The organism is Roseibium sp. (assembly GCF_965229775.1).
GTDB lineage: Bacteria > Pseudomonadota > Alphaproteobacteria > Rhizobiales > Stappiaceae > Roseibium.
Window position 1 is genome coordinate 5,529,625 of record NZ_OZ245929.1, and the last position, 54,897, is coordinate 5,584,521.

At 60.6% G+C, this 54,897-nt stretch carries 57 protein-coding genes (2 of these 57 cut by a window edge); 30 read left to right on the forward strand and 27 right to left on the reverse strand.

Annotation, left to right across the window (positions count from 1 at the left end):
* Nucleotides 1-127 carry the end of a DM13 domain-containing protein gene (locus ACO07N_RS25230; RefSeq protein ID WP_421983639.1) on the forward strand. Its footprint begins 263 nt before the window's first position, so only the last 127 of its 390 coding nucleotides appear in the window; the start codon falls outside the window, past its left edge; the stop codon is at nucleotides 125-127.
* A 99-nt stretch (nucleotides 128-226) separates the two neighbouring features.
* On the opposite strand, the gene ACO07N_RS25235 is transcribed toward ACO07N_RS25230, so the two are convergent.
* Nucleotides 227-1,612 (reverse strand): homospermidine synthase, encoded by a 1,386-nt coding sequence (locus ACO07N_RS25235; protein ID WP_421983640.1) that lies wholly within the window; start codon nucleotides 1,610-1,612, stop codon nucleotides 227-229.
* 244 nt (nucleotides 1,613-1,856) lie between these two features.
* On the opposite strand from ACO07N_RS25235, the gene ACO07N_RS25240 reads away from it, so the two are divergent.
* The gene (locus tag ACO07N_RS25240) at nucleotides 1,857-2,699 is read left to right on the forward strand and encodes a hypothetical protein (RefSeq protein WP_421983641.1); all 843 of its coding nucleotides are present in this window, start codon (nucleotides 1,857-1,859) and stop codon (nucleotides 2,697-2,699) included.
* A gap of 153 nt (nucleotides 2,700-2,852) precedes the next feature.
* Here ACO07N_RS25240 and ACO07N_RS25245 read toward each other — a convergent pair whose 3' ends face one another.
* The 3 genes from ACO07N_RS25245 to ACO07N_RS25255 form a co-directional block, all read right to left on the reverse strand.
* Nucleotides 2,853-3,404 carry a GNAT family N-acetyltransferase gene (locus ACO07N_RS25245; protein WP_421983642.1) on the reverse strand — a complete coding sequence of 184 codons (552 nt, stop codon included), beginning with the start codon at nucleotides 3,402-3,404 and terminating at the stop codon, nucleotides 2,853-2,855.
* Between the two features lie 11 nt (nucleotides 3,405-3,415).
* Nucleotides 3,416-4,546 carry a type III PLP-dependent enzyme gene (locus ACO07N_RS25250; protein WP_421983643.1) on the reverse strand — a complete coding sequence of 377 codons (1,131 nt, stop codon included), beginning with the start codon at nucleotides 4,544-4,546 and terminating at the stop codon, nucleotides 3,416-3,418.
* 550 nt (nucleotides 4,547-5,096) lie between these two features.
* Complete coding sequence (locus ACO07N_RS25255; protein WP_421983644.1) at nucleotides 5,097-5,987, reverse strand: LysR family transcriptional regulator; 891 nt, start codon at nucleotides 5,985-5,987, stop codon at nucleotides 5,097-5,099.
* 99 nt (nucleotides 5,988-6,086) lie between these two features.
* Between ACO07N_RS25255 and ACO07N_RS25260 the strand changes: the two genes are divergently transcribed.
* The 5 genes from ACO07N_RS25260 (at nucleotide 6,087) to ACO07N_RS25280 (ending at nucleotide 9,415) form a co-directional block, all read left to right on the forward strand.
* Nucleotides 6,087-6,377, forward strand: coding sequence for a putative quinol monooxygenase (locus tag ACO07N_RS25260; protein WP_421983645.1), 291 nt, complete (start codon nucleotides 6,087-6,089; stop codon nucleotides 6,375-6,377).
* 70 nt (nucleotides 6,378-6,447) lie between these two features.
* Nucleotides 6,448-7,458: a zinc-binding alcohol dehydrogenase family protein gene (locus tag ACO07N_RS25265; protein WP_421983646.1), complete on the forward strand. Its 1,011-nt coding sequence runs from the start codon at nucleotides 6,448-6,450 to the stop codon at nucleotides 7,456-7,458.
* 73 nt (nucleotides 7,459-7,531) lie between these two features.
* Nucleotides 7,532-8,083, forward strand: a complete 552-nt coding sequence (locus ACO07N_RS25270; RefSeq protein ID WP_421984488.1) for a thioredoxin family protein — start codon at nucleotides 7,532-7,534, stop codon at nucleotides 8,081-8,083.
* A gap of 14 nt (nucleotides 8,084-8,097) precedes the next feature.
* Nucleotides 8,098-8,478 (forward strand): VOC family protein, encoded by a 381-nt coding sequence (locus ACO07N_RS25275; protein WP_421983647.1) that lies wholly within the window; start codon nucleotides 8,098-8,100, stop codon nucleotides 8,476-8,478.
* Between the two features lie 349 nt (nucleotides 8,479-8,827).
* On the forward strand, nucleotides 8,828-9,415 hold the full coding sequence (locus ACO07N_RS25280) for a YceI family protein (protein ID WP_421983648.1): 588 nt from the start codon (nucleotides 8,828-8,830) through the stop codon (nucleotides 9,413-9,415).
* A gap of 6 nt (nucleotides 9,416-9,421) precedes the next feature.
* Here the strand turns inward: ACO07N_RS25280 and ACO07N_RS25285 are convergent, their stop codons facing one another.
* The gene (locus ACO07N_RS25285) at nucleotides 9,422-10,420 is read right to left on the reverse strand and encodes a hypothetical protein (RefSeq protein ID WP_421983649.1); all 999 of its coding nucleotides are present in this window, start codon (nucleotides 10,418-10,420) and stop codon (nucleotides 9,422-9,424) included.
* Between the two features lie 157 nt (nucleotides 10,421-10,577).
* Nucleotides 10,578-11,540 (reverse strand): EF-hand domain-containing protein, encoded by a 963-nt coding sequence (locus tag ACO07N_RS25290; protein ID WP_421983650.1) that lies wholly within the window; start codon nucleotides 11,538-11,540, stop codon nucleotides 10,578-10,580.
* Nucleotides 11,541-11,765: 225 nt separating this feature from the next.
* On the opposite strand from ACO07N_RS25290, the gene ACO07N_RS25295 reads away from it, so the two are divergent.
* A complete protein-coding gene (locus ACO07N_RS25295) occupies nucleotides 11,766-12,521 on the forward strand; it encodes a response regulator (protein ID WP_421983651.1) in 756 nt (251 codons plus the stop codon).
* Nucleotides 12,522-12,547: 26 nt separating this feature from the next.
* Nucleotides 12,548-13,960, forward strand: a complete 1,413-nt coding sequence (locus ACO07N_RS25300; protein WP_421983652.1) for an ATP-binding protein — start codon at nucleotides 12,548-12,550, stop codon at nucleotides 13,958-13,960.
* Nucleotides 13,961-13,964: 4 nt separating this feature from the next.
* Here the strand turns inward: ACO07N_RS25300 and ACO07N_RS25305 are convergent, their stop codons facing one another.
* Nucleotides 13,965-15,164: an alpha/beta fold hydrolase gene (locus ACO07N_RS25305; protein WP_421983653.1), complete on the reverse strand. Its 1,200-nt coding sequence runs from the start codon at nucleotides 15,162-15,164 to the stop codon at nucleotides 13,965-13,967.
* A gap of 170 nt (nucleotides 15,165-15,334) precedes the next feature.
* Here ACO07N_RS25305 and ACO07N_RS25310 point away from each other — a divergent pair, with 170 nt between their 5' ends.
* Entirely contained in the window at nucleotides 15,335-15,571 is a 237-nt protein-coding gene (locus ACO07N_RS25310) for a hypothetical protein (RefSeq protein ID WP_421983654.1), read from the forward strand.
* Nucleotides 15,572-15,582: 11 nt separating this feature from the next.
* On the opposite strand, the gene ACO07N_RS25315 is transcribed toward ACO07N_RS25310, so the two are convergent.
* The 4 genes from ACO07N_RS25315 to ACO07N_RS25330 are packed head-to-tail and all read right to left on the reverse strand — an operon-like array spanning nucleotide 15,583 to nucleotide 17,602.
* Nucleotides 15,583-15,990, reverse strand: coding sequence for a (R)-mandelonitrile lyase (locus ACO07N_RS25315; protein WP_421983655.1), 408 nt, complete (start codon nucleotides 15,988-15,990; stop codon nucleotides 15,583-15,585).
* A 16-nt stretch (nucleotides 15,991-16,006) separates the two neighbouring features.
* A complete protein-coding gene (locus ACO07N_RS25320) occupies nucleotides 16,007-16,918 on the reverse strand; it encodes a DMT family transporter (RefSeq protein WP_421983656.1) in 912 nt (303 codons plus the stop codon).
* A 10-nt stretch (nucleotides 16,919-16,928) separates the two neighbouring features.
* Nucleotides 16,929-17,273 carry an antibiotic biosynthesis monooxygenase family protein gene (locus ACO07N_RS25325; RefSeq protein ID WP_421983657.1) on the reverse strand — a complete coding sequence of 115 codons (345 nt, stop codon included), beginning with the start codon at nucleotides 17,271-17,273 and terminating at the stop codon, nucleotides 16,929-16,931.
* A complete protein-coding gene (locus ACO07N_RS25330) occupies nucleotides 17,270-17,602 on the reverse strand; it encodes an NIPSNAP family protein (protein WP_421983658.1) in 333 nt (110 codons plus the stop codon). The genes ACO07N_RS25325 and ACO07N_RS25330 overlap by 4 nt, the downstream gene beginning before the upstream one ends.
* 79 nt (nucleotides 17,603-17,681) lie before the next feature.
* Between ACO07N_RS25330 and ACO07N_RS25335 the strand changes: the two genes are divergently transcribed.
* Nucleotides 17,682-18,386: an ArsR/SmtB family transcription factor gene (locus tag ACO07N_RS25335; protein ID WP_421983659.1), complete on the forward strand. Its 705-nt coding sequence runs from the start codon at nucleotides 17,682-17,684 to the stop codon at nucleotides 18,384-18,386.
* A 105-nt stretch (nucleotides 18,387-18,491) separates the two neighbouring features.
* On the forward strand, nucleotides 18,492-19,133 hold the full coding sequence (locus tag ACO07N_RS25340) for a LysE family translocator (protein ID WP_421983660.1): 642 nt from the start codon (nucleotides 18,492-18,494) through the stop codon (nucleotides 19,131-19,133).
* Nucleotides 19,134-19,266: 133 nt separating this feature from the next.
* Here ACO07N_RS25340 and ACO07N_RS25345 read toward each other — a convergent pair whose 3' ends face one another.
* From ACO07N_RS25345 to ACO07N_RS25370, 6 genes are all read right to left on the reverse strand, one after another.
* Nucleotides 19,267-19,410: a hypothetical protein gene (locus ACO07N_RS25345; protein WP_421983661.1), complete on the reverse strand. Its 144-nt coding sequence runs from the start codon at nucleotides 19,408-19,410 to the stop codon at nucleotides 19,267-19,269.
* A 213-nt stretch (nucleotides 19,411-19,623) separates the two neighbouring features.
* On the reverse strand, nucleotides 19,624-23,352 hold the full coding sequence (metH, locus tag ACO07N_RS25350; protein WP_421983662.1) for a methionine synthase: 3,729 nt from the start codon (nucleotides 23,350-23,352) through the stop codon (nucleotides 19,624-19,626).
* A 195-nt stretch (nucleotides 23,353-23,547) separates the two neighbouring features.
* Entirely contained in the window at nucleotides 23,548-24,459 is a 912-nt protein-coding gene (gene metF, locus ACO07N_RS25355; RefSeq protein WP_421983663.1) for a methylenetetrahydrofolate reductase [NAD(P)H], read from the reverse strand.
* Nucleotide 24,460: 1 nt separating this feature from the next.
* The gene (locus ACO07N_RS25360; protein ID WP_421983664.1) at nucleotides 24,461-25,471 is read right to left on the reverse strand and encodes an ArsR/SmtB family transcription factor; all 1,011 of its coding nucleotides are present in this window, start codon (nucleotides 25,469-25,471) and stop codon (nucleotides 24,461-24,463) included.
* Between the two features lie 114 nt (nucleotides 25,472-25,585).
* Nucleotides 25,586-26,461 (reverse strand): LysR substrate-binding domain-containing protein, encoded by an 876-nt coding sequence (locus ACO07N_RS25365; protein ID WP_421983665.1) that lies wholly within the window; start codon nucleotides 26,459-26,461, stop codon nucleotides 25,586-25,588.
* 474 nt (nucleotides 26,462-26,935) lie between these two features.
* On the reverse strand, nucleotides 26,936-27,166 hold the full coding sequence (locus tag ACO07N_RS25370; protein ID WP_421983666.1) for a hypothetical protein: 231 nt from the start codon (nucleotides 27,164-27,166) through the stop codon (nucleotides 26,936-26,938).
* A gap of 118 nt (nucleotides 27,167-27,284) precedes the next feature.
* Between ACO07N_RS25370 and ACO07N_RS25375 the strand changes: the two genes are divergently transcribed.
* Nucleotides 27,285-28,112 carry an IS5 family transposase gene (locus ACO07N_RS25375; RefSeq protein ID WP_421979445.1) on the forward strand — a complete coding sequence of 276 codons (828 nt, stop codon included), beginning with the start codon at nucleotides 27,285-27,287 and terminating at the stop codon, nucleotides 28,110-28,112.
* 8 nt (nucleotides 28,113-28,120) lie between these two features.
* Here the strand turns inward: ACO07N_RS25375 and ACO07N_RS25380 are convergent, their stop codons facing one another.
* The 4 genes from ACO07N_RS25380 to ACO07N_RS25395 form a co-directional block, all read right to left on the reverse strand.
* Nucleotides 28,121-28,726 (reverse strand): hypothetical protein, encoded by a 606-nt coding sequence (locus ACO07N_RS25380; protein WP_421983667.1) that lies wholly within the window; start codon nucleotides 28,724-28,726, stop codon nucleotides 28,121-28,123.
* Between the two features lie 22 nt (nucleotides 28,727-28,748).
* Nucleotides 28,749-29,798 (reverse strand): hypothetical protein, encoded by a 1,050-nt coding sequence (locus ACO07N_RS25385; RefSeq protein ID WP_421983668.1) that lies wholly within the window; start codon nucleotides 29,796-29,798, stop codon nucleotides 28,749-28,751.
* A gap of 376 nt (nucleotides 29,799-30,174) precedes the next feature.
* Nucleotides 30,175-32,505 (reverse strand): mechanosensitive ion channel domain-containing protein, encoded by a 2,331-nt coding sequence (locus ACO07N_RS25390; protein ID WP_421983669.1) that lies wholly within the window; start codon nucleotides 32,503-32,505, stop codon nucleotides 30,175-30,177.
* A gap of 233 nt (nucleotides 32,506-32,738) precedes the next feature.
* On the reverse strand, nucleotides 32,739-33,824 hold the full coding sequence (locus ACO07N_RS25395) for a DUF2336 domain-containing protein (RefSeq protein ID WP_421983670.1): 1,086 nt from the start codon (nucleotides 33,822-33,824) through the stop codon (nucleotides 32,739-32,741).
* A gap of 511 nt (nucleotides 33,825-34,335) precedes the next feature.
* Here ACO07N_RS25395 and ACO07N_RS25400 point away from each other — a divergent pair.
* Nucleotides 34,336-34,572 carry a hypothetical protein gene (locus ACO07N_RS25400; RefSeq protein WP_421983671.1) on the forward strand — a complete coding sequence of 79 codons (237 nt, stop codon included), beginning with the start codon at nucleotides 34,336-34,338 and terminating at the stop codon, nucleotides 34,570-34,572.
* Nucleotides 34,573-34,685: 113 nt separating this feature from the next.
* On the opposite strand, the gene ACO07N_RS25405 is transcribed toward ACO07N_RS25400, so the two are convergent.
* Nucleotides 34,686-38,204 (reverse strand): indolepyruvate ferredoxin oxidoreductase family protein, encoded by a 3,519-nt coding sequence (locus ACO07N_RS25405; protein WP_421983672.1) that lies wholly within the window; start codon nucleotides 38,202-38,204, stop codon nucleotides 34,686-34,688.
* A gap of 146 nt (nucleotides 38,205-38,350) precedes the next feature.
* Here ACO07N_RS25405 and ACO07N_RS25410 point away from each other — a divergent pair, with 146 nt between their 5' ends.
* Entirely contained in the window at nucleotides 38,351-38,830 is a 480-nt protein-coding gene (locus tag ACO07N_RS25410; protein ID WP_306146014.1) for an Lrp/AsnC family transcriptional regulator, read from the forward strand.
* Nucleotides 38,831-38,893: 63 nt separating this feature from the next.
* Here the strand turns inward: ACO07N_RS25410 and ACO07N_RS25415 are convergent, their stop codons facing one another.
* A complete protein-coding gene (locus ACO07N_RS25415) occupies nucleotides 38,894-39,175 on the reverse strand; it encodes a PepSY domain-containing protein (RefSeq protein WP_421983673.1) in 282 nt (93 codons plus the stop codon).
* A 147-nt stretch (nucleotides 39,176-39,322) separates the two neighbouring features.
* Nucleotides 39,323-40,591, reverse strand: a complete 1,269-nt coding sequence (locus ACO07N_RS25420; RefSeq protein ID WP_421983674.1) for an FAD-dependent oxidoreductase — start codon at nucleotides 40,589-40,591, stop codon at nucleotides 39,323-39,325.
* A gap of 112 nt (nucleotides 40,592-40,703) precedes the next feature.
* Between ACO07N_RS25420 and ACO07N_RS25425 the strand changes: the two genes are divergently transcribed.
* The 6 genes from ACO07N_RS25425 (at nucleotide 40,704) to ACO07N_RS25450 (ending at nucleotide 46,960) form a co-directional block, all read left to right on the forward strand.
* On the forward strand, nucleotides 40,704-41,678 hold the full coding sequence (locus ACO07N_RS25425; protein WP_421983675.1) for a sodium:proton symporter: 975 nt from the start codon (nucleotides 40,704-40,706) through the stop codon (nucleotides 41,676-41,678).
* A 59-nt stretch (nucleotides 41,679-41,737) separates the two neighbouring features.
* Nucleotides 41,738-42,508 carry a DUF2259 domain-containing protein gene (locus tag ACO07N_RS25430; protein ID WP_421983676.1) on the forward strand — a complete coding sequence of 257 codons (771 nt, stop codon included), beginning with the start codon at nucleotides 41,738-41,740 and terminating at the stop codon, nucleotides 42,506-42,508.
* A gap of 219 nt (nucleotides 42,509-42,727) precedes the next feature.
* Entirely contained in the window at nucleotides 42,728-43,396 is a 669-nt protein-coding gene (rpe, locus tag ACO07N_RS25435) for a ribulose-phosphate 3-epimerase (protein WP_421983677.1), read from the forward strand.
* A gap of 220 nt (nucleotides 43,397-43,616) precedes the next feature.
* Nucleotides 43,617-44,372: an FkbM family methyltransferase gene (locus tag ACO07N_RS25440; protein ID WP_421983678.1), complete on the forward strand. Its 756-nt coding sequence runs from the start codon at nucleotides 43,617-43,619 to the stop codon at nucleotides 44,370-44,372.
* A gap of 437 nt (nucleotides 44,373-44,809) precedes the next feature.
* Nucleotides 44,810-46,420 carry an APC family permease gene (locus tag ACO07N_RS25445; RefSeq protein WP_421983679.1) on the forward strand — a complete coding sequence of 537 codons (1,611 nt, stop codon included), beginning with the start codon at nucleotides 44,810-44,812 and terminating at the stop codon, nucleotides 46,418-46,420.
* Nucleotides 46,421-46,438: 18 nt separating this feature from the next.
* A complete protein-coding gene (locus tag ACO07N_RS25450; protein ID WP_421984489.1) occupies nucleotides 46,439-46,960 on the forward strand; it encodes an MFS transporter in 522 nt (173 codons plus the stop codon).
* A 24-nt stretch (nucleotides 46,961-46,984) separates the two neighbouring features.
* Here ACO07N_RS25450 and ACO07N_RS25455 read toward each other — a convergent pair whose 3' ends face one another.
* On the reverse strand, nucleotides 46,985-47,467 hold the full coding sequence (locus tag ACO07N_RS25455) for an NUDIX hydrolase (protein ID WP_421983680.1): 483 nt from the start codon (nucleotides 47,465-47,467) through the stop codon (nucleotides 46,985-46,987).
* Between the two features lie 167 nt (nucleotides 47,468-47,634).
* Between ACO07N_RS25455 and purB the strand changes: the two genes are divergently transcribed.
* The 3 genes from purB (at nucleotide 47,635) to ACO07N_RS25470 (ending at nucleotide 50,440) form a co-directional block, all read left to right on the forward strand.
* The gene (gene purB / locus ACO07N_RS25460) at nucleotides 47,635-48,963 is read left to right on the forward strand and encodes an adenylosuccinate lyase (protein ID WP_421983681.1); all 1,329 of its coding nucleotides are present in this window, start codon (nucleotides 47,635-47,637) and stop codon (nucleotides 48,961-48,963) included.
* A gap of 147 nt (nucleotides 48,964-49,110) precedes the next feature.
* Entirely contained in the window at nucleotides 49,111-49,860 is a 750-nt protein-coding gene (locus tag ACO07N_RS25465) for a metallophosphoesterase family protein (RefSeq protein WP_421983682.1), read from the forward strand.
* Between the two features lie 25 nt (nucleotides 49,861-49,885).
* Nucleotides 49,886-50,440, forward strand: a complete 555-nt coding sequence (locus ACO07N_RS25470) for an RBBP9/YdeN family alpha/beta hydrolase (protein WP_421983683.1) — start codon at nucleotides 49,886-49,888, stop codon at nucleotides 50,438-50,440.
* Nucleotides 50,441-50,480: 40 nt separating this feature from the next.
* On the opposite strand, the gene ACO07N_RS25475 is transcribed toward ACO07N_RS25470, so the two are convergent.
* Nucleotides 50,481-51,290 (reverse strand): HpcH/HpaI aldolase family protein, encoded by an 810-nt coding sequence (locus ACO07N_RS25475; RefSeq protein WP_421983684.1) that lies wholly within the window; start codon nucleotides 51,288-51,290, stop codon nucleotides 50,481-50,483.
* Nucleotides 51,291-51,465: 175 nt separating this feature from the next.
* Between ACO07N_RS25475 and ACO07N_RS25480 the strand changes: the two genes are divergently transcribed.
* Entirely contained in the window at nucleotides 51,466-51,879 is a 414-nt protein-coding gene (locus ACO07N_RS25480) for a hypothetical protein (RefSeq protein WP_421983685.1), read from the forward strand.
* 227 nt (nucleotides 51,880-52,106) lie between these two features.
* Here ACO07N_RS25480 and ACO07N_RS25485 read toward each other — a convergent pair whose 3' ends face one another.
* The gene (locus ACO07N_RS25485) at nucleotides 52,107-52,430 is read right to left on the reverse strand and encodes a DUF1476 domain-containing protein (protein ID WP_421983686.1); all 324 of its coding nucleotides are present in this window, start codon (nucleotides 52,428-52,430) and stop codon (nucleotides 52,107-52,109) included.
* Between the two features lie 324 nt (nucleotides 52,431-52,754).
* On the opposite strand from ACO07N_RS25485, the gene purC reads away from it, so the two are divergent.
* The 5 genes from purC to ACO07N_RS25510 all read left to right on the forward strand — a co-directional run.
* Nucleotides 52,755-53,519 (forward strand): phosphoribosylaminoimidazolesuccinocarboxamide synthase, encoded by a 765-nt coding sequence (gene purC / locus ACO07N_RS25490; protein ID WP_306145997.1) that lies wholly within the window; start codon nucleotides 52,755-52,757, stop codon nucleotides 53,517-53,519.
* A gap of 133 nt (nucleotides 53,520-53,652) precedes the next feature.
* Complete coding sequence (gene purS, locus ACO07N_RS25495; protein WP_421983687.1) at nucleotides 53,653-53,892, forward strand: phosphoribosylformylglycinamidine synthase subunit PurS; 240 nt, start codon at nucleotides 53,653-53,655, stop codon at nucleotides 53,890-53,892.
* Between the two features lie 15 nt (nucleotides 53,893-53,907).
* Nucleotides 53,908-54,015 (forward strand): phosphoribosylformylglycinamidine synthase-associated small membrane protein, encoded by a 108-nt coding sequence (locus ACO07N_RS25500; RefSeq protein WP_319382743.1) that lies wholly within the window; start codon nucleotides 53,908-53,910, stop codon nucleotides 54,013-54,015.
* 17 nt (nucleotides 54,016-54,032) lie between these two features.
* On the forward strand, nucleotides 54,033-54,701 hold the full coding sequence (gene purQ, locus ACO07N_RS25505; RefSeq protein ID WP_421983688.1) for a phosphoribosylformylglycinamidine synthase subunit PurQ: 669 nt from the start codon (nucleotides 54,033-54,035) through the stop codon (nucleotides 54,699-54,701).
* A gap of 36 nt (nucleotides 54,702-54,737) precedes the next feature.
* Nucleotides 54,738-54,897, forward strand: partial view of a DUF2164 domain-containing protein gene (locus ACO07N_RS25510; RefSeq protein WP_319382745.1) — the 5' portion only. It continues 95 nt past the right edge of the window; 160 of the gene's 255 nt are visible here — the first part of the coding sequence; the start codon lies at nucleotides 54,738-54,740; its stop codon lies beyond the right edge, outside the window.

Here is a 54,897-nt window from a genome sequence, read left to right on the forward strand (position 1 = left end):
GAAAAAGCTCACCGGCAAGCAGAGCTACCGGATCGGCAATGGTATCAAGGCTTCGGACTACAACGAGGTCTATATCTGGTGCCGCAAATTCAACGTCCCGCTCGGCGTCGCCAAGCTCGGCAACTGACGCCGTCAGCACATTGAGCAGCCCCGGCCCTGAGCCGGGGCCAATGATTTGCAGAGGTCCCGGATCAGGTCCGGGACTGCTCAGACTTTTAAGACGCGATCACCGGACCAGGATGTTCTTGAACTGCCAGGGGTCCTTCTTGTCGAGGTCCTCCGGGAAAAAGCCCGGACGTCCGTCAAGCGGTGTCCAGTCGGTGTAGTAGCCCTTCACGGGGCCGAGATACGGCATCTGGATTTCAAGGCAGCGCTTGTAGTCCATCTCGTCCGTTTCAACGATGCCCGCCTGCGGGTTTTCAAGTGCCCAGACCATTCCGGCAATCACGGCCGAAGTCACCTGCAGGCCGGTGGCGTTCTGGTAAGGTGCCAGCTTGCGGGTCTCCTCGACCGAGAGCTGGGAGCCGTACCAGTAGGCGTTCTTCTTGTGGCCGTAGAGCAGCACGCCGAGTTCGTCGATCCCGTCCTGGATCTCGTTTTCCTCCAGAACATGCAGCTTGTCCTGCACCTTTCCGGCCGCCCCGAAGAGTTCGTGAAGCGAAAGAACGGCATCGTTCGCCGGATGATAGGCATAGTGGCAGGTCGGCCGGTAGGTGACCTTCTTGCCGTCTTCCAGCGTGAAATAGTCGGCAATCGAGATGGACTCGTTGTGGGTAACCAGGAAACCGAATTGCGCGCCGGGCGTCGGACACCAGGTCCGGACCCGCGTGTTCGCGCCCGGCTGTTCCAGATAGATCGCCGCGTTGCAGCCCTTCTTGTGGCTCTTGGCGTTGGCAGGCTTCCACTTTTCATGCGTTCCCCAGCCAAGCTCGGACGGCTGGAAGCCTTCGGACAGGAACCCTTCCACGGACCATGTGTTCCAGAACGTGTTCGGCGGCTTCGCCTCCTTGGCCCGCTGCGTGTCGCGCTCGGCGATGTGGATCCCCTTGACGCCGGTCTTCTTCATCAGCTTCGCCCAGCCCTTGCGGTCCGTCGGCTCCTTGAACTTGACGCCGGTCTCCGTGGCAATGTCGACAAGGGCTTTCTTCACAAACCAGGACACCATGCCGGGGTTGGCTCCGCAGCAGGAGACCGCCGTGGTGCCGCCGGGTTTCTTCTTCCTTTCCTTGCGCACGGTTTCGCGTAGCGCGTAGTTCGTGCGATCGGCAGCCGGTGCATTTTCGTCGAAATAGAACCCGAGCCAGGGTTCAACGACAGTGTCGATGTAGAGGACGCCCAGTTTCCGGCAGAGTTTCATCAGGTCGAGCGAGGACGTGTCGACCGAGAGGTTGACCACGAAGCCCTGCCCCTCGCCCTCGGTCAGTAGCGGCGTCAGGATGTCTTTGTAGTTGTCCGGTGTGAGCGCCACTTTCTGGAACTTGTAGCCCTTGCCGGTCACGAGTTTCGCGTCGGTGTCGACCGGATCGATCACCGTGAAGCGGGACTTGTCGAAATTGAAATGGCGCTCGATCAGCGGAAGCGTCCCTTTGCCGATCGATCCGAGACCGATCATGACCAGCGGTCCGGTGATGGTACCGTGAACCGGATACGCGCTGGAAGCGGCTGAGGTTTTGGGTGCTGCCTTCTTTGCCGGTGCCTTGCGGGGCGCAGCGGGTTTCGCAGCCGCGGGCTTTGGTGCCGCCTTCCGGGTCGCAGGTTTGGCTGCTGCCGGCTTTGCGGCTGCAGTTTTCGGAGCCGCCTTGGCCGCAGCGGGTTTGGCAGCTGCGCTCTTCGGAGCTGGCTTGGCTACTGCGGGTTTGGCTGCTGCACTCTTCGGTGCAGCCTTGGCTGCAGCAGGTTTCGCGGTCGCGCTCTTCGGGGCCGCTTTGGCGGTGGCTGATTTTGCCGCCGCCTTGGCCGCTGCAGGTTTAGCAGATGCGCTCTTCGGAGCGGCCGCGGTTGCTGCCGGTTTTCTCGCTGCGGGTTTGCTTGTTGTTTTCGCCGCGGCGCTTTTCACAGCCGCCTTGTCTGTCGCGGATTTGGCAGCTGCACTCTTCGGAGCCGCCCTCGTCGCTGCAGGCTTTGCCGCCGGTTTGCGTGCTACCGGTTTCGCCGCCGCGCTCTTCGGCGCGGCCTTGGTTGCTGCAGGTTTGGCAGCGGCGTTCTTCGGTGCCGCTTTGGCCGCAGCGGGTTTAGCAGCTGCATCCTTCGGTTTGGCCTTGGCCGCAGCTGGTTTGGCTGCCGCGCTCTTCGGAGCAGCCGCGGTTGCTGCCGGTTTTCTCGCTGCGGTCTTCGGGGCCGCTTTGGCGGTGACTGGCTTTGCCACCGCCTTGCCCGCTGCAGGTTTTGCTGCCGCGCTCTTCGGGGCGGCCTTGGCTGCTGCGGGTTTGGCGGTTGCGCTCTTCGGAGCCGCCTTGGTTGCTGCCGGTTTCGCTGCCGCGCTCTTCGATGCGGCCTTCGCTGCAGCAGGTTTTGATGGAGTACGCTTCGTCGCAGCCTTGGCCGCAGCGGGCTTTGCCGTCGAGCCCTTGGAGGCAGGTGTTTTGGAAGTGGAAGCCTTTGATCCTGCAGATCTCGCTGCCGCTGGCTTGCGGGCTGCCCGCGTCTTGGGTGCGGCCTTTTTCGGCGTGCCGCCGCTGGATTCATCGGTCAAGTTCTGAACTCCAATTTTACGGTGCCTCATCCTTCGGAGGGTTCAACCGTCTCCATCCCTCAAAGTGGAAGCGCACTTATTGCGCTTTGATTAACCTCTGACGGTTTTTGGGCCTGATTTCAAGACCGGACAGTGCATTTTCGGAAGATGACAATGGCAATCACCCGGCCAACGCGAAATCACGTGCGCCCATATCGGCATCAACCGGCATCGTGGCAACCGTATCTTCCATGGCCTTCAGTTCTCCCCTGAGCGCCGAGGTGCGTCCGGATAGGAGATCTAGTCCCAGGAACCGGTGCCGCTCAAAAGGCCCCGGCAAGGCGGCACGATCGAGCTTGCCGGACAAGAAACCGAACCGGGCGTAGTAGGCCAGGTCACCGACAAGCACCACGGAGCCGTGTCCGAACGCGGCGGCCTGGTTCAGCGCGTGGCGCATGAGCCGGTCACCGATTTTCAGGCCCCGCACGTTCGCGGAAACCGCCAGGGGTCCCAGCAGCAAGCTCGGCTTCCCCGCCTCGTCCCCGACCAGCCAGAGCCGCACGGTACCAACAAGGGTGCCGTGCTCATCCAGTGCAACAAACGCAAACACAGGCGATCTGCCTTCGCGCAGGCGCTCACAGGTCTTGAGGTGGCGGTCTTCGCCGAAACACTGGTCAAGCAGGGTTTCGCGGGCGCTGAAATGCTCCAGCGCCTCATTCACGATCATGATCATGACTGCCGACCCTAGATGACGTGAGACGCCAGCGGTGCGAAACCGTTGAAACCCACGGACGAATAGGTCGTCGTGTAGGCTCCGCACGCTTCAATCAGGACCTTGTCGCCAATGGACAGGCTGACCGGCAGCTCGTAAGGCGTTTTCTCATAGAGGACGTCGACACTGTCACAGGTCGGCCCGGCAAGGACACAGGGTGTTGTCCGGTCCCCGTCACGAGGTGTGCGGATCGGGTAACGGATCGCCTCGTCCATGGTTTCGGCGAGACCGTGAAACTTGCCGATGTCGAGATAGACCCAGCGAATTTCTTCCTGCGCGGATTTCTTGGAAATCAGAACTACTTCGGCCTCGATCATACCGGCATTTCCGACCATGCCCCGGCCCGGTTCGATGATGGTGGATGGCAGCCGGTTGCCGAAATGCTTCGACAGCGCCTGGAAAATCGCCTCGCCATAGCGCGGCACGCCGGGCACGTCTTTCAGGTAGCGGGTCGGAAATCCGCCGCCCATGTTGACCATCTTCAGCTCGATACCGCGCAGCGCCATTTCCCGGAAGACGCCTGCCGCCATGGCGAGAGCGAAATCCCAGGCTTCGAGATTGGCTTGCTGGGAGCCGACATGGAAGGAGACGCCGTAGGCCTCGAGACCGAGCCGGTGGGCGTGTTCCAGGACGTCGGGTGCCATGTCCGGGTCGCAGCCGAACTTGCGCGAAAGCGGCCATTCGGCGCCGACACCATCGCACAGGACGCGGCAGAAGACTTTTGATCCCGGGGCAACGCGGGCGATTTTTTCGACTTCTTCGATGCAGTCGACGGCAAACAGCCGGACGCCGTGGTCAAAGGCACGCGCAATGTCCTTCTCCTTCTTGATGGTGTTGCCGTAGGAAATACGCTCCGGCGCCGCACCCGTTGCCAGCACCATTTCGATTTCGCCAACGGAAGCGCAGTCGAAGCACGAGCCGAGGCTTTCCAGCAGCGAGAGGATTTCCGGCGCTGGATTGGCCTTCACGGCGTAGTAGACCGACGTGTCCGGCAGGGATCTGGCGAAAGCGTGAAAATTGTCGCGGACGATGTCGAGATCGACAACGACGCAGGGTCCGTCGTCGTCGCGTCGTCGCAGGAAGTCACGGATGCGCTCGCTCATGGGGATCACCCCTTTCAAATCTGGCCGCAGGCGCGCGAAATCCGGTTGGCGCGCTGCAGTTCTCGTCGCAGGGTGCCGCAATACGCACCGGGCCTCCCCCGGGATGGAACCGGAGGCCGGGTTGACTGCAGCGACGGTCGGGCGAAAGCGGCATCATGAATGCACGCAAGCGCTTTCCCGCGTCGGGAATGCCGTTGATTGGATCGGAGATACCGAGCCGCACGTCGGGCAAGGATGTAACAAGTGCCTCTTCAGTGACGCCGGAGGTTGGAAACCCCGGCAGAGACCAAAAAAGCCCTCTTACGTCGTTGCTTTAAGCCGTACGGATCTGCTGCCCGCCCCTTGGCGGTTTTTGTGGCAGCAGCCCCTTAAGAGATGTTTCAACCATCCCATGAACGACCACGGGCACGTGCGAATTTGGGCGAGCGGTGTATGCGCTTCTTTCGCGTCTGGCGCAAGTGAAATCTGAGGGGAATGCGGATTTTTTTGAGATTGCTCCGGAAAAGGACGACAGGCGATGCAGCAATGCAACGGCACTTGGCGCACGCGCTCAATAGACGGCCCTGATCGTCCTGATGAGATGATCGGCGAAAGCGCGGACCCGGCGTGGCTGCGCCCGGCTTGGCGGGAACAGGACATGCAGGGGTGAATTCGGCGGTTCGAACTCCGGCAACAGGGCAACCAGACGCCCTGCCCTGATGTCATCGGCGCAGTCGAATTCGGACTTCAGCGCAATGCCGCGTCCTTCCAGCGCCCATTCACGGACCAGAGCTCCGTCATTGGCAATCAGCTTGCCGGAAACGGTCACGGTGTGCGTCACACCGCCTTGAACGAACTCCCATGTGTTGTCGATATTCTGTCCGAAACGCATCAGCAGGCAATCGTGGTCTTTCAGGTCGGCGGGCACCCTTGGCGCCGCATGTGTTTCAAGATAGCCGGGAGACGCACACAGGAGGCGCTTGCGCGATGCCACGTGTTTGACCCGCAACGAGCTGTCGCTGATCGCGCCGAAGCGAACCGCAAGATCAATGCCCAGGCCGACGATATCGACATAGCCGTCGGACAGGTGGAGATCGATTGAGATCAGGGGGTGTTCGGCCTGGAACCCCGCAATCGCGCCGGAAATGACATGGCGTCCCAGATCTTCCGGAGCACTGAGCCGGATGAGCCCGGACAGCGTGGTCGCGCCCGTCCGGATCCGGGTGTCGAGTTCGTCTACCTCGCTGAGCACGGTGCGCGCACCTTCAAAAAGCGCCCGCCCCTCTTCCGTCAGGCTGATGGAGCGTGTCGTCCGGTTGAGCAGCACGACGCCGTAATGCGCTTCAAGCGCCGCCAGCCTTTCCGACACGGTTGTCGGCGCTAGGCCTGCCTCGCGTGCCGCCGCGGCCAGGCTGCCCTTCTCGATGATCAGCACGAACAGGGAAATGTTGTCGATGAGCATTATACGGAAATTCCGGATTGTCTCTGCGCATACTGCCCGTTTATCCGAGAGCGTCAAGGAATTAGATAGGGCATCACACACCGAAATGGAGACACCGACATGACCCAACTCACCATCGTCGCCAACATCAAGGCCAACCCGGACAAGATCGACCTCGTGAAAACCGAACTGCTCAAGCTGATCGAAATAACGCGCAGCGAAAACGGCTGCATAAATTACGACCTTCACCAGGACAACGAGAACCCCGCGCACTTCATGTTCTACGAAAACTGGGAAAGCCGGGAACTCTGGCAGATCCACATGAACGCGCCGCATCTGGCCGCCTACATGGCCGCCACCGAAGGCGCCGTGGCGGATTTCACGCTGAACGAGATGACCGTGATCGGCTGAATGCGTTCTGCCGTGGGATCCGGCAAGCGGACCTCAGAAACCTCCCTTGAATCACTTTGAGAACAAGACAATGAAAGCCGTTGCACTGACTCGCTATTTGCCGATCGACGACCCTGAAAGCTTCCAGGATGTCGACCTCCCGAAACCGGTGCCGGACGGGCGCGACCTGCTGGTGGCGGTGAAGGCCGTTTCCGTCAACCCGGTCGACACGAAAGTGCGTGCCCCCAAGGGTACGGTGGAAGAGACACCGCGCGTTCTTGGATGGGACGCAGCCGGGATTGTCGAGGCGGTCGGCCCGGACGTGACGCTGTTCAAGCCCGGCGATGAAGTCTACTACGCCGGAGACATCACCCGGGCGGGCTCCAACTCGGAGTACCAGCTGATCGACGAGCGGATCGTCGGCGTGAAACCCAAGACGCTCGGCTTTGCCGAAGCGGCCGCTCTGCCGCTGACCACCCTGACAGCCTACGAATCCTTTTTCGACCGGCTGGGGATCGACCGCAACGGCGGCAATTCGGGTGAAAGCCTTCTGATCATTGGCGCGGGCGGCGGTGTCGGATCGATCGGTATCCAGCTTGCCAAGGCCGCCGGTCTGAAGATCATCGCCACGGCATCGCGGCCCGAAACCTCGGCCTGGGTGACGGAACTGGGCGCGGACCACGTCGTCAATCACAGACAGGACATGGTCGCACAGGTCCGTGCCCTTGGCTTTGAGAGCGTCGACCACATCGCCATCTTCAACGACATGCGTCACTGGGAAACGGCCGTGGAACTGATCCGGCCCCAAGGCGGCATCGTCACCATCGATGACACCAACCTGCCGATGCCGATGGACAAGATGAAAATGAAAGCCGCCAGCCTTCATTGGGAATTCATGTTCGCGCGCGCCATGTTCCAGACACCCGACATGATCGAGCAGCACAAGCTGCTGACCTATGTCGCCGGCGAGATCGACGCAGGCCGGATCCGCACGACGCTCGACACGGTTCTCTCCCCGATCAATGCGGAAAACATGCGCAAGGCCCATGCGCTTGTTGAAACGGGCACCGCAAAGGGCAAAATAGTGCTTGAAGGTTACTGACAGCAGGCTGGCGCAGCCGGGTGACCGGCTGCACCGGCCCGTTTGGGTCGTCCGCGAAACGAAAGGCAATCAGATGGCCGCACTTCAACCGCCCGTCTGCGACTTCGGTTGGCAAGCTCCCGATTTCACGCTCCTGGGCACCGATGGCAGGCATCACGGCCTGAGCGATGTGGCCGGTGAAAACGGCACGCTGGTCATGTTCATCTGCAATCACTGTCCGTTCGTACTGGCGATACTCGACAAAATCGTCCGTGACGCGCACGAATTGAAGGAACACGGCATCGGCATTGCCGCCATCTGCTCGAACGATCCTGTCTCCTACCCGGCGGACAGCTACGAGAACATGCAGCTGATGGCCGAAAGACACGGCTTTCCGTTTCGCTATCTGCACGATGCGGACCAGACCGTCGCAAAGACCTACGACGCCGTCTGCACCCCCGATTTCTTCGGTTTCAACAAGGATCTCGGCCTTCAGTATCGCGGCAGGCTTGACGCCACGCGCATGGGCGCTTCGCCCTCGGACTTGCGCCGCGACCTCTTTGAGGCCATGAAACAGATAGCTGAAACCGGTCGGGGTCCTGAAGACCAGATCCCCTCGATCGGCTGCTCAATCAAATGGAAGTAACCCCGGGCGGAAACATGCAGATCCACCAACTCAATCACGTCAACCTGCGCACGACGCAGCTGGACACCATGATTTCCTGGTATCAGGACGTCCTTGGCCTCACGTCCGGCCCAAGGCCGGATTTTCCCTTTCCGGGGGCCTGGCTCTACGCCGGCGACACGGCCTATGTGCATCTCGTCGGGCTTGACGGAGACGCCGGGACCGGATCGGAAGTGGAGCTGAAACTGGAACACTTCGCCTTTTCCGCAACCGGAGCGGAGGAATTCGAAGACCGGCTGCGCCAACGCGGCGAGACCTACCGCAAGTCTGAACTGGCGGAACTCAACCTCGTAGCGATCAATGTCTGGGATCCGGACGGCAATCACATTCACGTTGATTTTCGCACCAGCGCCTGATCAGCCCCGGAAAACGGTTGCTTCCTGCAAAGTCTGCGCTAGGTGATGGACTCATAAATGAGGTCGAAATGGCATGCGAAATGGCTAAATCCCGTTAGGAAGAGTGCGCGAAGCGGGCTTTCTGCCCGGTCAAGCACACTGACGACACGGGGTGAAGCCATTTCCATGTCCTTCGGATTTGACCGGATTGCGTCTCCTCCGCGTCGCGAAAGGCTTGAAAATGAACCACATTTCCTGCGCTTCCGCTCCTTGCGGAGAAGCAATCCGCCTCAAACCATTTCGGCCTCATTTATGAGTCCATCACCTAGCTACCACCCGGTCGATTGAACCAGCTGGACGGAGGTCAGACATGATCCGAACCCTTGCAGGCACTGCTGCCATTGCCCTTGCCGCCACACCTGCCTTGGCCGAGCCGCACCGGTATGAACTCGACCCGACCCACACGACGATTGCGTTCATGGTCGATCACATAGGCTATGCGGACACGCTCGGTGTGTTTCTCGATTTCGAGGGCGGTTTCACCTATGACATGGACACGCAGGAACTCACCGACGTCGAGATCACGGTAAAGACCGCGAGCGTCCAGTCCTTCAACGAAGCGCGCGACAACCATGTCCGCAACAAGGATTTTCTGGACGTTGAACAGTTCCCTGTGATGACGTTCACCGCCGGCAGCGGAACGCCGGCAAGCGACACGACCGGAACCGTGACGGGCAACCTGACGCTTCTGGGCAAGACGCAGCCCCTGACGCTCGATGTCACGCTGAAAAAGGCTGCCGATTACCCCTTCGGCCACAAACGCTTCACGCTCGGGATCAGCGCGACAGGCACGGTCCAGCGCAGCGTTTACGGCATGACCTATGCCGTCGATAACGGATTTGTCGGTGATGACGTTCAGCTGATCATCGAGACGGAGGCCATGCGCGTCGACGGGTAATCCGCGTCAGACGGCCTTGTCCATGAGCGGCTGCAGGGCCGGGTGAATGTTCGGGCTCTCCTCGCGAATGAACCGCAACAGCGCCTTTTCATTTTCATGAAGAACGCCGTCGCGTCCGATACGCTCGACCAGCCAGGACGCCTCGTCCTCGCTCACGGTTTCATTCGCGGCAATTTCGGCCTCCATGGATGCCCCCCGTGCCGCGAACGGATCGTTGACCGCATAGGAATCGCGAATTCCGCTGACACCGCCGCTGATCATCTTGCGGAAGAAACCGCCAAGTCCGCGCTCGTAGCCGCCGGGTTGGTTCAGCCAGTCCTCGCGGGCAAGCGCGACGTCGCGCGACGGCGGCGTGAACCCGGACATGGCCATCAAGTGATTGGCGACCGCCTTTGAGAACAACTCCGACCACGAAGGTGCGTTTTCGGCTTCGACCGTGGCATCGTTCAGATCGAACAGGATCTCCGCCTCGGCCTTCGAGATCGCGACGCCGCCGCAGCCTGCTCCGGCGTAGAGAACCCGCCGCAGGATCTCCACTTCTCCGTCCGAAATGACACCGGGTTTCAGATCATTGCCTGCCCGCGTCGCACCGCTTCCGGAGATGACGGAATGGCTCACTGTCTTCAGGGCGAACTGCTCCAGGCTCTCCGGGGCTTCGCGGGCCTTCTCCAGCACATGCAGCACCGCATCGAGTTCCGTGCGGCTGCAGACGTGGCCGTCCGCCTCGATCTGGCCGATCAGCCAGGCCGCGTTTTCATCCGAAACATAGCCTTCCGGGCGCGCCTGATTGACCAGGATGTCGGCGATGGCCTCTGGGAAGAGTTCATACCAGGTGTCCGCATAGGTCAGCTCGGCATCGTTCAGCCGGAACAGCGCGGCACCTTCCTCCAGGGAGACGGCCATGTCGCCGTAGATGAAACGCCGGAGCGTGATGACATCGTCCGCATCCACGTGCCCGGAGGCGATCTTTGCGGTGACAAATTCATTCAAATCGGGCTTGGCCATGGTTTCCCCCTTGGAGACTTTGACAGGGACTTTGGCGCGAAAACCTTGATATTCCGGTAACAAAAAAGGGAGCCACGAAAGTGGCTCCCTTATCGTCTTCCCGCACTTGGGGGCATTGAAACGCGGGAAGACAGACCGGTTTCACGTCAGGGGCAAATCAGCCGCGGTGCTTCTTGCCCTTGCCGCCTTTCTTGCCGCCCTTGAAGTCGGCTTTGGTGATCACGCCGTCCTTGTTGCGGTCCGCGCGCTTCATCAGGTTGTCGAGGCGTTTTCCGGCTTCTTCCTGGGTGATGCCGAGGCTGCCGTCTTCATCGGCACGCTGGAACATGTCGACAATCCGGTTCTCGTTGACGGCCAGCCACAGCGGACCGAAATCCTCAAGCGTGAAGGAACCGCTGGAATTCGTGTCGGCCAAAGCGAACAGTTCGGCCCGCCGCGCGTCGAAGTCTTCCCGGGTCACGGAACCGCTGCCGTCGGTGTCGAACAGCGCCATGAACATGCGGCCATGGCCGCCACGGCCGCGCCGCTCACCGCGCTCGCCACGTTCGCCGCGTTCGGCACGCTGCTGGCGTTCGCCGTTTTCTGCGGCTGCTTGATTGCGCTGGCCGCGAACACGCTCAACGGTCCCGTTGCCATCGCGGTCAAGCCGGTTGAACATCCGGTTTGCGACCACGTCGACCTCTTCCTGGGTCACGGTGCCGTCACCATCGGTGTCCAGGAACTGGAAGGCGCGGACCATCCGGTCACCGGAGCGATCCAGGAACTGGGCCTTGAATTCCTCAAGACTGATCTCGCCGTTTCCGTCGGCATCCGCCGTGGTGAAATCTGTCGTTCTGACTTCCGCGATCTCGGCTTCGGTGATCACACCGTCCTTGTTCACGTCAAAACGTTCGAACATGCGTTCGGCGCGCTGCTTGTGGCCGCCGCGACCGTGGCCGCGGCCCCATTTGCCGCGTTCACCCTTGTGCGCGACCTGCTCGCTCTGCACCTGCTTGATCTGTTGCCCCCCGTTCCCTGCCGCATCGCCGCTTTGTGCGAATGCAGGCAGGCCGGCCGTCAGCGCGGTTCCCGCGACACTCGCAGCCAAAGCGGTGATTGCAATTTTCTTGAACGGTTTCATTAAACAACTCCTTGGTTCGTCGATGAACACAAGGTAGGAGGCGTTTGTCGCAGAAATACCCGCCGCAAGGCGCTTAAGTGTCGCCATCTGTCCCCAATTGGCCCGGCGACACACTTTGTTACAAGTTCCGCTCGAAAGTTGCGCTGCCTGTTATTATTTTTGCAGTAGAAACAGACACCTTGCCGGCCGGAACGCAGCTTCTTGCGTACAGCCGGCGCAGTGCAGATGGCAATCGCAAGACAGGAGAGACGCGTGAGCGATCCCAGTCCGCATATCCTCGTGGTGGACGATCACCGCGACATCAGAGAGACGCTGGCCCGCTATCTGGTCAAGAACGGGCTGCGGGCGACAGCCGCCGAAAGCGCCGCCCACGCGCGCAAGGCCCTCAAGGCCGCGTCGATCGACCTGGTCGTGCTCGACATCATGATGCCGGGTGAGGACGGCCTGTCGCTCTGCCGGCACCTGGTCGAAACCGGTTCGATGCCCGTCATTCTCCTGACGGCGATGGCCGACGACACCGACCGTGTCATCGGCCTGGAAATCGGCGCAGACGACTACGTGACCAAGCCCTTCAATCCGCGCGAACTGCTGGCCAGGATCCGGGCTGTGCTCAGACGCACGTCCCTTGTTCCCAAGGAGCGTGATCCGATCGAACAGGAGATGCTTCATTTCGACGGCTGGGCTCTGAACATTTCCAGGCGCGAACTCGCGGACCCGGAGGGAAATGCAGTGCCGCTTTCCAGCGGCGAATTCCAGCTGCTGTGCGCGTTTCTGAAGCGCCCCAAGATGGTTCTCAATCGCGACCAGCTGCTTGATCTGACAACCGGCAGGACACCCGGTGTGTTCGACCGGTCCATCGACAATCAGGTGTCGCGGCTGCGGCGCAAGATCGAGGCAGACCCGAAAGACCCAAGGATGATCAAGACCGTCTGGGGCGGCGGCTACATGTTCACCGCCGAGGTCAGAGACCAGGTGGAATGAATTTGCCGGCCGCCGTCACCAGGATAATGCAAGCGCTGTGGCCGAAGTCTCTGGCCTCGCAGCTGATTCTGCTGCTGCTCGCCGCAATCTTTGCGGCGCAGGCGCTGAGCATCCTGATCTTCCATGATGAGCGCCGCATTGCCCTGGTCGCGGCTGCGAGAGACAACCTGCTGGCCCGGTCCGTATCGGTCGCCGAATTGCTGGAGGACACCCCGCCCGGCCTGCAGGATCGCATTCTGGAAGCCAGCAGCAGCCGCTTTGCGGTCTTCTGGCTCGGCGATACCCCGCTTGCTCCTGCCCCCGGAACCTCCGGTTTCGAAGAGCGCCTGCAGGGATACCTGTCCAGCCGCCTGCATCATGGTCAGGCGGTTCATCTCAACATTCTCGCCGACGAAAAGCGGGGCCCCAAGGCCAGACGGGACCGGGACGGCGATCAGGACGCGGCAAGCTGGCGGTCCGTTCCCAAGCGGGAGCGTCCCCGCAACCTCCGCAAGATCATGAACAAGCCGGAAGACCTGTCGCTCTCCATCCAGATGACCGATGGACGCTGGCTGAATGTCGCAACGAGCTACCGCCCGCCCCCGGGCGCCTACATCCCGCTGCTGGTCCAACTCGGGATCACTTCCGTCCTGACGGTGCTGATCATCGGCTTCGCGGTGCGCAGGGTCACGAAGCCGCTCAAGACCCTGTCCGCATCCGCCGAGAAATTCGGCCGCGGCGAGGAACTGGAACCGCTCGATCCAAGCGGCCCGCGCGAAGTCCGTGCGCTGACGTCTTCCTTCAATGACATGCAGGACAGGCTGACCCGGTTCGTCAAGGACCGCACGCGCATGCTGGCCGCGATCAGCCATGACCTGAGGACGCCGATCACCTCGCTCCGGATCAGGGCCGAATTCATCGACGACGACGAAAACCGCGAGAAGATGATCGAAACCCTCGACGAAATGGCTGCCATGACCGAGGCGACGCTCCGCTTTGCAAGGGATGAAGCCCATGCCGAAGGCGCGGAGGAAACGGACCTCGGTGCGATGCTGGAAAGCCTTGCGGGCGACCAGCAGGATCTCGGCCATGTCTGCAGCGTGACGCTCGATCAGCCGATCATGCTCAGCTGCCGGCCTGTCGCTCTCAAGCGGGCCCTGCGCAACCTGATCGAGAACGGCATCCGCTACGGCGGCGGCGTCTCCATCGCCGCGCGGATCCGGGACGGCGAAGTCATCATACGGGTTTCCGATACCGGCCCCGGCATTCCCGAGGACCGGCTGAAGGACGTGTTCGAACCGTTTGTGCGGCTGGAGGAATCCCGGAGCGAGGAAACCGGTGGCATCGGCCTCGGCCTCGCTATATCCCGCTCGATCATTCATGCGCACGGCGGCACGGTCACCCTGCAGAACGGCCCGGACGCGGGTCTCGTCGCCGAGGTGAGGCTGCCGACGCGGTAGCGCTCTATGTCGTGGGTTTGTCCCGTTCCAGAAATTCCACCTGCGCATCGACGATCTGCCGCCAGGCCGGATCCGAGGGCAGATAAACGTGATTGTTGCTCTCGACCTGAAGAAATTCCGCCCCGGCGATTCCGGAGGCAAGCAAACGGCCCTGAGAGACCGGATGAACGGCATCGGCGCTTGCGTGAATGATCAGGGTCGGCACCTTCACTTGCGGCAGGTAATCGGAAACGTCGAACTGGTCAAAGGCGGTCCTGATTGCGGCTGCATTTTCTGCTGACGTGGAAGCAAGCTGGATCTCGACCATGTTGTCCATCTCCTCCTTGGAGGCCCCGGGACAAAAGACGGATGTGAAGGCAACCATGAAGGGGCTGTCGGGTTTTCCCCACCCGGAACGGATCAGCGCCATCAGCGCATTGGCTTCCTCGCTTGCATATTGATGGTCGCGCCGCGAACGCCCCTGAACGAAACCACCATACAGAATGAGCCGGCTGACCCGCTCGGGATAAGTGGCAGCAAAGACGATTGAAATGGGCACACCCTGGGACGCGGCGATGAGCGGGAACGTTTCCAGGCCCGCAGCATCAACGACCGCCTTGAGATCGGCCACATAGTTATGGATCTCCGTTCCCTTCAGCACGGCATCCGACAGTCCGGTGCCCCTTTGATCGTAGCGCACGAGGCGATAGCGTGCGCTGAGTTCCTGGAGATAGGGGCCCCAGACCGGGCTGGACCAGTCCTTCTCCAGATGGGTCAGAAAGTGCCCGGCCCTGACGACGGCAGGTCCTGCACCCGATTGCGCATAGGCAATCGAGGTGCCGTCCTCCGACTGCGCGAAATGAATGGTCTGCATGCGTTTTGCAGTCGAGTTGCCGGAGGGCGTCTGGATTGCCGTATTTGTGCTGACCGGGGCAACCAGTTCCAGCCCCCTGCGCTGCACCGTGCGAATGACCGCCTGTGTCTTGCCGTTGTCTCCGACGGCGGTTCTCGCTGCGTTGATCCGGGCGCTGATCGTGGCCTCCGAAACGATCCTGCCGTTCCACACGCGCTCAATGAGCGCGTCTTTCGAAACAAGTTTCCCGGCGTTTTCGGCAAGCAGGCACAAGAGTTCGAACACCTGCGGCTCGACCGGAACTTCCGTTCCAAGTCTCTGAAGCTGATAGCTTTCCGTGTCCAGGACGCAATCTGCAAATTCGTAGCGCACGCAGTCCCCCAGCGGCGGTGTTCAAGCCATGGAACAGTACTGGAAGTGCATAGCCGGTGCAATTTGCCCGGCCGAAAATCAAGGAAAACACAAGGTGTTCTAAAGGTTCTCTTCAAGCAGCCACCGTCCCGTTCGCGCATGCTCCCTTCATCTGATCAAGGAGCAGCACAATGACCGAACAGACAAGCCCCTACCGGACTTTGGAAAACGGAGCGATAGACCTTGCCTATTACGACAGGCGCGCCAGACAGATCCGCAGCGCGGATGCGTTCAGCGCCTGCCGATTGCTCCGGGATTTGCTGCAAGCCTTACCGCGCAAGCTGACCGTCACGCTTGAATCGGCCCTCCGCAGCCGAGCTTCGATTGAAGAGCGCAAGGGCGAACCTGCCGCTCTCCCGGCTGTTTGAACGTCGTGGCGCTACGCCTTGGAGTACGTCGCCTCGTCCACCGGCTCGAGCCAGTCCGCCACCGCACCATCAAGGCCTTCCTGGATGGCCAGATGGACCAGCGCGGTCTGCGGGCCCGCGCCGTGCCAGTGCTTCACATCCGGCGGGATCCAGACAACGTCGCCCGGAAGGATCGGCAACTTGTCCTGGCCCCACAGCTGAACGAAGCCGGCCCCGTCCAGAACCTGAAGCGTCTGCCCGAGCGGGTGGGTGTGCCAGTTGGTGCGCGCGCCCGGCTCGAAGGTGACCTTCAGCGCCCTCACCCGCGCCGGAGCAGGCGCTTCGATGACCGGCTCCTGCCAGACCGTGCCGGTGAAATAATCGGAACTCGCGCGCTTGCTCGGCCGGGAACCGGCCTTGTAGACGGTCAGAAAACTCATCAATCCACCTCGCCCGTTAGGTCGTCTTCTTCAGGGGCTTCGAAGCCCGCCCGCTTCCGGGCCAGTTGATCAGAACAACACCTGAGATGGCAAGGCATATCCCGGCCAGCGTTTCCGCATCCAGTCTTTCCGACAGGAACACCACGCCCAGAAGAACGCCGACCCCGGCGCGAAGATAGGCCTGACTGGCCGTCCCCATCGCGCCCAGCGTCACCAGCAAGCGGAAATAGATCAGGAAAGCCAGGGCCGTGCAGACCGTTCCGAGAATGATGGCGGACGCCCAGCCGGTGACGCCCGGCTGCAACATCCACGGCGCCTCGGTGACAAGGCTCAGCGGCACGAGGACGATCGAGGAGCAGATCAGCATGCCCGTGGCCGGAACGATCGGCGGCACGCCCTTGAAGAGCTGGCCGCGCAGCGCGGCCACGCCGTAGAGCGCAGCGCTCAGGAAAACGGCAAGCTGGGGAATTAGGTTCTGCCCGAGATCCCGCAACGCACCGACGCCGATGATCAGGACAACGCCGCAAAACCCGAGCAGCGCACCGGCAAGCTGGCGCCCGCCGACGGGCTGGGACCGTTTCAGAAGGAAGAAGGAGATCGCGAACACCCAGAGCGGCGACGTGGAGTTGAGCACGCTGGAAACGGCGGTTCCGGCATATTGCTGACCCCAGGCAAGCAGCAGCCATGGCCCGGTGCCGTTCAGGAGGGACTGGACGAAGAACAGCCGCCAGCTCTTGCCGTCAAGGGGCAGCCGGATGCCTCGAAGAGCCATGACCAACAAAAGGATGGCAGAGGCCAGCGTGACGCGCAACGCCATCAGTGTCGCCGGCGGGATCGTGTCCAGCGCCAGGCCGATCCACATGTAGGAGGACCCCCACAGGAGCGCGAGAAGCCCGAGCAGCGCGTAGTCGAAACTGCGGTTTGGCATGAAGACAGCGTCAGCCGTGCAACGCGCGGCTGTCTTCCGGGGCTTCGTCACGATCCTCCATGCCATAGTCGCGCAGAACATGGGCAACACGCAGACGATAATCGCGGAAGTAGCTCGTCCGGCCAGCCTGCTGGGCCTGCCTGTGTCCTGTCAGCCTGCGCCACGCGTTGAGCGCGTCCTCGTCGCGGAAAAAGGAGATGGAAAGGAGTTTGTCCGGATCGGTCAGGCTCTGGAAGCGTTCCACCGACAGGAAACCGTCGATCTGTTCCACGAGAGGCCGCATCTTGGCGGCCATGTCCAGATAGTTCTGTTTCTTGTCGGCATGCGGAATCACTTCGAAAATGACGGCAATCATTCGGACCTGTCTCCTGTTCCATGCGGGGCGGACGCCAGTTTTAGAAAGGTGCGGTCTTCCCGCAAGATGAATTTTTCCTTTTGCGCAAACGCGTAGTTCATTTGTCCGAGAGGATCCGCCGCGAGCCGTTCCCGGTAGGCTTCGTAGGCCGCAAGACTATCGATGGAATAGACGCCGTAGGCCAGGGTCGTCGATCCTTCGTGAGGAGCAAAATACCCGACGAGATTGGCACCGCAGCGGGGAATCGCCTGCCCCCAGTTGCGCGCATATTCCTCAAACGCCGATCTTTTTGTCGGGTCGATATGATAGCGGATGAAACATGTGATCATGCTATTTTCCTTTCCGGTTGGCCTGTCAGGCGCTTTGTGCCATCTTTCGTGACATCGATGCTTCGACGGAGATCGAACAATGAAAGACGGACCGGACATTGCGCGTATAGGCTCCCTCATCGGAGACCCGGCGCGGGCCAACATCCTTGGCGCGCTCCTGAGCGGTAAGGCACTCACCGCCACCGAACTGGCGGGGGAAGCCGGGATTACCGGCCAGACCGCAAGTTCGCATTTGAAGAAGCTGGTCGAAGGCGGCCTGCTGGCACAGGCGAAGCAGGGCCGGCACCGGTATTACAAGCTCGCGGGCCCTGAGGTGGCCTCGGTCCTTGAAGCGGTCATGGGATTGGCGGCCCGCAAGGGACACCTGCGCGTGCGCACAGGGCCGAGGGATCCGGCCATGCGCGCGGCGCGCGTCTGCTACGATCACCTTGCCGGGGATATGGCCGTGCGCATTTTCGACAGCATGCAGGCCCGCGGGTTTCTGGAGGTCACCACAGACAAGGGCGGTCTTGGCCTGACGGAAAGCGGCGAGACATTCGTCTGCGACGCCGGGATCAACCTGACCGCCCTGAAAACCGCGCGCCGTCCGCTTTGCCGGGCGTGTCTCGACTGGAGTGAAAGACGGAACCACCTGGCCGGATCACTGGGTGCCGCGTTGCTGGATCGCTTTCAGCAAAACGGCTGGGTGCGCCGGGCGAGATCAGGGCGTACCGTCCACATCTCCCCGAAAGGCGAAGCGGAGTTGCGCCACCTGTTTCCCGTTGAAAGCCCCCTGCAAAGTTAGGAACGGCAACAGTCTGCCGGCATCGGCCATTGTTCGATCACGGCCGAAGCATAGGCCCCGAAGTTCCCACTATGCTGCACTGTCGCAACACCAAGGGGGCTCCGAATGGAACAGGTTTCAACATATTTGCCGGGAATTTTGCTCGCCTATTCGGCGTTCCTTCTCGGGATCATCAGTCCGGGGCCGAACATTCTTGCGGTCATGGGGACGTCGTTGAGTGCCGGGCGCAGGGAAGGTGTTGCCCTCGCCTCCGGTATCGCGTTCGGATCGCTGACCTGGGCAACGCTCACCGTTCTCGGGCTGTCGGCAGTGCTCGCCACTTACGCGTCCGCGCTCACAGCTATCAAGATCGCCGGTGGATGCTATCTGCTCTGGCTTGCCTACAAGTCGTTCAAGGCCGCAAGCACCGACAGCATCATTGCCGCGGATCAAGTGGAAGGAGAGCGGATCAGCCGGTCTGGCTATGCCCGGCGGGGATACGTCATACAGATGACCAATCCGAAGGCAGCCCTTGCCTGGATCGCCATCGTCTCGCTCGGCATGCAGCAGGAGGCACCGCTTTGGGTCGGCGCCGTCATCATCGCTGGAACATTCGCGTTATCGCTGCTCATCCACGTCTTGTATGCCATCCTCTTTTCCAGTCCCGCCGCGATCAGGACCTACTCAAAGGCCAGACGATCCATTCAGGCGGTACTCGGCTGCTTCTTTGCCTTCGCCGGAGCGAAACTGATCTTCAGCCGCTCCTGAACCTTCTGGCCGGATGACAAAAAACCCGGCATTCGCCGGGTTTTTTATAAGGTGGGCGGGCGCCAGGGGCAAAGCAGCGCCCGGGTTCCGAATTTGTCCTTTTTATTGGGGCCATTTCGGGATTGGCCCGGCTTCAGGAGACGCGCACCGGCTCCTGAAACTTCGGTGATGCTTCCCGCCAGGTACGGTACAGCCCGTTGGGTAACCAGGGAAGGCGGTCCCGATTAAAGTCCTGGCGGTGCTTTACCAGGATCGTCCTGGCTACGTGCACAGTCATTTTTTCTCCTTAAAGGGTTCTGCTTGTGTTCGAACCCATTTGATAGCTCCAATGTTAGCGCACTGTGTGCACATTTCAAGAGCGCACTGTGTGCATAATTCAAAAATATGAAAATAAAGCCCGTAAACCGCTCAATTCGTTCAACAAAAAAGTTTACCTCCTGTGGATGAACCACAGGAGGTTGAAAAGTTCCCAGCTGTTTTCGGCAGTCTTCTACTCTGCGGCGACCATGCGCGCCGGTTCGTAGTTGAGAATCGGCGCGAGCCAGCGTTCCGCAAGCGCAACGTCCCAACCCTTGCGGGCCGCGTAGTCCTCGACCTGGTCTCTCTCGATCTTGCCGACACCGAAATAGTGACTGTCGGCATGCGCGAAATAAAGACCGGATACGGACGAGCCCGGCAGCATCGCCCTGCTTTCGGTCAGCTGGATGCCGGTGAGGCGCTCGGCATCGAGAAGACGGAACAAGGTATCCTTTTCCGTATGGTCCGGCTGCGCCGGATAACCGGGAGCAGGACGAATGCCGTGGTACTTCTCCGCAATGATGTCGTCAGTGCTGAGGGTTTCATCGGCGGCGTACCCCCACAGATCCTTGCGAACGATCTCGTGCAGCTTTTCGGCAAACGCTTCGGCGAGCCGGTCTGCAAGCGCCTGGGACAGGATCTTGTTGTAGTCGTCGCTCTCCCGCGCGTAACGGGCGGCGAGTTCATCTTCACCATGGCCCGAGGTGACTGCAAACCCGCCGACCCAGTCCTGAACACCACTGTCCAGAGGCGCGACGAAATCGCTGAGCGCAACGTTCGCGCGCCCACCGGCACTGCGTGCCATCTGCTGGCGCAGCGTATGGAACGTGGCAAGTTCCCCGGTGCGGCTCTCGTCGGCGAAAAGACGAATGTCGTCCCCCACCGCGTTGGCCGGCCAGAGAGCGGCGACGCCGCGCGCGGTCAGCAGCTTCTTCTCGACAATCTCGTCCAGCATGCGCCGGGCATCGTCATAGAGTGCCTTCGCGGCCGGACCATATCTGTTGTCCGTCAGAACACCCGGGAACCGTCCCTTGATTTCCCATGTCGCGAAGAACGGCGTCCAGTCGATCACCGGCACCAGGTCCTCGAGCGGAAAATCGTCAAAAACCGTTTGACCCGGCTTTTTCGGGGCCACGGGCGGTTTGGCGGAAAAATCGCATTGGAACGCGTTTTCACGCGCTTTCACGATTGAGGTCCGCTGCTGGTTTCCACGGCTTGCGGCGTGCTTTTCCGCGATGTCGACATATTCGGCGCGCACATCGGCATAATAGGGTTCGCGTCCACCCTCGCTCATCAGCTTGGTGGCAACACCGACGGCGCGGCCTGCATCGGTCACGTAGATGGCCTGACCGCGCTCATAGTTCGGATGGATCTTCACCGCCGTGTGGATCTTGGAAGTCGTCGCCCCGCCGATCAGCAGCGGCAAATCCAGGTTCTCCCGCTCGAGTTCCGCCGCAACATGGCACATCTCGTCGAGAGACGGCGTGATCAGACCGCTCAGGCCGATCATGTCGACCTTTTCCGCTTTCGCGGTTTCCAGGATCTTCGCGGCCGGAACCATCACGCCGAGATCGATCACCTCGAAGTTGTTGCACTGGAGCACGACACCGACGATGTTCTTGCCGATGTCGTGGACGTCGCCCTTGACAGTCGCCATCAGGATCTTGCCGGCCGACGACTGACCCGTCAGCCCGAGTTCCTGCTTTTCCTTTTCCATGAAGGGCATCAGATAGGCGACAGCCTTCTTCATGACACGCGCCGACTTGACCACCTGCGGCAGGAACATCTGGCCGGACCCGAACAGGTCTCCCACCACGTTCATACCGTCCATCAGCGGCCCTTCGATCACGTGGAGCGGGCGGTCGAACGCCTGACGGGCCTCTTCCGTGTCCTCGACGACGAAATCGTCGATCCCGTGGACAAGTGCGTGCTCGAGACGCTTGGCAACGCCCCAGCCACGCCAAGTCAGGTCGGCTTCCTTCCTCTTGCCGCCCTCACCTTTCCAGCGTTCGGCGGCATCCAGCATTCGGTCGGTCGCATCGTCGCGCCGGTTCAGCACCACGTCTTCGCAATGCTCGCGCAGATCTGCGTCAAGGTCGTTGTAGACCGCGAGCTGACCGGCATTGACGATGGCCATGTCCATGCCGCGCTGAATGGCATGATAGAGGAAAACGGAGTGCATTGCCTCGCGCACCGCCTCGTTGCCGCGGAACGAGAAGGACAGGTTCGAGACGCCGCCCGATACATGCGCATGCGGCAGGTTCTCGCGTATCCATCCCGTCGCCTCGATGAAGTCGACGCCATAGTTGTTGTGCTCTTCGATGCCGGTTGCCACCGCAAAAATATTGGGATCGAAGATAATGTCTTCCGGCGGAAAGCCGACCTGTTCGGTCAGCACCTTGTAGGACCGTGCGCAGATTTCCGTCTTGCGCGCCTGCGTGTCCGCCTGCCCCGTCTCGTCGAACGCCATCACCACGACGGCTGCGCCATAGCGGCGGATCAGGCGCGCCTGTTCGATGAAGGCGTCCTCGCCCTCTTTCAGCGAAATGGAGTTGACCACGCCCTTGCCCTGGATGCACTTGAGGCCGGCCTCGATGACGCTCCACTTGGAGCTGTCGATCATGACGGGAACGCGGGCGATGTCCGGCTCGGCGGCAACCAGGTTGAGGAAGGTCACCATGGCCTCCTCGGAATCGAGCAGACCCTCATCCATGTTGACATCGATGATCTGGGCACCGTTTTCGACCTGTTGCCGGGCAACATCCAGCGCGGTTGCGTAGTCGCCTTCCTTGATCAGCCGGCGGAACCGGGCGGAGCCGGTGACATTGGTCCGCTCGCCGATGTTGACGAAATTGGTTTCCTTGGTCAGCACGAACGGTTCCAGGCCGGACAGCCGCATGTGCCGGTCGATCTCCGGGATCAGACGGGGCTTCTTGTCTGCAACCGCATCCGCGATGGCCTTGATATGGGCGGGCGTGGTGCCGCAGCAGCCGCCAACCACATTGACAAGACCGGCTGCGGCAAACTCCTCGATCAGGCCCGCCATGTGCTCCGGGCTCTCGTCATATTCACCGAATTCGTTGGGAAGGCCCGCATTCGGATAGGCGCACACAAGCGTATCGGCGACACGGCCGAGCTCGTCCACATGCGCCCGCATTTCCTTCGCGCCCAGCGCACAGTTGAGACCGACGGTGAGCGGTGCGGCGTGACGAACCGAATTCCAGAAGGCCTCCGGTGTCTGTCCGGAAAGTGTGCGGCCAGAAAGGTCGGTAATCGTTCCGGAAATCATCACCGGCAGGATCATGCCGGTTTCCTCGAACACTTCATCGATGGCAAACAGGGCCGCCTTCGCGTTGAGCGTATCGAAAATCGTCTCCACCAGAAGGATATCCGCGCCGCCTTTGATGAGACCGCGCACCGCGTCTGCGTAGGAGATCCTGAGGTCGTCGAACGACACCGCGCGATAGCCGGGATTGTTGACGTCCGGGGAAATCGACGCCGTCCGGTTGGTCGGGCCAAGCGCACCGGCAACGAAGCACTGGCGCGCCGGATCGGACTTCATGACCTGATCGCACGCTTCCCGTGCGAGCCGCGCACTTTCAAGGTTGAGCTCGTAGGCGAGCTCTTCCATGCCGTAGTCGGCCTGCGCGATCGTCGTCGAGGAAAACGTGTTGGTCTCGATGATGTCGGCCCCGGCGTTCAGATAGTCGACATGAATCTTCCGGATCGCGTCGGGCTGGGTCAGGCTCAGAAGATCGTTGTTGCCCTTCACGTCGCGCGGCCAATCAGCGAACCGCTCTCCGCGATAGCCTGCCTCGTCGAGTTTCAGGTCCTGGATTTCGGTCCCCATTGCGCCGTCAAGCACGAGAATACGGGTCTTGGCGAGGTCACGAAGGCGCTCGAAGGCGTCGGACTTGATCACGGGTTCTTCCTTCCAAAGGGTCCGGATTGGACCAGTCAGCGGCTTTTCTTCAAAAGCGCTTCAAAATTCACGTTGTTTGCAGCTGTCAGCCGGTGCTTCTCGGGACCGGCGCCCGGATGCGGCCGATGTTGCACGGCGGTTCCCGCCCCTCGTCCCCTCCCGGAAACCGGGTCGGGATCGAAGGGCTGTCACCGATCAGGCTGCCATGTTTTCCGGCGCGTCCTGTCCCATGCCGAGCATGTGGCAGATCGCGTAAGTCAGGTCGGCCCGGTTCATGGTGTAGAAATGGAAGTCGTTGATGCCACGGTCGACAAGGTTCATGACCTGTTCGCAGGCAATGGACACGCCGACCAGTTTGCGCGTTTCCGGGTCATTGTGCAGTCCGGCGAAGCGGCGCGCGAGCCATTGCGGAATGCTGGTGCCGCACTTGGCGGAGAAGACCATGGTCTGTTCGAAATTGTGGATCGGCAGAATGCCCGGCACGACCGGAATGTTGATCCCGGCGGCCGCGATCCGGTCGAGGTAGTCGTCGAACAGGTCGTTGTCGAAGAAATACTGCGTGATGATCCGGTCCGCTCCGGCATCCACCTTGCGTTTCAGATTGTCGATCTCGCTCTGCCAGCTGCCGCTTTCCGGGTGCTTTTCCGGATAGCCGGAGACCGAAATGTCGAAATCGGCGATCTTCTTGATGCCCGCAACCAGGTCCGACGCATAGGGGTAGCCGTTGTTGTGCGGCGTATAGCGCGTTCCGATTCCCTCCAGCGGATCGCCGCGCAGCGCAACCAGGTGACGAACGCCGAGGTTCCAGTAGTCCTGGACAATCTCGTCGACTTCCGTCCGGGAGGCCCCGACACAGGTCAGGTGCGCCGCCGGCAGCAGGTCGGTTTCGCTCAGGATCCGTTCAACCGTCTTGTGTGTCCGCTCGCGCGTGGAACCACCGGCGCCATAGGTCACCGAGACAAAGGACGGGTTGAGTGTTTCCAGACGCTTGACCGTACTCCAGAGCGTTTCGGCCATCTTGTCGGACTTGGGCGGAAAGAACTCGAAGGACGCCGTGATCGGCGTCGGGGCAGCCTGGTGGGAACGTCGGGCGGAAAAATCAGTCATGTCAGGCGACCTCTCGGGACGTGTCGCGCGCGGGCCAATCGGTGACGACGCGGCGATCACGGGCAAGCCAAAGCGTAACGGTAAGGTTGTTTTCGGTATCGTCTCCCGGAACGAGGTCGGTGACCTGCTCCAGATCAAGTTCCAGTTCTTCCAGCCAGCGCTCCATCTGGTCGTGGGCGAAGCCCAGCCGGCGGTGCGCGTGGTTTTCGCGCAGGAATTCAAGCGCATGGGGTGCAAAGTCCACGATCAGCAGACGCCCTCCGGGACGTAGCGCCCGGGTCGCTTCAGTGAGCGCACGTGCAGGCTCGTCCAGGAAGTGAAGGACCTGGTGGATTGCGACAACGTCAAAGGATCGGGGCGGAACGTTCAGCGCATAGACATCGCCATGGCGCACTTGCGCATTTGTCAGATTCGCCCGTGCGAGATTGGCGCGTGCCACGGCAAGCATGTCATGGGAGGCATCGATCCCCAGCGCCGAGCTGTACTGGTCCGAAAAAACCTCCAGCAGGCGGCCCGTGCCGGTTCCAAGATCGAGAAAGGACTGGAACGGTGTGTCGCCAAGTGCCGCGCGCATCGCAGCCTCGACATCATCCTCGGACACGTGGAGCGACCGTTCGCGGTCCCAGGTGAGCGCGCGTGCGGCGAAGTAGGACGCAGCTTCTTCGGCCTTCGCCTTGCGGATTGCCTTGAAGCGCTCCTGATCGGCGGCCAGCACCGGATCTTCCTTCGAAATACGTTCGACCAGGCCCCGGGCAAGTTGCCCCTCCGGGCCGTCCGCGAGGCGGTAATAGACCCACGCTCCCTCCGGGAACCTTTGTATGAGGTCGGCTTCGGCAAGAAGTTTCAGGTGCCTGGAAATGCGCGGCTGGCTCTGCCCGAGGATCGCCGTCGCGTCTTTCACGGTCAACTCGCTCTCAGCGAGCAACGCGATCAGGCGCAGCCGGGTCGCCTCCCCCACAGCACGAACGGCTGCGAGAGTGTCTTCCACGGAAAGGGTTGCATCGTCTGTCATTCGGTTGCTTCGCACCTTGCAGGCATCAATGTCAATATAAAGATATCTTTATATCATTCTGAACTCGGATGCAAGTCAGAGAACCAAATGCGACACGATTTTGTCGGTTTTCGACTAACTGGGCGGATATTCCTCATCCTTGAGCCAATCCAGGAACGCGCGCGGCAATTTGCGCGTCCGGCTCCGCTCGGGAAAAATCGCTCCAAATCCTCCGGGTATCTCGTAAAAGCCAAACGGAGCGATGAGGCGGCCGTCCACGAGTTCCTCTTCCACAAGCCGCTTTTCGACAAGTGCAACGCCGAATCCCGCAAGGGCAGCCTCGATGACAAGAAATGTGTGCGGGTAAGCCAGTGTGGAAACGGAGTTTACCGTCACACCGGTCCGCGCTGCGTACTCCCCCCAGACGTCACCGGGCAGTTCCTGGACACATCTGCACGGCGCGGTGATGCACCAGCCGTCCAGTTTGACGTCAAGCCCCGGAGCGTGGACGATGCCGAAAGCGACATCACCGAGGGCAACAATGTCGGTGCGACCCGCGAAGTCCCAGCGCAACCTGTCCCAGGTGAGGATCAGGTCGACTTCTGAGTCGGGAATACGAAACCTGCCCGTCATCTTGAAATTGACCTGGGCCTCGGGATGACGCTGGTAAAATCTGGACATGCGCGGCATCAGCCAGCGCATTGCGAATGTGGCGCTGATTCCGACGTCCAGAACCGGGCTGTCAGCTTTGGACACAAGATCCAGCCAGGCCGCTTCAAGCCCCTCAAGAGCGGGTGAGACTGCGGCGGCAAGCAACGCGCCTTCTTCAGTGGGGCGCACGCCTGCTCCCTGTTTCGTGAAAAGGGGCACGCCCGCCATTTCCGTCAGATGCGCGATCTGCTTGCTGACCGCACCATGCGTCCGGCCCAGTTCGTCCGCGGCTGCGCTCATGGAGCCCAGCCGGACCGTCGCCTCGAAAGCCGGAAGCGCGTTGAGTGGAGGCAGTTTCATCGTTCTCTCCGATGCCAAGCAGGTGGACCACCGGCCAGTGGCCAACAGGTAAGCTTGTGACCATTTCTCACACAATGAAGAAAATAACTCTTTCGACAAGACGCATTCGGAGCACCATAATGCGGCTCTATCGGAGATCAAGCAAGATTGGGAAAACGATGAAACCCGAGTGTAATCTTCGGAAATCAGCTCAGCACTCAACAACAGTGATCACACTCGAAAATACTCGCACACGTGGCAACAAATGTCGAAAAGCGGCACAAATTGTTCCGTTTTCTCACATTTTAAACTATTTGCACCTAGCCACAAACCTCTGGCAGGAATGGCGGTGCAGAAGGCAGTTTGCAAAGGAGAAGGCGCGGCTGATCGCTACGGAACCGGACAGCGTCTTTCTGGATCTCGGCATCTCGCGCCAGGAATTGCGATCCTGCACGTATACGCAGTTCGTTCGCAGACGGCGAAAGGCTTCGAACGTTATTCCGTTTGATCCAACGCCAGCATGTGGTCGAACTTACCATCCTGCACACACAGGGGAAGATCTTCTGGCTGGATGAGCTCCGTGCCGACAAGTTCGCGGTCATAGAGCTTCTGGATGTCGCTCGTGTCGACCGTCTGACCGTGAACGACGGACTCCAGCTTGGTCCTGAAGGCCTCAAGGCCACCCATCGACGAGAAGTGCCACCCCGCATCCGGTATGATCTTCACCGGCCGGCTGATGCCGCTGAGATTGTTGTTCCGTATCCTCAGAGACTGGCCCGAAATTAGTTGAGTGATCCCGGTCGCATGTGATTCCGTTTTTGCGCTAACAGAACGGAGCTTCGCCATGTGGACCGAGACCACCCGCGCCAACTATGACCGTCGCAGCTTGCGTTACGCAAGTGATCTCACGGACGAAGAATGGAGGTTCATCTGTCCCCATCTGCCAGCCCGACGAGATCGAGGTCGTCCGCGCACCACGTCGCTGCGGGAAGTCGTCAATGCCATTCTCTATCTGCTGCGCACAGGCTGTCCCTGGCGGTTTCTGCCTGCCGACTTCCCACCACGTTCCACAGTGCAGAGATACTTTTATGCGTGGCGTGACAATGCGTTATGGCCAGCGCTGAACCGGCGGCTGGTTGAGCGGCATCGCCAATCACAAGCGCGCAATGCTACTCCGACCGCCGGTGTCATTGACAGTCAGAGCGTCGCAACAATCCAAGTCGGCGGTCCTCGGGGACTTGATCCATTCAAACGCATCAAAGGTCGCAAGCGCCACATTGTCACTGATACGGACGGGCTTCTTTTGGACGTTCTGGTTCATCCCGCCAACGTCCAGGACGTCCACGGAGCGGTGCCATTGCTACGCAGCCTGCGGCAGACCTATCCCAACCTTGCTCATATCTTCGCCGATCGGGTCTACCGAGGGCCGAAGCTATTGAAAAAGATCGAGGATTGTGGACCGTGGACGATTGAGATCGTCGAACGGCCAACCGGGGTGAAAGGATTCGCGCTTCTGCCAAGACGATGGGTCATTGAGAGAACATTTGCCTGGTTTGGGCGACGGCGGCGTCTTGCAAAGGACTTTGAAGTCAAACAAGAAACACAGACCGCTTGGCTGTACATCGCTAGCATCGAACTCATCATCAGGCGCTTGGCAAAGGCTCAAGAATGAATTTCGAGTCAGACTCTCAGGAGAGGCTGCGCAAGGAAATCCGGAACGTAGGACTTCTTGGTCATGCGCGCCTTGGTCCGGCGAAGCTGCTGTGGCGTTGTCAGGTATTTTCTTTCGATCATGCGCGAACCGAGCAACCAGGTCTTGCCCGGCATGATCCGGTTCAGATGGTGCTTGTGAAGGCCCTGTTCGAACACCAGCAACCGGCCCCGGTATAGACGCTGCGACAGGACCCTCTCAAGCACAGATGCGCGAATGATCTCGTCGACATCCGACAGCAGGACCAGATCCTCCGGGCCGCTGCCTTCCAGCGCCTCGGCGATGCAGTTGCGCTGATAGTTTTCGCGCTCCCAGTCCTTCTTCCGCCGGTTCTTGTAGACCCCGAGTGCAGGCGGCAATTTATCCGGAAAGCGGACCTGAAGATCAACGATCTTGTCTTTCCATGCGGAAAACCGGTCCCTGTTTTCATCAAAGTAGTAGGGCTTGGGAGATCCGCGCTGGGTCTGATCCGCTTCAACCAGGACGAACCGGTCGACCAGATTGCCCATTTCCCGCAGCCGGATCTCCAGGAGGTCGAATTCATTGTGAAAGACAAAACAGTCGTAGAGCATCATCACCAAGTCATCCGGTCTTTACCTAGAGGCTTTTCCAGAGCCTGAATTTCGCCCTCAAGAGCTTTTCCTGCACCAGCCGCTTTGCCTTGAAGGTTTCCGGCAGGTGCAGGTCCTGCGCCGAATACGATCCCGACAGAAATGCGTTTTCAAAGCGCTTCATCACGGGTTCCGGCCTGTAGCACTCAACCGAGCTTCTGGCGAGGTCTCTGTCAGCCGGATCGGGAACATACTCGGTGAGAAGCCGCAGCAGGTCCCGCTTCGTGCGGTAGTTCCAGGTCCGCTCCGGTGTCAGGTGAACATGGTTCTGGTCCATGCCCCCGGCCCAGCTGAACACGGGCTTTCCGAAATGCATAAACTCGACGATGGCGAGCCCGAAGCTTTCACCGATCTTCTTGGCGTTGAGCCCGGCGTCACAACTGTTGATGAAGCGTGCTTTCCCGGACGGGCTGATGACGGGCGGCAGGAAAAACGCCCTGGGATGGTCCAGGAACTTTTCCGTGTTGACGAAAAGAAAGTGCAGGTTCGAACGCCGTTCGAGCGCCTCGGCAACGGCAGCCTGTGCAAAGGGAATGTTGAACTGGTCGAACCCGCCGTAGCGTCCGACCACGAACGCGTCCCTTGGTATGCCAAGATCAGGACGCAGATTTCCATCAGCCTCCGGCAGGCTGACAAGGTGCGGCACGGCCGGTGCCTGCCCGCCCGTCATCCATTCGGAAAGCCAGTCGGAAACATACGCATAGACATCCCCGTGCGGCTCAAAATGCCTGAAGACCGCATGCACGCCGGTCCGCTCCGCACTCAAGCCCAACAGCTGTTTGCGCCCGTCACGGATGAAATAGCAGAAGTCGAGTTTGTGCGGTTCGCTGAACCGGCGCTGGTCCCGGCCGCGCGGAAGCGGGATCAGCTGCAGCGTTTCCCGGTACTTTTCGACGACCGCCGCATCGCTGTGCGGTTCGCTGAAATACACCACGGCTTCATGGCCCAGAATATCCTGACAGCCTCGGGCATAGTCATAGAGCGCCACGCTCATCCCGCGCTCGTTTATGGCGCCCGCATGAAATCCAATCCGCATTCCGGTCCCGCTTCTCAAGTTGCGGGACCGATATCGGATTTAACAGGCAAGGTCCATGAATTTGCCGAACATAATGCGCAAGCCCCTTGAGATCGGCCGGAGCAGCACCCTAGGGTACGGACTCATAAATGAAGTCAATTTGGTTTGGATCGTTTTGACCAACTGCGAGGAGCGAAAGTGCAGGAAATGTGGTTTATTTTCAAGCCTTTCGCGACGTGGCAGATGGCCAAAACGGCCAAATCCGAAGGACGGCAAAATGGCTTCACCTCGCAACGTCACCGCGCTTGACCGGGCATAAAGCCCGCTCTGCGCACACTTCCTCGCGAGATTTTTGCCATTTCTGCCGCCAAATCGGCTTCATTTATGGGTCCGTACCCTAGAGCTGATCCGCGCTGCCGTCGCTGCCGCCCTCGTCCGGGTCGAAAATACCCGCCGCCCCTCCGGCAGCGGCCGCCTGGATCGCCGCCTTCACGGCAGCCTGTGCATCGGCCGGCGCAAGTTCGTCCTTTTCTCCATTCGCACCGCCGTCTCCGGCAACACGGACCGTGACCTGGCGATGAGCGAATTTGATGCCGTTCTGTTCAAAAATGTCACGCAGGCCGGCATAAACGATCTTGCGCAACTCGAACTGCTTGCCCGGTTTTGTCGTGAACTTCACGCGCGCGATCATCGCGCTGTCTTCCATCGACATGATGCCCTGGGACTTCAGCGGCGCCAGGAACATCGGTCCGTAATATTCGTCCTGCAGCAGCTCCTTGCCGAAATTCTTGATCAGCTTGCGCATCTTTTCGACATCGGTGTCGTAGGTGACCCGGAAGGCAAGTTTCATCACCGCCCAGTCTCTCGAGAAGTTCTCGACCTGCTGGATCTCGCCGAACGGTATCGTTGTCAGGGCGCCGCGGTGGTGCCGCAGCTGCATCGAGCGGATGGAGATCTTCTCGACCACGCCCTTCGCACTGCCGATATCGATGTATTCCCCTTTCCGGAAGGCATCGTCGAGCAGGTAGAATGCACCGGAGAAAATATCCCTGATCAGGGTCTGGGCACCGAAGCCGATCGCGAGACCGACGACACCGGCACCGGCGAACAAGGGGGCAATGTTCACCCCGAGTTCCGACAGCACCACCATTGCGCCAATGACAACTATGGTAATGAGCAGGAAGTTCCGGAAGATCGGCAGCAGCGTTGCGATCCGGCTTTCGCCCGCTCCGCCGACTTCGACCTCTTCGTCTTCTTCCGCCGGCGCCTCCTTCGCGATCTGGCGGTCGATGACGATCTTGACCGACTCGTAGGCCATGTAACCGAGGAAGGTGACCAGCAGCACTTCCACAAACGACCCGATCAGCGAACTGCTTCCTGCAAGCGGAAGGCCCCACCAGGATGCGAGCAGATCCACAGACCCGAAGAGAACGATGATCACCGCGCCCTTGTCGAAGAGATCGCGGAAGGGCGACCTCTGCGCCTCGCGCTCCGCGGCTTCGGCGCGTGCCTGCGCCAACACGCTTTCCGCGTCTTCCTGATGCCCTTCGCTTTCGTCCGTCCGCTGAATGTCCTCGGCAATTTTCGCCTGCGCGTCGGCGGTGTCGAGGCGCGGCAGCAGCAGCTTGTCGATGACCAGAACCAGGAGACCGTAGACGATTGCCGCCAGGAGCATCACCTGCAGCGGTGCGCCGACCAGCCCGGTCGCGTCAGGAAGGTCGAGCAGGATGCGGACTGCGGAAATGCCCCACGCGATGAGGAAATAGATCACGGCGACGAAATGCCAGACATTCGCTAGCACTTTCCGCCACATCGGGGCGTCGTTTTCCGCCTCTCCCCGGATCAGCCGGGCAATCACCTTCCGATAGGCGACGGAAATGCCGATCAGGATAATCATGGAAAGCGCCGACGCTGCGATCAGCGCGATTTTGTGGGCGTCCGGCGAAAGCCCGAGGCGCTCCATCCAGAGGCAGAAGCCGACCGCAAACAGGGAGACAGCACCGCCGACGACCAGGGACCTGTAGAGACTGCCGGCCTCCGCGCTCGTCAGGTGCAAAAGCCGGTGGCTGTCAGCGTCCGGCACAAGCACGTTGAGGAAGATGATGCGCAGAACCGCGAAGGCCGAGATGACGCTGAACACCACCAGCGCCGTCTGGTTGGCCGCCTCAAGCCCCGATCCGACCATGAGGTAGACAACGACCGCCACGCCGAAGAACAACGCCACACCGACGAGCATCAGCAAGGCACGCAGGTAGAGATAAATGATCTTGTCCGACCGGCTGTAGACATCCTCCCGGTACATGCCCATGAACTGGCGCCGGCCCCAGCGGGCCAGAAGCGTCATGGCAAGCACGCCGAAAATGACGCCTGCGGCGATATCGATCAGGGCCGTCGGTATCCAGCTCAACCCCAGGCCTTCGCCTTCGGCGCGCAAGGTGGAGAGCATCGTCTCGTGAATGTCGGGTATCTCTCCCAGGATTGTCCGGAACACGTCCCGCGCGGAAACCGCGTGATCGACGAACTCGTCGACGTTCTCCACCAGACCGGCCTCCTGTGCCTCGACAGGCGGCTCTTCGGAGGTCTTCTGTGCTCCGGCTTCGGCGGTATCTGCCGTATCCGTCCCGCCTTTGGTGTCGTCGCTGCCCGATGCGATACCCGTGACGACACCGGTTATCCCCTGAGCCTGCGCTGACGTCGCGCCTTGATGCAAGCCCGTGGAAAGGACCATCAGAGCAGCTGCAAGGCAAACCGCCGCGCGCATCATGATCAGCCGAAAAACACTCTGATGAAGTGGGATTTTGTTCTTTTGCATTTGAGCCCCATGCGAGTCGCGTTTAGTCCCCCGCCCCTGTTAAGCACGGTTCCGGCTGATTTTAAAGAATCGTTAAAACGCGCAGGGGATTTAGCGCAAAAAACCCGGCCGTTCCGCCGGGCTTTTCGTATTGCGGTCGGGAGCTGGTCTCAGGCGACGACCTTCTTGTCCCAATGCGCCATTTTCCGTTTGGCTTCGGAAACCGTCATGCGGCTGAACAGCGACATCGCGGCTACGCGCACTTCCGGCGTGAGCCGGTGCCGCCACGGACCGATGGACAACAGCCCGCTGACGGAAATGGACGAGAACCCGAAGCTCTTCGCCAGGACGATGAACGGTTCCGGATTGGGGCTCACCATGCAATGGCTGAGTTCCTCGACTTCGACACGCATCATGAACGCAAGCGTCGCCACCGCTTCCGCGAACCGGTCCTCGGAGCAGAAACGGCGCAACGCCGCTTCGTTCACCATCCCGCGCTTCGCAAGCAGCAGCACCCGCGACCTGGCTGTCTTGAAGTCGTATTTTCCAAGCCAATACTGGTTCGACATGTGCTGTGCGGCAATGTCGGCGGCCTCACCCACTCGTTCGGCTTCGGCACCGCGCCCGGCGTCGTGAAGCTTTTTGCGGACCTCTTCGCTGGCTATTGCAATCAGGTCGGCGATATGCGCCTCGGCAAGATCGCCGCGCTCACTGAGGAAATTCTGCAGTGTTGCGTCCGATGCGGCATCATTGATGAGAGACTTCATGGACGCATCCGACAGGCTGGCGCCATCGTTGCCGGCCACCTTGCGCTTTACCTTCAGATCGCCCTGCTGAACCAGTATGTCGGTGACGCCGACCGAAAGCACCTCGCGTTGTGCAATCGCGAGACAATGCGAGTTGCCGCGCTTCTCCGCAATCTTGATCAGGTCTTCGTCGTCGAGAACGGTCGAGCGGACAAGGATCGGTTCGGCGATCGAGATCTCGTCGTCCGCCAGGCGGCGGATCGTGTCGCGCGGCCCGCGCTTCAGGCCCGACATCTGCTCGGCCACATAGCGGCGAACTTCACCTTCCACCATATCCACCAGACGCAGCAGCACGCTGTCATATATTCCGACCTGTTCGTCGGAGCAGCGTTCCGATGTCAACGCAAACAGCGCGGCGACATGTTTGGCCAGTTCCGCCTTGCGGGCGTTTCCTGCTTCGCCAGTAAGCTCCGAAAAGTTCACCAGTTCTGTTTTCAACGCTTCACTCATGCTTCGATACCAATTCTTGCACAAACGCCTGTCAGGGCTCTGATATCGAAGATGATTTGGAGAATTAAAGAAGAAACCAACAGGTTTGAACAGAATGTAACTGTCTTTTTGACAAATTTACCGAAAATTCGATTTTCATTGCCCAAACCCCCCATAAATTATTGAAAAACATAAATCATCTGAATCTTTTCGATCAAATTTCACCCCATTTGAAAGAGGAAAAAAATTGTAAATTCGATCGAAAAAAAGATGCTGCATCTGCGAACACGAGACCGTTCTGTGAAAGTGCCTGCACACTTAAAATCCGTGAGAGCCCGGCACCTCCGCACTTTTGGCAATGGCTGCCGCTCACCGGCGAAGCAGTCGGGCAACCCGCCATTGTCAGGCCCGGAACAACCTGCTGGTTTCGGTATAAAAATGAATTTAAAAATATTTATCTTTTTTTATTGATTGGATCAAGACGCCCTCCTAGATTAAGAAAGAAATTTCTTTCTTAATCTAGGAGGGCCCGATGCCCAAAGTGAAACCCTTCCCGGCAGCGCACAGGGCCGGACACGCCGTGACAAGCGGGAACCTGCCTCTGGTCCTGCGGCTTTTGAGAAACTGGCTGGAAACCCGGCGGCAGCGGCGGTCCCTCAAGAAAATTCCGACGGAACTCCTGAAGGATGTGCTCCCTGACGGTGAAACGAGCACCCGAGAACAATTGCGCCGCGAACCGAAACGCGTCGATACCGGTCCCTGGTACTGACGGGCCTGCGCCGCAACCAGGACGGACTCTTCGCCTCCCTGCGCACCCCGGTCTTCGGGGCCGCTGCGGCGGGTGCGGGACGCCCCCGCCGGGACACGGAGTGAAATCCGCGCCTACTCCGCAGCCTCCAGAAATTCGCCTGCCGTGTCGCGGTGATCGTCACCGTCGCCGGTCTTGTTCAGCTGCTCCATGAGGACGCGCCGCTTGTCCATCGCCTTGTTCAGGTTGGCTTCCTTGACCGGACCGAACCCTTTGACAAGTTCCGGGACACGCGCAAGCTCCACCAGCAGTCCGTAGTTCACGAACGGCAGCCGGTTCAGGATTTCAGCAATGTCGGACCGGTACTGCGCGATCAGCGCCCGCTCAGCGCGCCTTTCCGCCGTTCTGCCGAACGGATCGTACCACCTGCCCCGCAGGCCCTTGAACCTGGCAAGGAGCCTGAACGCTTTGAAGATCCACGGGCCGAACGCAATCTTCTCAGGGCGTCCCGTCTTCGGGTCGATCCGGTTCGCCAGAAGCGGCGGCGCCAGGTGGACCTTGATCGCCTTCGGGTCTTCGAAGCGCTGGAGAACCTTCTTCCGGAAATCCGCATCCGAATAAAGGCGCGCGACCTCATATTCGTCCTTGTAGGCCATGACCTTGTAGAGCATGTCGGCGACCGTCTGTGTCAGCCGCATGGTGCCCGGGCCATTCTGCTCATCGGCGTTCCTGACGGCCTGAACGAGATCCCGATAGGATTGCGCATAGGCCGCATCCTGGTAAAGCGTGAGTTCGTTCTCGTGGAGCGCGATCTTTTCGTCGAGGCTGAGCGTCCTCGGGATCTCCTGCGACGGCAGCGCGCCCAGCAGCTTTTCCGGATCCGCCGCCAGCACCCGCCCGGCGCGGAAGGCCTTGACGTTGTTGGCAACCGCGGCCCCGTTCAGCTCGAGCGCGGTTTCGATCGCATATCCCGATACCGGCAATGCACCGCTCTGATAGGCCATGCCGACCAAAAGCATGTTGGCGAAGATAGCATCGCCAAGAAGCTTCTCGGCAATCTCCGCGGCATTCATTGCCAGGTAGGTGCCTGAGGCCTCCCGGAGCGCCTTGTCCATGCGTTGCTCGTCGAAGGACAGCGTCTGCTTGAGCACGAATTCCGCCGTGGGCGCAACCTTTGTGTTGGCGACCGTCAGCGTGTGTCCGCGCTGAGCCAGTGAGAGCTGGTCGGCGTTGGTTGCGACCACCAGATCGCTCGCGATCAGAAGATCGAGGCTCGCGGTCGGAACGCGCGGACCTTCGATCGACCGGTCGCTTGCGGCAAATCGCACGTGCGAGGTCACCGGCCCGCCCTTCTGGGCAAGCCCGGTCATGTCGAGCGTCGATGCCTGCTTGCCGTCCACATGGGCCGCCATGGCAAGGACGGCACTGATCGTTGTGACACCCATGCCGCCGATGCCGGCGACCAGTGCGTTCCGGGTGCGCTCAAGCGTCGGCAAGGCCGGTTCGGGCAACGCGTCGACCATTGCCTCGATGTCCACGTCCGCCTTTTTCGGCTTGCGAAGCGCCGCACCGTCGATCTCCACGAAAGATGGACAGAAACCCTTGATGCAGGAAAAGTCCTTGTTGCAGCTCGACTGGTTGATCACGCGCTTTTCGCCGAAAGGCGTCTGCAGCGGTTCGACGGAAAGGCAGTTCGACTGAACCGAGCAGTCGCCGCAGCCTTCGCAAACGCGGTCGTTGATGAAAAGGCGCTTGTCCGGGTCCGGGTAAAGGCCGCGTTTGCGCCGCCGCCGCTTTTCCGCGGCACAGGTCTGGTCATAGACGATGACGGAAACACCCTTGAACGACTGCAGGTCCTTCTGCACATCCATAAGTTCGTCGCGATGATGAATTTTGGTACCTGCGGCAACAGGCGTCCACGAGCCGTAGGCCTCCGGATTCTCGGAGACGACGGCGATCCGCTCGACACCTTCCGCCTCGAGCTGCCGCGTGATCTGCGGAACGGTGAGCTGACCGTCGACCTGCTGGCCGCCGGTCATGGCGACAGCATCATTGTAGAGGATCTTGTAGGTGATCGGCACTTTGGAAGCGAGCGCCTGCCGGATCGCCAGGATGCCGGAGTGGAAATAGGTTCCGTCGCCGACATTCGCAAAAACGTGGCTGTCACCGGAAAATGGCTGCTGCCCGACCCACAGAACGCCTTCGCCACCCATGGCGATCTGGCCTTCGGTGGTTCGTCCGGCCATTTCGGTCATGGCATGACAGCCGATCCCCGGCATCGAGCGGGAGCCTTCGGGTGTCTTTGTCGACGTGGAGTGCGGGCAGCCCGAGCAGAAATACGGGATGCGCGCGGCGCGCTCCGCGTGGCCCTGCGCCCACATGACCTGTTTGGTCATGCGGTTGGCGACCGCTCCCATTTCTTCCGAAACGACCTCCTGCGGCAGCCAGGCCATCAGCCCCTTGATCAGTTCGGCGACGGACAGCTCCAGAACGTCGGAGAGAAACGGCGCGCCGTCCGGGCGGCGCTTGCCCCAGATTTCGGGACGGCTCATTTCCGGCCAGTGATACGAGATCGCCTTGATCTGGGTTTCCATGAAGGCGCGCTTGTGCTCGACAACGAGGAGACGCTCTGTGCCGCGCGCAAAGTCGCGCAGCCCCAGCGGCTCCAGCGGCCAGGTCATCGCGACCTTGTAGACCGCAAGCCCGATCGATTTCGCAAACTCTTCGCTGACGCCCATCAGATTGAGCGCCTGCAGCAGGTCCCTGTAGGCCTTGCCGGATGCGACGATACCCAGTTTTGCCTGTCCCCTCGTGCCGAATGTCACCCGGTCGAGGCCATTGGTGCGCACATAATTCTGCGCCGCGGGGATCCTCAGGTCGCGCACCAGGCGCTCGGTCTCCAGCCGGTTGCCGAGAAGCAGGTCCCGGTTCTGGCGGTAGTCCTTGCGCGGATCGCCTTCCAGCGGACGCACAAGCCTCAGCCTGTCGGGAGAGACATTGATGGTGGCGGATGCGTCCATCGTGTCCGCAACGCAGATCAGCGCTGTCCAGAGGCTGGTGAAACGGGACATTTCAATCCCGTGGAGACCATAATCCAGGACATCCTGAATGTCGGACGGGTTGAGCACCGGGATCTCCGCGTGCTCGAAGAAAAACTCGCTCTGCGCGGGAAGAATGGAGGACTTGGCAAGATGGTCGTCGCCGGCAAGCGCAAGAACGCCGCCGTTGCGGTCGGTGCCGGAAGCGTTTGCCTGGCGCAATGCGTCCCCGGCGCGGTCGACGCCCGGCGCCTTTCCGTACCAGATGCCGAATACGCCGACATAGTCGGTCGGGCGGCCGACACCGCCCTCACCGCGCAGTTTCTGGCTGCCCCAGACGGCCGTTGCGCCAAGTTCCTCGTTGACCCCGGGTTTGAACACCACGTTGCACCTGTCGAGATGACGGCGCGCGCGCATCAGTTCCGTGTCATATCCGGCAAGGGGAGAACCGCGGTATCCCGAGATGAAACCACCCGATTTCAGACCGGCCTGACGATCCAGTTCGGCGCGTTCGAGTGCAAGCCGCACGAGCGCCTGAATGCCGGTCAGGTAGACCTGTCCATCCGTTGCGACATACTTGTCCTCCAGCGACACGGTGGGCATATGAACGTTCATCCAGCGTCCTCCTGAAACGTCAATCCGGGCGGCAGCGCCTGTCCGCGCGCCATCTATAGATAAATATCATCCTTTTCGCGGGCGATTTCTGTGCTATCGTTACGCTTCCAATCCCTCAGAGCGCACAAAATTTCCTCTAATCTGCAATGACCGATAAAAATCTTCTCGACCCTTCCGACATCCGCGTCCTGCGAGTCCTGCAACGGGACGCATCCCTTTCGATAGCCGAGGTTGCCAAGGAGGCAGGCATGAGCCAGACGCCCTGCTGGCGGCGGATCAAGCGCCTCAAGGAACAGGGAATCATCCGGCAGATCACGGCGATCGTGGACCGGGAATCGGTGGGGCTGGGGTTCGTGGCGTATTCGTTCGTCAAGCTTGCCGTGCCCAGCCGCGACAACATGGACACGTTCGACAAACTCGTGCATCACTGGCCCGAAGTCGTGACCTGCGAGCGCATCACCGGTGCGGTCGACTACCTCATCAAGGTGGTCACGGACGACATCAAGACCTATGACAATTTCCTGCGCCTGAAACTGCTCGACAACACGCTGGTTTCGGACGTTCAGTCGCGCATTGTGGTGAACACGGTCAAGGACACGGTCGCGCTGCCGCTCAGGGAAAACTGACGCTTTTTAAGGCTCATCGACCGGAGTCCGGCCAACAAGGCAACGGATGCCGTCATGACGGCTTCAGTCCAGTTCGACCTTGATCACCTGACCGGATTGCGGGTCCACCTTGATCTCGTACTTGGATCCTTCAAGGACCGCCTCGATCTCGATCCGGTTCCGCTCAACGTCGATTTCCCGGATTTCGTAGCCGCCTGCTTCCAGCGAACCGGCAATCTCGGAAACGGAGTGGCCGAGAGTATCTCCCACCTCGAACTGGGCGAAGGCAGCCGAACAGGCTCCAATGGCCATTGCAGCGGCGAGCAACCCGGTTTTCGTCACGCCTGGTGTTTTAAAATGGATCATGAGCGATCTCCTCACTGGTGCCGGCACCGTGCCGGCCTGCAGCCTCAAGATGGGGATCTCCCACGCAGACACTAATTAAAGATAGTCCATGAAAGTCGGGCACTTCCGACCGGATCGACAGGGTTGACGGCGCATCCTCATCCGGCTTTAGTCGGCAAATCTCGCCGCCGAAAAGGCGCTGAGATCGAAGCCTGTCTGCCGTCCCGCAATCTGCTCGGCCAACAACCGGCCGGTGACAGGCCCCAGCGTGAAGCCGTCATGGCCATGACCAAAATTCAGCCAGAGCCCGGGTGTCCTTCTCGACGGACCGCACACGGGCAGGGAATCCGGCAGACACGGCCTTGATCCCAGCCACGGCTCCTCCTGGAGAGCGCGGCCGAGCGGCAGAAGCTCGGAGGCGCGCCGTTTCGCCAGCTTGATGATGTTCGGATTCGGCGGCGCATCCCGGTCCGCAAGTTCGACACCCGTCGTCAGACGGATGCCCTTGTCCGTCGGTGTGAGCGCGAAGCCATTGTCCACGTCCACCACGGGCCTCGACAGCGACGCACCGGTCTGCGGCTGGAAATGCATGTGGTATCCGCGTTTGGCCACCAGCGGAAACGGTTCACCGAATTTCGTCAGGAGATCATTGGACCACGCCCCGAGGGCAATCACCGCGTTGCCGGCAAGAATGGTTCCCCGCTCACTCTCCAGAACCCAGTCGCCATGTTGGCGCTCAAGTTTCATGGCGTTGCCGCGAAAATAGGCGCCGCCTTCCTGGATGTAGGCACGCCAGAACGTATCGACGACCGCCCCCGGATTGGACACCGAGCAACTGTCTCGCCAGTGAACCGCCCTGACATGCGCGGATTTCAGGCCGGGCTCCAGCACGCGCGTTTCTTCTGACTGCAGTTCATCGTAGGCGACACCGAACACTCTGGCGTACCGGCGTTCGACCTCCCCGTGACGGTACGAGGCATCGCTGCGATAAAGATAGAGCCAGCCGCCCTTTCTGTAGAAACGGTCGGCGATGGTTGAACGGGCGAGATCGAGATGATCCTCCGCGGCAAGCGCTCTCAGGGGCGCGATCGCCCTGGAATAGGCTTCGATGCCACGCGGGCTGCAGGACGCATGATACTGACGCAGCCACGGCAACAGCTCGACGGTCTTTTTCAGATTGAGCGAGACGGCGCTGGACATGCCGAAGGCGATTTTCATCAGCTGCACGGGATTGGTCGGAATGGCGTGCGGCGTAAAGCCGTTGCACTGGACAATGCCCGCATTGCCGAACGACGCTTCTTCGCCCGGATGCGCCCGGTCGACCAGAGCGACGTCCAGTCCCTGGCGCCTCAGGTGGATGGCGGTGCAGACGCCGACAATACCCGCGCCGAGCACCACGACATCACAGACATGTGGCTGACCTGCCCTGTTTGTCATACACCTACCTGAAGCATGACAGGAACGCCGTTCCGACTGGTGTCGGCGCCCCCGTTCGGTTAAGTAGCGCAAGGTGACCGCCTCACCTCGCGGTTTCAGGAGACGACTTTAGATGATTCGAATGCTCGGGGCAGGATTGGCCTTTACCGGCCGTCATGGAACGACCGCACTTGCGGTGAGCATCTTCATCGGACTGGCCCTGCCTGCCTTGTCGGCGTATCTGCGGCCCTATCTCGAGTTCGCCGTCTTCGGCCTGCTGACGCTTGCCTTCCTGCGGGTTGACCAGACCGCCATCAGGACGCGTCTGAAGCGGCCTGCTCTCCTGATCGCCGCCCTCCTCTGGATGATGCTGGGGGCTCCGCTCCTCACCTATCTGCTGCTGACCCACACCGGGCTTTCGCAGTTGGGCCCGGACGTCGCGCTTGCACTGTTCATTTCCACGGCAGCCCCGCCGGTCCTGGCGGCGCCCGCCTTCATCTACCTGCTCGGTCTCGACGGGACGCTCAGCCTTGCCCTTTCGGTCGCCGCCATGATCGTCACGCCGCTGACGGTTCCCTTTGTCGGCGGCCTCATGCTTGGCGATGCCCTGCCCCTCAGCGTCGGCGGCCTGGCCATGAAGCTGTCGATCCTGCTTGCCGGGGCATTTGTGATCGCCATGATCCTGCGGCGGGTTCTCGGCAAGGAACGACTTGCCCGCAGCGGTGATCACATCAGCGGGCTGAACGTGATCGTGCTGCTGATCTTCGCGATCGCGGCCATGGACGGCGTCGCCGCAAGTTTCCTGTCGCGTCCGCTCTTCACGCTCGCCATCACCGCCTTCACCTTCGGCCTGGCGCTCACGCAGATCTGCCTGTCGCTTGTCCTGTTCGCCCCTGCCACGCGGGAAGATGCCTATGCCATCGCGCACACCTGCGGAACCCGCAACATGGGGCTGATGGTCGCCGCTTTCGGCGGAACCCTGCCGGAATTCACCTGGCTCTGGTTTGCGGTCGGCCAATTCCCGATCTATCTATTGCCGATGTTCCTCAAACCCTTCGTCCGGGTTTTCTGCCGGCTAAACGTGGATTCTGTGACGCAGCGGACCTGAATCGGCAGTCGGACATGATTAAGGTGGTCCGAGACATGCGCATTTCGAAGGACACACCCATGCCAAACGGATTCCGCCTCCCGGCACCTCTTTATCGGGCGGCCCTCTGTCTGCTGCCGATGCTCGCACTCATCGGGCCGGCAACGTCATCCGCCAGTGCCGGCGACACGGCCGAACTGGAGATCTACGGCTTTTCAAGCCACGGCGATTTTTTCGCCTTCGAACAATACGGCTGGCAGGATGGCTCCGGCTTTCCCTATTCGGAAATCTTCGTTCTCGATGTTCGGACCGACAGCTGGGTGAAACCCTCCCCCTTCCGCCGCGTGGATGAGATCGACGAGGAAAACGGCTATGATCCGGAAGACGCGCTGGCCGAAACCCGCACCTTGAACCAGAAGGCCGCGCACGCGCTTCTCGACAAGACATCCATATTCGGGATGGGAAAGACAGTTGCCTTCAACCCGGCGACGGAACTCGACTCGAACCCCTACCACATGCGGGTTGCGCCGCGGCTGCCGCTTTTGTCGGGCGAAACCTCGATCGACCTGACCTTGAACGAATACCCCCTCCAGAACGCGGAGTGCGCCGGTTACGGTGTTGAAACGAAGGGTTTTCAGCTGACACTGGTCGCAAATGGCGTGACCCGGACCCTGAACAACGACACCAGTGTGCCCAAGAGCCGACGCTGCCCGTTTTCCTATCGGATCGAGCGGGTATTCACCTTCTACCCGGAAAAGGGACCGGCGGTTTTCGCGATCTTCGTTCAGATGGAAAGCCTCGGCTTCGAAGGGCCGGACCGCAGATATCTGGCGATAACAGGCCGGTTCTGAACGCGGTGCCAATCTGGCGATCGTTCAGAAGATGCACCGGAAAAGGTTGAAGGGACGTGACGTGTCACGGGGGCACTTCCGTCTGCCTGCTATCGCGCCGGCGACCGTCTCAGGGCGAAAAAGAATTTGAAACGGACAACCTGCCGTGATAGCCGCCCACTCAGATCTGTCGGCCCGGCGCCTAGGGGACGGACCTTCGGACACAGCGGGAGCCTTGCCATGCCACGTGACATCAAAATTGCACCTTCGATCCTTGCCTCCGACTTTTCCAGGCTCGGCCAGGAAGTCCGTGATGTTGTGACGGCCGGCGCGGACTGGATCCATCTGGACGTCATGGACGGGCATTTCGTGCCGAACATCACCTTCGGCCCCGATGTCATATCGAAACTGCGTCCGCATTCGGACAAGGTCTTCGATACGCATTTGATGATCGAACCCGTCGACCCATACCTTGAGGCCTTCGCAAAGGCCGGGTCCGACATCATCACCATCCACGCAGAGGCGACCACGCATCTGGACCGCACGCTTCAGGCGATCCGCGATCTTGGCAAGAAGGCGGGCGTCTCCCTCAATCCGTCGACACCGGAAAGCGTGCTGGAATATGTGCTGGACCGTCTCGACCTGATCCTGGTCATGACCGTCAACCCGGGATTCGGCGGACAAAAGTTCATTCATTCCCAGGTGGAAAAGACCCGCCGCATCAAGGCCATGATCGGTGACCGCCCGATCGATCTGGAAATCGACGGCGGCGTGACCCCTGAGACGGCCCCCCTTGTTACCGATGCGGGTGCGAACGTGCTGGTTGCCGGCTCCGCCGTTTTCAAGGGCGGTACGATCGACAGTTACACGCAGAACATCGCTGCCATCCGCAAAGCTGCTGCAGCCTGAGGCTGCGCAAGCGCGGACTTGCAACGCTTAGACTTTTCTTCACCCTGAATGACCGCTTCTGCTCTCACGCAGAGCGCCTTAAGGGTTTGGAAATGCCGATACGACAGCTTTGCTACCCTAGAGGAACCACAGCTCTTTCAGGGTGTAAGGCAAGATGTTGCGTACTAGAAGTTTATCCAGTCTTCTGATTGACCGTGGTCTTTACGCAGTGGCAGAGGCGATGCGCAACAGGGCGAACCGCCGGAAGGGGTTCACGCATATTTGCGTGCCCATGAACGATGTCATCGGCATGCGCCTGTTCAGCACCGGAAGTTTCGAACAGACCCAGCTTGATGGTGTCCAGGATTATCTTGACGAGACGTCCGTTGACGAAGACGGCGTCTTTCTCGATGTCGGCGGCAATATTGGCGTCTATTCCATTCTGCTGCGCGACTATTTCGGACAGGTGTTTGCCTTCGAACCCAATCCGGTGACCTTCGAGGTGCTCAAGGCCAATCTGGCGCTTGCCGGTGCCGGCAACGCCACTGCGATCAACGAGGCGCTGTCGGACACGGAGGGAGAGGTGCCGATTTTCGTGCCCCGGAACGGAAACCTCGGATGGGCGACCCTTGACGAGACACATCACGAGATCCCCGTGGACCGGACCGATATCGCATGCACGACGATGGACGCATTCATTGCGTCCAACGGCATCGACGCCGCCAAGATCCGGCTCATCAAGATCGACGTCGAAGGGCACGAGACCAGCGTCATCAGGGGCGGTGAAAAAACGCTGAGCGAACACAGGCCGCCGCTCTTGTGCGAGGTGCTGAGCGATAGCAACGGCGCTGACCTGCTGTCCTACCTGCAGGAGCTCGGTTACACGCGTTTCGAAGTTTTCAGGCGCGATATCAGAAATGTCTTCTCCACGACGGTCCGGCGCGAACAGGTGGATCTGTCCAGCACCGGAAAAGCGGCACTCGTTCTCGCGACTTGAAGCAGGCCCGTCCCCGGCAACTTTATGACTGCCTGCCGGTTCACGCCGCAGTCGCATCCGTTTCGGCGATCTTCCGATACGGGAAAACCAAATCCCGGCTTCCCGTTTTGACCTTCCCTCGGCGAGGTGATGGCCCCATAAATGAGACTGAAATGGCATGGGAAATGGTGAAATCCCGTCAGGAAGGGTGTGCGGAGCGGGCTTCGTGCCCGGTCAAGCACGCTAACGCCACGGGGTGAAGCCATTTCCATGTCCTTCGGATTTGACCGGCTTGCGCCTCCTCTGCGTTGCGAAAGGTTTGAAAATGTGGAACATTTCCTGCGCTTCCGCTCCTTGACGAGAAGCAAGCCGCCTCAAACCATTTCGGCCTCATTTATGGGTCCATCACCTGAGCTCCCGGCACATGCCGACGTTTGCGGGGGAACATCTTGGCGCACATGCAACGCAGCATCGGGCTCTTGGGCCTGACCTTTGTCGCAATCAGCGGCATTCTCGGCTCCGGCTGGCTGTTCGCGCCACTCCTCGCCGCACAGGCCGCCGGTCCCTCGGCGCTGCTTGCCTGGCTGATCGGCGGCGTTGCCATGCTGTTGCTGGCCGCGACCTTTGCCGAAATTTCGGCGATCCTGCCCGTTCCCGGCGGCATCGGCCGCGTTCCGCATTTTTCGCACGGTTCCGTTGTATCCATGGCGATGGGCTGGACGGCGTGGGTCGGATACAACACCGCCGCGACAATCGAAGTCGAAGCGGTGCTGCGCTATTCGGCAAGCAACGCACCCTGGCTTTATGCGCCGGGCGGTCAGCTCACGCCGGCCGGTCTCGGCGTTGCCTGTGTCTTGCTGATGGTTTTCACCGTGCTGAATGCCTTCGGCGTCAAGTTCTTTGCGCGCATCAACACGGCTCTCACGTGGATCAAGATCATTGTCCCGTCGCTTCTTGCCGCCGTCGTCATCGCATCGGCATTCCGCCTTGAAAACTTCAGCAGCTATGGCGGATTCGCCCCCGAGGGTCTGAAGGGAATCCTGTCAGCCATCTCGAGCGGAGGCGTGATCTTCGCGCTCCTCGGCTTCCGGCATGTCATCGAAATGGCGGGGGAAGCCCGCAACCCGAAGGTCAACGTCCCTCTCGCGCTGGTGCTGAGCCTGGTAATCTGCCTGTTCATCCTCGGCGCCCTGCAGATTGCCTTCCTGGGTGCGCTGAGCGGCAAGGACCTGGAAAACGGCTGGCACGCACTTCACTTTTCCGGTGAGCTCGGACCGATGGCTGCACTCGCAACGGCGGTCGGTGCGCTATGGATCGTCAGTCTTCTGGACACCAGCGCGCGCATTTCCAGCTTTGCTTCCGGCCTGGTCTCGGTCGGGTCGAACGCGCGCCTGGGCCTTGCGATGGCCCAGAACGGCCTGTTTCCGAAATTCATGGAACAATTGTCGCGTCGCGGCGTGCCGTTGTTCGCCTTGCTGGTGAATTTCCTGGTTTCGGCGATTTTCTTCTTTCTGCTCCCCTTCAAGGAAGTGATCGCGCTCAACACCTCTTCGATCGTGTTGTCCTTCGTCGTCGGCCCCATCGCCGTTCTGGCGTTCCGCCGGCTGCTGCCCGACACGCCGAGAGCCTTTCAACTGCCCGCGGCCCCCTTTACTGGCTGCCTTGCCTTCATCGTTGCCAGCCTGATCATCTACTGGAGCGGCTGGGACACGCTGAGCCACCTCGGCATTTGTCTGGCAATCGGTTTTGTGCTCCTGCTGGTGCGCAATTCACAGGGGGGATTTGACAGTCTCGACTGGCGCGAGGCGTCGTGGCTTGCACCCTATCTCGCCGGCATCATGCTGCTTTCCTATCTCGGCTCGTTCGGCAACGGCGCGAATGTAATCCCGCTCGGCCCGGACATGCTCGCCATCGCTCTGCTGGCCGCAGTCGTCTACGTCTTCGCCATCCGCCTCAGCCTCGACAAGACGAAATTCAAGCGATACCTGGCAGAGGAATTCCTGGATGAAATCGAAGAATATGATGTACCGGAAGACGCTCCGGCGGAAAAACCCGACTTCAGGTTCTAGGGTTCGGCCTTGAGCCCCATGATTGCAGAACACAGAAAGTGGTGGTTGCTCGCGGCCATGAGCGGCGTGCTCGGACTGATCGTTCTGGACGAAACCGTTGTCACCGTCTCCCTGCCCTCCATTGCCGACGAACTCGGCCTGTCGGTCTCCGCCACCCATTGGGTGGTCAATGCCTACCTGTTGAGTTTCACCTGCGCCGTGGCCCTGGCGGGCCGTCTCGGAGATCATTTCAGCAGGCGCAGCTACTTCACTGCGGGTGCCGCCCTGTTTTCGCTCGCCCCTCTGCTTTTGTGGGGCCCATCGATGCCGAGCATCGCCATTCCGGTTCGCCGCGTGCAGATGAACTCCGTTCCCCTGGAAAAGCACGGGCAGGCAAGCGGCATCAATCTGACGCTGCAGATGCTGGGCGGAAGCATGGGGCTCGCCGCCATGAGCGCGCTCCACGCGGAAACCCCGAGCTATGCCGTGCTGTTTACCGTCATCGGCGTGACGATGCTGCTCGCAGTTCCCGTCGCCATGCGCACCATCGAACGGAGCTGACCGGCCGCGGCGCCGGACCGCGTTTCAGCTCAGCCGGGACCTGTGCCCGGTTTTCATGTCCGAACCCGAAATCCGTTCCCGAAGACCCGTCGGGTAAAGCTCAAGCCCCTTGGCGTCCATTTCGGCGAGCGAGACCCACTTCGCCATCCCATCGGTTTCGTCGCTCTCTTCAAAGACGAGGCTGTCCTGCCGGTAGAACCGGTTGTCGGTGAAATGGGCATGGCACAGAAAAACGATCTCGTGTCCCGGCACGCCATGATGCTCGAACAGGTTCTCGATCACGAATTGGGAGTCGAGCAGCGTGATCTGTGCACCCAGCTCTTCCAGGAACTCCCGTTGCAGGGCATCCCGCCAGGGTTCGCCGAATTCAACGGTCCCCCCGAGCGGCCGCATTCCCGTTGCGCGGCCGCTGTCATCGTAGACATCGGACAGGAGAAGCGCGTCATCCTGCCAGATCAGGGCAAGCGCCTTGACCGTGATTGTGTTTGCGGGACGCCAGATCGGCATGCGGTTCTCCATGGTCCTTCGGCTAAGACGAATCGCGCGGCGACACCCGTAAAGTTCACCGCCCTGATGCCGCCCGCAAGCAAAATCCGTATCAGCGCATTGAAGGGCGCGCCGCCCTCTGCTATGCCGCAGCCAGGTTTTCCCCGCATGAAGAGGTTCTGTCCGCGATGATCCCGCGCTACTCCCGTCCCGACATGGTGTCCATCTGGTCTCCGGAATCGAAATTTCGCATCTGGTTCGAGATTGAAGCCCATGCCTGCGATGCGCTGGCTGAACTCGGCGTCATCCCGAAGGAAGCCGCGGCGACAATCTGGGAAAAGGGCGGCAACGCGACGTTCGACATCGATCGCATCGACGAGATCGAACGCGAAACCAAGCACGATGTCATCGCCTTTCTGACGCATCTGGCGGAAATCGTCGGTCCGGACGCCCGCTTCGTTCACCAGGGCATGACGTCTTCCGATGTTCTGGACACCTGTTTCAACGTCCAGCTGGTCAAGGCCACCGACCTTTTGCTTGCCGACCTCGACGCCCTGCTCGACGCGCTCAAGCGCCGGGCAATGGAGCACAAGGACACGGTCTGTATCGGCCGCTCCCACGGCATTCACGCCGAACCGGTCACCTTCGGCCTGAAAATGGCCGAGGCCTACGCGGAATTCGACCGCTGCAGGACCCGGCTGCTCGCAGCCCGCGAGGAAGTGGCGACCTGCGCGATTTCCGGCGCCGTCGGCACCTTCGCCAACATCGACCCGCGGGTCGAGGAACACGTCGCCAAGGCAATGGGCCTCACGGCCGAGCCGGTCTCGACCCAGGTGATCCCGCGCGACCGGCATGCCATGTACTTCGCGACGCTCGGCGTCATTGCATCTTCCATCGAGCGCGTCGCAACGGAAGTCAGGCACCTTCAGCGCACGGAAGTGCTCGAGGCGGAAGAGTTCTTCTCCAAGGGGCAGAAGGGCTCCTCGGCCATGCCGCACAAGCGCAATCCGGTGCTGACGGAAAACCTGACCGGTCTCGCCCGCCTGGTACGCGGCTATGCCATTCCGGCCATGGAAAACGTCGCGCTCTGGCACGAACGCGATATTTCGCACTCGTCCGTCGAACGCATGATCGGCCCCGACGCGACGGTGACGCTCGACTTCGCCCTCGCCCGGCTGACCGGCGTCATCGACAAACTGATGGTCTATCCGGAGCGCATGATCGGCAACATGGACCGCCTGGGCGGACTGGTGCATTCCCAGCGCATCCTGCTGGCCCTGACACAGGCCGGCTCCTCGCGCGAAGACGCCTACCGCCTCGTTCAGCGCAACGCGATGAAGGTGTGGGACAGCTACCAGGTCGCGGGCGCGGCGTCGGTCGATTTCCTGACCGAGCTGCTGAACGATGCCGACGTGCGCAATTACCTGTCCGAAGACGAAATTCGCGACCGCTTCGACCTCGGCTACCACACCAAGAATGTCGACGTGATCTTTAAGCGCGTCTTCGGGGAAGGCTGAGCCACCTTTAGGACCGCCCGCAATGCCATTGCCGTCCCGGACTTGATCCGGGACCACTAACGGTGCTTGAAAGGAGACCCTGGTTCAGGACCGGGGCGGCATTTTGAAAATGGCCTGAATACTGATGTCTCTGCGCCGGAGTTGCTCATGAAAATCGCGGTTATCTCCGACATTCACGGCAATCTGCTTGCCCTGGAAGCTGTGCTTGAGGACCTGAAACACGCAAGCCCGGACCTGATCGTCAACCTCGGTGACTGCGTCTCAGGACCGCTGTGGCCCGAGGAAACGGCGGCGATCCTGCGCGAGACGGACTGGCCGACGGTGCGCGGCAATCACGACCGGTTTCTGATCGAGGACCCGATCGAGAAAATGGGACCGACGGATGCGTTTGCTGCCGAGCGCCTGAGCGCTGCGAGCATGGACTGGCTGAAAACCACCAGAGCGACGATCCGGCTGAGCGACGATGTGTTCCTGTGTCACGGCACACCGGACGATGACAACAGATACCTGACCGAAAAGATCGACGGTCCCAAGGGCCATCTCCCGGACGAAGAAACGCTGCTTGCGGACATCAGGTCCGAATCCGCACCGGTCATCTGCTGCGGTCACACCCACATTCCCCGCGTGATTCATCTGAGCGCAACGGGCCAGACGATCCTGAACCCCGGCAGCGTCGGTCTTCCCGCCTATGAGGATGATCATCCGCACCGGCACAAGATGGAGGTCGGCAGTCCGCATGCGCGCTACGCCGTGATGACAAGGTCGGGCAAGGACTGGAATTTTCAGGAACGAATCCTCAGCTATGACTGGGACGCGGCCAGCCTGGAGGCGGACCGGAATGGCCGGCCGGGCTGGGCTCGCGCGCTGAAACACGGCTTTTACGGCCCGCTTTCCTGACGGGAACGAACATCGGAACTTGGCGATGAAGATATCAGAGACGGACATCCTGCTCATACCGGGCTATGGCAAGACCCTGCCCGGTCACTGGATCCTGCGCTGGCGCGACAAGATGGCGACGGCCCGTGTCGTCAAACAGGCCGAACTTCACGCCCCGACGAAGAAGGACTGGCTCGACAAGCTGGTGCGTGAGGTCGATGCCGCCGAACGGCCGGTGGTTCTCGTCGCACATTCACTGGGCTGCATTCTGGTCGCTCACGGCGCCCATGTCCTGAAGGACAAGGTCAGGGGTGCCTATCTCGTCGCCCCGTCCGACTGGGACAGGGACGGCCTGGTCGAGGAGTTCGACGGCGGCGACTTCACGCCGATCCCCCGCGATCCCCTGCCCTTTCCCTCGCATCTCGTCGCCAGCCGGAACGATCCTTATTGCGACTATGAGCGCGCCGAGGACCTCGCCGGGGCCTGGGGCGCGACATTTCAGGATGCCGGCGAAGCCGGCCACATCAATGTGGAAAGCGGCCACGGCCCCTGGCCCGAAGGCATGATGTCCTTCGCCCACTTCATGAAGCGGCTCGGCTGAACCGGGTCATACCGGCCGGAGCGAAACAGACGCGGTCCGGTCAGTAGCCGGCCTCGGGTTTCCCGGCCACCCTGTCTTTCAGCCAGCTGACCTCACCGAGGGCTCCGCGTGCTGCGCCATCGACAAAGAGCGTGTCGATGCCGTGGGAGATCAGCTGGTAGCCCATGGATACGGCCTCTTCCACCTTTTCGCCGCTCAGACAGAAGATCCCGGCAAGCTTGCCAGCCGCCAGTGCTTTTTCGGCGATTTTCGCGCACGCCTCCGCTGTCGCCGCCCCGTTGGGATCAAGCGCGGCCCCGTTCGAAAGCGACAGGGAAAGATCGCTGGGACCGACAAAGATGCCGTCCAGCTCCGGCACCGACAGGATGTCGTCCAGGGCATCGATGGCCTCCTGCGTCTCGACCATCGCAAGTCCGATCGTCTGGGAATTGGACGCCTTCAGATACTCTTCGTTCGACTGGCCCGTGAGCATGACCGCACGCCTCGGCGACCAGCTTCGGTCACCGAGCGGCGGGTATTTCAGCGACCGTGCGAAGTCTTCCGCATCCGCCCTGGAATTGATCATCGGTGCGATGATGCATTCCGCGCCCATGTCGATCAGCCGTCCGGCAAGCGCGTTGTCGCCGACAGGAATGCGCGCGATCCGGTGGGCACCGCCCAGTGCGATATGCGTGAAGGCGTCCACGGTGGCATCGAAGTCGTACATGCCGTGCTGCATGTCGATCGTCACGGCGTCATAGCCCGCGCGGGCAAGAATTTCCGGGATCATCGCGGAACGCAGGAAACACCAGCTGGTCACGACCGGGGTCCCGGAACGCAGTTTGTCGGCAAGAAACGTTTTGTCAGTCACGGTTCAACTCCCATGTGTTGCCGCGATCAAAACGCGCACGGACCCGGGCCGCAAGCCCAGTCCGGAACAAAATCGTCGCAAAGGCCGCCTTTCTCGCCGTCGTTGCCCCGCGCTCATTTCGAAATGCGGAAAATGTCGTGGCTTCCGGCACGGCTTGTTGTCCACGGGCCGGGCCATGAAAGACGGATTCGTGCGCCTTTATCCCTTGACCGAACCCGGCAAGCTCCCTACCTTACCTTACGTAATTTCAAAATTTATTTGTTTAGAAAAAATGTTCAATTCTGTTGCAATGCTCGCGCTGATTTCGGCGTTTTTTTACAGTGTGGCAATGGTCGCGATGAAGTCCCTGGCGGAGTTTCCAAGCATCGGTCTGGTGCTGATCATTGGAGCCGCACTCCTGACGGCAGGCGCTTTTGAAGTGTTTGCCCTGAGGCAGGAACGATTGGGCCTGATCTATGTCGGTATTCTCGGGGCCGAAGTGATTTTCATCGGTGCGATGACTCATTTGTATTTCGGTGAAAACTACTCGGTTCGTGAACTGACCGGCATGGGGCTTGTCCTGATCGGAACGGCCATCGCCTGGACCTGACTTTCAGGTCCAGGACCAAAGACGCCCGAATCCGTTTTTTGATCGGAGCACCTGACGAGGGTGGCACCGCATGGGAATGATGTGCCCGCGAATCCGTCTGACACGCCGCCCGCTTTTTTTAAAGCGCCGCTGCAGGATGAACAGTTCCGGCAACAAGCACTGAAACAAAAACGCCCGCCGTTTCCGGCGGGCATTTTGCATTCGTATAAGGGATGCTCAGTCCCGCATCAGCCTTCGTTCTGAAGCTGTTCGATGGCCGTGGACATCAGCTCGTCCATGTTGCGGCGGATCTGATGGTCGGACTGGTCGATGTTGTTCGTGTCGAAATCCTCGCGGATTTTGCGGAACACGTCCTCATCGCCCGGCTCCTCGAAGTCCGCACGGACGACTTCCTTGGCATATTCCTCGGCCTTTTCGCCTTCATAGCCCAGCAGTCCGGCGGCCCAGATGCCCAAAAGCTTGTTGCGGCGCGCGGTCGCTTTGAACCGCAGCTCCTCGTCATGCGCGAATTTGTTTTCAAATCCCTGTTCGCGCTTGTCGAAAGTGCTCATACTCTTCGTCTCCTGAACTGCGTTCATGCACTGCACCCCATATGGGGTTTGTCTGGCCTCTTGCATATCCCCGCAGGGCCATCAAATCAACGCGATAGATACGCACATGCGCCAAAAGCGGAATAAAGCCGCGATTTCCCGTGTGCATCGGCTCGCCGGAAAAACATAAGATTGTACTTTCGTCGCGCTTCGGGTAAGTTCCGCGCCGCAAATGAGGGATTGCCGCCTTGTTGGCAGACGCCGGTCGACCGGAACAGGTCCCGCAGGGCCCGTCGCCAGGTGAGCAAGACCCATCCCCAGGCTTCACAAAAAACGGTATAGCCCATGAACCGCCGTCGGCGCATATACGAAGGTAAAGGCAAGATTCTCTACGAAGGTCCGGAACCGGGAACACTGGTCCAGCACTTCAAGGACGATGCGACCGCCTTCAATAACAAGAAACACGAGATTGTTGACGGCAAGGGTGTTCTCAACAACCGCATTTCCGAGTTCATCTTCAATCATCTGAACGCCATCGGCATTCCGACTCACTTCATCCGGCGCATGAACATGCGCGAGCAGCTGATCCGCGAAGTCGAGATCATCCCGCTGGAAGTGGTCGTGCGCAACGTCGCCGCCGGGTCCATCGCCAAGCGCCTCGGATTGGAAGAAGGCACGCAACTGCCGCGTTCCATCATCGAGTTCTACTACAAGAATGACGAGCTCGACGACCCGATGGTTGCCGAGGAACACATCACGGCCTTCGGCTGGGCGACCCCTCAGGAACTGGACGACATGATGGCGCTCGCCATCCGCGTCAACGACTTCCTGTCAGGCCTGTTTCTCGGTGTCGGCATTCGCCTTGTCGACTTCAAGATCGAGTGCGGCCGCCTGTTCGAGGGCGACATGATGCGCATCGTCGTTGCCGACGAGATTTCGCCCGACAGCTGTCGTCTGTGGGACATCGAGACCAACGACAAGATGGACAAGGACCGCTTCCGCCGTGACCTCGGCGGCATGCTGGAGGCCTACCAGGAAGTCGCCAAGCGTCTCGGCATCATGATAGCCGTCGAGCGGCCGGCCAACTCCGGTCCGACGCTGGTGCAATAACCGTTGAGCCCCCCGCAATCCGCAAGATTCGCGGGGGTTTTTCGTTTCCCCTCCCTTCTTCTCTTCCAGAACCGGACAAGCTGGTGTAAGGAGCCTCGCAGGCAGGCTGCCAGACTTTTGGAGACCAGGACACATGAAAGCACGCGTCATCGTCACCTTGAAAAACGGCGTACTCGATCCTCAGGGGAAAGCCATTGAGGGAGCGCTGGGTGGCCTCGGTTTCGGCGATGTCGGATCGGTCCGCCAGGGCAAGGTTTTCGATGTTGAACTGACAGGTGCCGACAAGGAGGCCGCCAGGGCGGAACTGGAGCAGATGTGTGAAAAGCTGCTCGCCAACACGGTCATTGAAAACTACGCGATCGAGATCGCCTGAGGCCGGTCACGGACCATGGATGAAGACACCCGCAAGGCCGTGACGTTCATGGCGCTCAAGGCGGCGGTGTTCATCCTGCTGCCAGCAATAGCGGCGCTCGTTGCCGTTGTTGTCCTGCTCTAGAACTACGGGATTGCCAAATGAGAACCGCCGTCATCGTCTTCCCCGGCTCCAATCGCGACCGCGACATGTTCCATGCGCTCGAGCTGATCACGGGTTCGCGGCCGCAGAGCGTGTGGCACACGGAGAGCACCCTGCCCGACGTGGACCTCGTCGTCGTTCCGGGCGGCTTTTCCTACGGGGACTATCTGCGTTCCGGCGCCATCGCGGCCCGTTCGCCGATCCTGAAGGACTTGGTCGCAAAGGCCGACAGCGGCGTCTCCGTCCTGGGTGTGTGCAACGGCTTTCAGATCCTGACCGAGGCGGGCCTCCTGCCCGGCGCACTCATGCGCAACGCCGGTCTGACCTTCGTCTGCAAGGAAGTGAAGATGACAACGGTCAACAATGCCACCCGGTTTTCATCGAAATTCACCAAAGGCCAGGTCTGGCGCTGCCCGGTCGCCCATCACGACGGCAACTATTTTGCGGACGAAAGCACGCTCGCCGGGATCGAGGACAATGGCCAGGTCGTGTTCCGATATGCCGACGGCACCAACCCCAACGGTTCCATCAACGACATTGCCGGCATCACCAACGACAAGGGCAACGTGCTTGGTATGATGCCGCACCCGGAAAACCTCGTGGAGCCGCTGAACGGCGGTCTCGACGGCCGGCTTCTGTTCGAGAGCCTGCTCGACCGGGCTGCTTGAGCCACTTCGGGCGCTGACAACTCCGGGGAGGACGCCATGAAGGAACTCAAGCTCGACAAGGACGTCAGGGCGCGCCTGACGGCGCAGATCCAGCGATATCTCGATGACGAACTGGACCTTGAAATCGGCAACATGGATGCGGAGTTCCTGATCGACTTCCTGAGCGGCTCGCTCGGCGCCCATTTCTACAATCTCG

Coding starts and splice junctions, on each gene's coding strand:
- ACO07N_RS25235 (WP_421983640.1), bottom strand. CDS start 1,612: ATGATCGGTCTCGGATCGATCGGCAAAGGGACGCTTCCGCTGATCGAG.
- ACO07N_RS25245 (WP_421983642.1), bottom strand. CDS start 3,404: ATGATCATGATCGTGAATGAGGCGCTGGAGCATTTCAGCGCCCGCGAA.
- ACO07N_RS25250 (WP_421983643.1), bottom strand. CDS start 4,546: ATGAGCGAGCGCATCCGTGACTTCCTGCGACGACGCGACGACGACGGA.
- ACO07N_RS25255 (WP_421983644.1), bottom strand. CDS start 5,987: ATGCTCATCGACAACATTTCCCTGTTCGTGCTGATCATCGAGAAGGGC.
- ACO07N_RS25260 (WP_421983645.1), top strand. CDS start 6,087: ATGACCCAACTCACCATCGTCGCCAACATCAAGGCCAACCCGGACAAG.
- ACO07N_RS25265 (WP_421983646.1), top strand. CDS start 6,448: ATGAAAGCCGTTGCACTGACTCGCTATTTGCCGATCGACGACCCTGAA.
- ACO07N_RS25270 (WP_421984488.1), top strand. CDS start 7,532: ATGGCCGCACTTCAACCGCCCGTCTGCGACTTCGGTTGGCAAGCTCCC.
- ACO07N_RS25275 (WP_421983647.1), top strand. CDS start 8,098: ATGCAGATCCACCAACTCAATCACGTCAACCTGCGCACGACGCAGCTG.
- ACO07N_RS25280 (WP_421983648.1), top strand. CDS start 8,828: ATGATCCGAACCCTTGCAGGCACTGCTGCCATTGCCCTTGCCGCCACA.
- ACO07N_RS25285 (WP_421983649.1), bottom strand. CDS start 10,420: ATGGCCAAGCCCGATTTGAATGAATTTGTCACCGCAAAGATCGCCTCC.
- ACO07N_RS25290 (WP_421983650.1), bottom strand. CDS start 11,540: ATGAAACCGTTCAAGAAAATTGCAATCACCGCTTTGGCTGCGAGTGTC.
- ACO07N_RS25295 (WP_421983651.1), top strand. CDS start 11,766: ATGGCAATCGCAAGACAGGAGAGACGCGTGAGCGATCCCAGTCCGCAT.
- ACO07N_RS25300 (WP_421983652.1), top strand. CDS start 12,548: ATGCAAGCGCTGTGGCCGAAGTCTCTGGCCTCGCAGCTGATTCTGCTG.
- ACO07N_RS25310 (WP_421983654.1), top strand. CDS start 15,335: ATGACCGAACAGACAAGCCCCTACCGGACTTTGGAAAACGGAGCGATA.
- ACO07N_RS25315 (WP_421983655.1), bottom strand. CDS start 15,990: ATGAGTTTTCTGACCGTCTACAAGGCCGGTTCCCGGCCGAGCAAGCGC.
- ACO07N_RS25320 (WP_421983656.1), bottom strand. CDS start 16,918: ATGCCAAACCGCAGTTTCGACTACGCGCTGCTCGGGCTTCTCGCGCTC.
- ACO07N_RS25325 (WP_421983657.1), bottom strand. CDS start 17,273: ATGATTGCCGTCATTTTCGAAGTGATTCCGCATGCCGACAAGAAACAG.
- ACO07N_RS25330 (WP_421983658.1), bottom strand. CDS start 17,602: ATGATCACATGTTTCATCCGCTATCATATCGACCCGACAAAAAGATCG.
- ACO07N_RS25335 (WP_421983659.1), top strand. CDS start 17,682: ATGAAAGACGGACCGGACATTGCGCGTATAGGCTCCCTCATCGGAGAC.
- ACO07N_RS25340 (WP_421983660.1), top strand. CDS start 18,492: ATGGAACAGGTTTCAACATATTTGCCGGGAATTTTGCTCGCCTATTCG.
- ACO07N_RS25345 (WP_421983661.1), bottom strand. CDS start 19,410: ATGACTGTGCACGTAGCCAGGACGATCCTGGTAAAGCACCGCCAGGAC.
- metF (WP_421983663.1), bottom strand. CDS start 24,459: ATGACTGATTTTTCCGCCCGACGTTCCCACCAGGCTGCCCCGACGCCG.
- ACO07N_RS25360 (WP_421983664.1), bottom strand. CDS start 25,471: ATGACAGACGATGCAACCCTTTCCGTGGAAGACACTCTCGCAGCCGTT.
- ACO07N_RS25365 (WP_421983665.1), bottom strand. CDS start 26,461: ATGAAACTGCCTCCACTCAACGCGCTTCCGGCTTTCGAGGCGACGGTC.
- ACO07N_RS25375 (WP_421979445.1), top strand. CDS start 27,285: ATGTGGACCGAGACCACCCGCGCCAACTATGACCGTCGCAGCTTGCGT.
- ACO07N_RS25380 (WP_421983667.1), bottom strand. CDS start 28,726: ATGATGCTCTACGACTGTTTTGTCTTTCACAATGAATTCGACCTCCTG.
- ACO07N_RS25385 (WP_421983668.1), bottom strand. CDS start 29,798: ATGCGGATTGGATTTCATGCGGGCGCCATAAACGAGCGCGGGATGAGC.
- ACO07N_RS25390 (WP_421983669.1), bottom strand. CDS start 32,505: ATGGTCCTTTCCACGGGCTTGCATCAAGGCGCGACGTCAGCGCAGGCT.
- ACO07N_RS25395 (WP_421983670.1), bottom strand. CDS start 33,824: ATGAGTGAAGCGTTGAAAACAGAACTGGTGAACTTTTCGGAGCTTACT.
- ACO07N_RS25400 (WP_421983671.1), top strand. CDS start 34,336: ATGCCCAAAGTGAAACCCTTCCCGGCAGCGCACAGGGCCGGACACGCC.
- ACO07N_RS25405 (WP_421983672.1), bottom strand. CDS start 38,204: ATGAACGTTCATATGCCCACCGTGTCGCTGGAGGACAAGTATGTCGCA.
- ACO07N_RS25410 (WP_306146014.1), top strand. CDS start 38,351: ATGACCGATAAAAATCTTCTCGACCCTTCCGACATCCGCGTCCTGCGA.
- ACO07N_RS25415 (WP_421983673.1), bottom strand. CDS start 39,175: ATGATCCATTTTAAAACACCAGGCGTGACGAAAACCGGGTTGCTCGCC.
- ACO07N_RS25420 (WP_421983674.1), bottom strand. CDS start 40,591: ATGACAAACAGGGCAGGTCAGCCACATGTCTGTGATGTCGTGGTGCTC.
- ACO07N_RS25425 (WP_421983675.1), top strand. CDS start 40,704: ATGATTCGAATGCTCGGGGCAGGATTGGCCTTTACCGGCCGTCATGGA.
- ACO07N_RS25430 (WP_421983676.1), top strand. CDS start 41,738: ATGCCAAACGGATTCCGCCTCCCGGCACCTCTTTATCGGGCGGCCCTC.
- rpe (WP_421983677.1), top strand. CDS start 42,728: ATGCCACGTGACATCAAAATTGCACCTTCGATCCTTGCCTCCGACTTT.
- ACO07N_RS25440 (WP_421983678.1), top strand. CDS start 43,617: ATGCGCAACAGGGCGAACCGCCGGAAGGGGTTCACGCATATTTGCGTG.
- ACO07N_RS25445 (WP_421983679.1), top strand. CDS start 44,810: ATGCAACGCAGCATCGGGCTCTTGGGCCTGACCTTTGTCGCAATCAGC.
- ACO07N_RS25450 (WP_421984489.1), top strand. CDS start 46,439: ATGATTGCAGAACACAGAAAGTGGTGGTTGCTCGCGGCCATGAGCGGC.
- ACO07N_RS25455 (WP_421983680.1), bottom strand. CDS start 47,467: ATGCCGATCTGGCGTCCCGCAAACACAATCACGGTCAAGGCGCTTGCC.
- purB (WP_421983681.1), top strand. CDS start 47,635: ATGATCCCGCGCTACTCCCGTCCCGACATGGTGTCCATCTGGTCTCCG.
- ACO07N_RS25465 (WP_421983682.1), top strand. CDS start 49,111: ATGAAAATCGCGGTTATCTCCGACATTCACGGCAATCTGCTTGCCCTG.
- ACO07N_RS25470 (WP_421983683.1), top strand. CDS start 49,886: ATGAAGATATCAGAGACGGACATCCTGCTCATACCGGGCTATGGCAAG.
- ACO07N_RS25480 (WP_421983685.1), top strand. CDS start 51,466: ATGAAAGACGGATTCGTGCGCCTTTATCCCTTGACCGAACCCGGCAAG.
- ACO07N_RS25485 (WP_421983686.1), bottom strand. CDS start 52,430: ATGAGCACTTTCGACAAGCGCGAACAGGGATTTGAAAACAAATTCGCG.
- purC (WP_306145997.1), top strand. CDS start 52,755: ATGAACCGCCGTCGGCGCATATACGAAGGTAAAGGCAAGATTCTCTAC.
- purS (WP_421983687.1), top strand. CDS start 53,653: ATGAAAGCACGCGTCATCGTCACCTTGAAAAACGGCGTACTCGATCCT.
- ACO07N_RS25500 (WP_319382743.1), top strand. CDS start 53,908: ATGGATGAAGACACCCGCAAGGCCGTGACGTTCATGGCGCTCAAGGCG.
- purQ (WP_421983688.1), top strand. CDS start 54,033: ATGAGAACCGCCGTCATCGTCTTCCCCGGCTCCAATCGCGACCGCGAC.